This window comes from Enterobacter sp. RHBSTW-00901, assembly GCF_014103115.1.
In the GTDB taxonomy this organism is placed as follows: domain Bacteria; phylum Pseudomonadota; class Gammaproteobacteria; order Enterobacterales; family Enterobacteriaceae; genus Enterobacter; species Enterobacter cloacae_P.
This window is the reverse complement of record NZ_JABXPB010000001.1, coordinates 1,779,529-1,836,663: the sequence shown is the minus strand read 5'-3', so window position 1 is coordinate 1,836,663 and position 57,135 is coordinate 1,779,529. Positions and strand designations below refer to the sequence as shown.

Below are 57,135 nucleotides of genomic sequence, written 5' to 3'. Positions count from 1 at the left end.
ACGAGTAGTACCTGAACTGATTTATTCGCCCAATGGTTATGATGGCCGCATTGATTTGACATTGTTCCTGAATGGGTTGCCTGTCGCCACACTTGAACTGAAATCGGCGTTTAAACAATCGCTTGATGCGGCAAAACTACAGTATATCAATGACCGCCAGCCAAAAACCGGAAATAAACCAGAACCACTGTTGACCTTCAAACGCGGTGCGCTGGTCCATTTTGCGGTCAATCAGTATGAGGTGGCGATGACCACCAAACTGGATGGAAAGAAAACCTTTTTCCTGCCTTTTAACCGGGGAACCGCAGAAGGCGGGGCGGGTAACGATCAACCATTAGAGGGGTATGCGACAGCCTATCTATGGCAGGAAATCCTGCAACCGGATAACTGGCTGCGTATTTTGGGGCGCTACTTACATCTGGAGCAAAAGCGCGTTGATGATGCGCTTGGTCATCAGGAAATCAAGGAAACCCTGATTTTCCCGCGTTACCACCAATGGGTCGCTGTTCAGTCATTGCTGAATGCCGTTCGCGTGGAGGGAACAGGGCAAAAGTACCTTATTCAGCATAGCGCTGGTTCCGGTAAATCCAACTCAATAGCTTGGTTATCCCATCAGTTAGCGTCATTGTACCGCCCGGATGGTAACAAGTTTTTTAATTCGGTAATCGTTATTACAGACCGCACTGTGTTGGATGGTCAATTGCAGGACACGATTTACCAGTTTGAACATCAGGATGGTGTGGTTTGTAAAATCAGCCGTGAGTCGGGTAGTAAGTCTTCGCAACTAACCGAGGCTTTATCGTCTGGTACGGCAATTATCATCGTGACGATCCAGACTTTCCCGCATGTGCTCAAAGCTATTCAGGAAAGTACTGGTCTGAAAGGACGAAGCTTTGCTGTTATCGCTGATGAAGCACACTCAAGTCAGACGGGAACGACTGCTCGACAGCTTCGCGAAGTGCTGATGGCGGAAAAAATAGATGAAGAAGAAATGGATGGTCAGGATGTTATCAATGCGACGCTTGAGGCTCGCAGAGGTTCCTCTGATATAAGCTATTTTGCCTTTACTGCCACGCCTAAAGCCAAGACGTTAGAGCTGTTTGGTAGACCGCCTCATCCCGAAATGCCTTTGGCGAATGACAATAAACCGAAGCCATTTCATCTGTATTCAATGCGACAGGCGATCGAAGAAGAGTTTATTCTGGATGTTCTGAAAAATTACACCAGCTATGGGCAGGCTTATCGTCTGGCACATGATGCCGAAGATAAAGAAGTCGACCGCAAAAAAGCCAAAACGCAGTTGAGCAAGTGGGTTCGCTTACACCCTCACAATATTGCCCAGAAATCACAGGTCATCATTGAACATTTCCGTGAGCATGTTGCTCATTTACTAAATCACGAAGCGAAAGCGATGGTAGTAACCAGCAGTCGCCTCGAAGCAGTAAAATATAAGCAGGCGTTTGATAGCTATGTGCGAGAAAAAGGCTATAAACGTTTAACAGCAATGGTGGCGTTCTCAGGTGAAGTTGTCGATGAGGGCGAAAGCTACACGGAAAACTCGATGAACCCTGGCCTGCAAGGTCGGGATATGCGTAAAGCATTCGATACTGATGATTATCAGGTGATGCTGGTCGCTAATAAATTCCAGACAGGCTTTGACCAGCCCAAACTGGTCGCCATGTACGTTGATAAAAAACTCAAGGGCGTGGATTGTATTCAGACACTATCCCGTCTTAATCGTACGTATCCGGGGAAAAGCAGCACATTTGTTCTTGATTTTGTTAATGATCCTCAGGATATTCTGGCTGATTTTAAAGAGTATTATCAGAATGCCGAACTGGTGCAGGTATCCGATCCCAACCTTGTTTATGCCATTTTCCATAAGCTGAATGAACAGCATATATGGCAATGGCATGAAGTGATTAATTTTTCTGATGCTTATTTTGACCCGAAACGTGGTCCTGAAGCGCTAACGGGGTATTGTAAACCAGCGGTAGATCGTTTTACTCATCGTTACCGCTCCGCGATGGATGTATTACGAGGGGCGTTATCGACACTCGAAGATGCAAAGAAAAGCGGCGATGAAACTTGGCGAGTAAACTGCGAACGTAGTGTTAAGCAAGCTCGTGAAGCGAAGGACGTGCTGGATACGTTCAAAAAAGATATGAATAGCTTTATCCGTTTTTACGAGTTTGCTTCGCAAATTGTCGATCTGGCAGATGAAGAACTGGAACGCTTAAATGTCTTTGCTCGCCACTTGCTGCCGTTGTTAAGAGAGGAGCGGCTTGATGACGATCTTGATATCAGTCAGGTACAGCTAACACACTATAAACTGTGGGAAAAGCGCACCCAGGATCTGAAATTACAAGAAGGGGGAGAAGGACTTAAAGGGATCACCAGCGTCGGTGGCTCAATTGCTGAAAGGCCGAAAGATCTATTATCGCACATTCTGGAACAGCTAAATGAGTTGTTTGGCGAAGAAACGACTGATGCTGACAAGCTGGTATGGCTTGATGGCGTGGCGGCTAAAGTTTCCGAAAATGATTCTGTGATGGATCAACTTCGCCATAACGATATCGAGCAAATCATGCTTGGGGATTATCCTCAGGCCGTACAGAATGCTGTCATCGAAAGCATGGGGGCGTTTGAGAAACATTCAGTTGCTTACCTGTCTGATAAGGATGTTGCCCGTTTAGCCAATCGTTTCATACTTGATGTATTACTTAAAGGGCTTGGCCGATGAGTGAGTCTTTGACGGGGCTTAATGTGAATTCGCGCAGAAAGTTTGGTATAATGCTTAGATGATGTTTTCAGCCCAGATTTTGCTTTTCAGGAGTAATTATGAGCAACAACAAAAAAACTCAGGCAAGCTATGCTAAGCCGTCTCGTGCTGACATCGTTCGCTCAGTAGCAACATCTACGGCTGTTGAAACAGGGCAGTCCTCCGCGAAGATCGAAGCTTCCCTTGAAGCTACACGCAAAAAATTTGCTCATTTACGTCTTGCGGTTTAGCCCCTTCTTAATGCTTCTCTGACCCAGTGTCTCATCGGCTCGTAGTCCATTGATACGCCCGCATGGATAGCCGAGATATACTGGGTTTTGTTTTGCTCCCAGCTTTTATAATCCAGCGGTTTGTATCCTCCCTGAACGGCCATAACGTCGGCTAATAGTCGCGACAAACGCCCGTTTCCTTCTCTGAATGGATGGATGAGTATCAGCTCGACATGGGTTATGGCGATAGCGGTGATGAGTTGTTCTTCGTCCATGCCGCTACACGGCGTGTATTGAGTCAGATACTTCGTGTCGAACTCGTTCAGCAGTTTTGGCAACTGTGCTGAGGGGGCAAACATAAAGCCGCCTTTGCTGATATTAACCGCTCTTTCTTGTCCAGCCCACTCGTAGATGTTACCTAACCAGCGGCGATGCCAGCTTTTTAGCAGGGCTACGCTGAGTTGTCCTTCCGGGAACTGTTCTTCAAAAACAGACTGGTAGAGTTGTTCTAACAGGACAAGTTCAACCTCATCCATCTCATCAGAAGTAGCGATCCCCAGCTTATTAGCCAAAACCTGCTCGCCAGAGTCTTTCTCATACTGGCCTTCACTGCTGGATACATGGTATCGGCTCATGGGGATGCCCTGTGTTATTAGATGGATGGGAAAACAGAGGGAGTATAACGCTGGATGAGTACAGCAAACAATATTCTTAAAATCAGATAGTTACATAAATGTAGGTTGAAATATGGTTTTTATTTTCTGGTGGAAAATTATCTTTAATAATCAGCATTAACACACCAATGCATCATCGGCGTATGTGCGTCGAAATTGTCGATTGTGGTCATGGAGTTATGATATCCATTTCTTTGATAATATTACGCTTTGAGCGGCTCAGTGGCCGTTAGTTCCCTCTATTGTCGCATGAAAAAAAGGTGTGGCGCAGAAAAATGTCACGACTTTACGAGACGCCTTCCGGCATTAACTCGATGATGATTTTTCCATGCTCAACACCCACCCGAACCTGCGAATTTGTGGTAAATCCGGCTTGTTCAAGCCAGTCCCCTTTTAAGCTTAAAGCAGCATGCACGCTGTAACGTGTCGGGATTTTAGTTTTGCGGTCCTCGTGACGTTTTCTGAAATAGCCGACTTTTAAATGACGATAGGGTTTGGCGATAGCGATCTGTTGCATACGGTCTCCGGTAGATACGGGCAAAGTGTGTTTCTGATGCCTGTATAAAATACCAGTAAAATTCATGAGGGGCGGGGTTAAAACTGGAAAGCGTCTTCAGAAAACGAAATGCAACGACTGAAACCGCAAGGGATAAATGGTATTATAAATGCACTTTATTATTCGGTGACCCGTCATGTCTGATAAACGCATCGCACGAGAAAAAGAGACGATCGCCAAAATGATCGCCCTGTATGAAAAACGGTGCCCACAGGCTTCACAGGAAGAAGGGTACTATCAGGCACTTAATGCCTATGCGGATAAGCGTCTGGATAAATGCGTCTTTGGTGAGGAAAAACCAGCCTGTAAACAGTGTCCGGTACACTGCTACCAGCCCGCCAGACGTGAGGAAATGAAGCAGGTTATGCGCTGGGCAGGGCCACGCATGCTGTGGCGTCACCCCATTCTGACGATTCGCCATCTGATTGACGATCGCCGTCCGGTACCGGAATTGCCGGAAAAATATCGTCAGAAAAAGTAGTCCGTTACGTCCGGGAAGGTCGTATTGAACGGCAAATCACGGGTAACGCAAGTGCGCTACAAAAAGGAAATAACGCCAGCAGCAGCCAGGGGTAAATTGCCTGCGTTGAGGGAACCAGCGCATGATCCAGTAGCGGGCCGAAGAACAGATTCCCCGCCAGCACTGCGCAGCCCCCGGCGGTAGAGAGTGCACCATAGTGTGCCCCCAGCGTTGACGCTTCGGCAAAGTGTGGGATCAGGTCTTTTGCTGACGGTACGAGCAGCATTTGGCCCAGCGTTAACAGGGTCACAAGGCACACCGAAGGCAACAACCGTAACCAGCCTTCCGGCGGCTCTGTTGCGGCGAACAGGGAGACGCTCGCAAAGGCGGCGGCGAGCAGCAAAAAACCCACCGGTAAGATCCTGATGGCACCCACGCGTCGGGCGAAGCGCGCCAGCGGAAGCTGAAAAGCGATAATCAGTACTGAAGCCAGCATAAAGAGAGGACCGAGATCTTGCTCGCTGCCACCTGAACGCCGGATCTCTACCGGCAACGCCAGATAGAGCTGGTTATAGCTCAAAAGCCACGAGCTATAGGCAATGATAAAGGCGACAAAGCGCGGCTGGCGGAAGGTCGTCCACCAGGGAAGCACCTTTAGTACCTGTTTGCTGTGGGGTGTGGCAGGAAGGCAGAAGTACAGCACAACGAGCGCAATGACAAACACTCCAGCACCTGCCAGCGCCACCTGACGGAAGCCCAGCCCTGTCAGCAGCGCGCCGGCAACCGGGCCCAGGACCGCTCCAAGTTCACCGCACACGGCAAAAAGAGCAAACCACTCCGCCCGGCTCCGTTTTCCCTTTGCTTCGCTTTGTGTCCCCGTTTTTGCCAGCAGGGCTTCAATGGAGGGAGAGAACAGTGCCCCCCCGATCCCCGTCAGGCACGCTCCCAGAATGATGGGAAACAGGGATTGTCCGCATGCCAGCAGGAGATAACCCGCCACGCGAATAATGCAGCCGCAGAGGATAACGATCTTTGCGCCATATTTGTCAGAGAGCGCTCCACCAACGATAAACATACCCTGTTGGGAGAACGTGCGTAACCCCAGCACCAGCCCGATAAGCCCGCCAGAGAGCAACATATCGTCGCGTAAAAATATCGCCAGGAAGGGAACGACTGCGTAAAAACCAATATTAAATACGAACTGGCTACCCAATAAAACGGGCGGCCAGAGCGTTGTAGCAGAACGCAGGGAGAACAGAGACATGCAGCCTGACCCTAAACGATAAAATGAATGTGCTTTTTGCCGTGGTACGGGGAGATCTCAATTTTGGTTTTCACCCTGAACACATCCCAAAGCAATTCCTCGGATAAGATCTCCTGCGGCGTGCCTGTGGCGACAATTTGCCCTTTCTGCATCACAATCAACGAATCACAGAACATCGAGGCGTGGTTGAGGTCGTGGAGAGCCACAATGCTGGTCACCGGTAACTCGCTGATCAGGTGCATTAATTGTATCTGGTGATGAATGTCCAGGTGGTTAGTCGGTTCATCCAGCAGGATTTCGGTGGGTGTCTGCGCCAGTGCGCGGGCAATATGCACGCGCTGACGCTCCCCTCCGGACAGGCTCAGCCAGCCCTGGTCACTTTTTCCCTGCATATCCACCCTCTGCAGAGCCGCGGTGACGGCCTCGTCATCATGCGTGCTCCAGTTCGAGAAAGGAGAGTGATGCGGTATACGACCAAGTTTTACCACATCACGAACCCGCATGTTGGCATCAGTCATGCTGTGCTGTTCAACGAATGCCACCCGGCGTGCCAGCTGTTTTTTGGCGATGCGGGCAATGTTTTGCCCATCCAGCGTCACGCTACCGGTATCCGGGCGACGCAGGCCTGCCAGAATGCGCAAAAGAGAGGACTTACTACAGCCATTGGGACCAAGTAGCCCGACTGTTTCTCCCCGGGAAACGTTCAGCGAGACATTATTGACGATGACCTTTTTACCGACCTTCCAGGTAATATTTTCAGCGGAGATACTCATCACTTATTCCTTGAGCGGTAGATAATCACGGCAAAGAAAGGTACGCCAACCAGAGCCGTCACCACGCCAACGGGAAGGCTTTGCGGTGCAATCAGTATGCGAGAGGCGATATCCGCCAACACCATCAGGACCGCCCCGGCCAGTGCACTGGCAATCAGCAACGTGCGGTGCAGCGGGCCGAAGAAGAAGCGCATGACGTGCGGCACAACCAGCCCCACAAAGCCGATAGAGCCAGCCATGCTGACGATAGTCGCGGTGATGAGTGCAGTGGTGGTAAAGAGGATCAGGCGTACCCAGGGCACGGCAATACCCAGAGAGGCGGCGGCATCATCACCAAAGGTAAAGGCATCCAGTGCGCGGGAATAGTAGAGGCAAACGGCAAGCCCAATCGGTACCACCACCAGAATCAGTTGAAACTCAGGCCATCTTACACCGCTGAAACTCCCCAGCAGCCAGAACATCACATCACGTGCCTGCTGAGCACTGGCAGAGGTACTGATGGTGTAAGCGGTGATCGCGTTGAAGAGCTGCGACGCGGCAACGCCCGCCAGAATGGTGCGTTCATTGCCGCCGCGTGCGCCGTTGGTCAGGAAGGCGACAAAAACAAAGGCGGCAAATGCCCCGGCAAATGCGCCCGCGGAGAGAGAAACCGCACCGGTGCCAATACCCAATACGACCACAGAAACCGCACCTGTTGATGCTCCCGCAGAAACACCGAGCACGTAGGGCTCAGCCAGTGCGTTCTTCAACAGGCTTTGCAGCACTGCTCCGCAGATGGCCAGACCAGCACCACAGCATGCCGCCACCAGGGCGCGGCTCAGGCGGAAGTCCCAAATCACGCTCTCGTAGATGCGGTTGAGGGGAACATCGGTCAGGCCGATTTTATTGCTGACGGTGTAAAAGACGTTTTGCAGCGGGATCGAAAGTTCGCCGACGCTGACACTCAGGGCAATGACCACGAACAACAGTACTGTTGCGAGCAAACACGAGGTGGTCAGGAGCAGTCCCTGTCGCGCCTGAATAATGGCCGTCGTCATCAGTTCAGCCCCAGTTTTCTGAGCTGTTCACCCACTTGTTCAGCCCCGTAAATCGTGCGGATTGTCGGGTTCATCGCCTGACCATCCATCACCACAATATGACCTTTTTTCACTGCATCCAGCTGGCTGACGGCAGGATCACTTTTCAGGAATTTGATTTTTTCTTCAGCATTATCAAGCGCCCAACGGTTACGATCCAGGCTGGAGACCACGATCACATCGGGGTTCGCGGCGATGATGCTTTCCCAGCCCACCGTCGGCCATTCGGTTTCGGAGGTGATGGCGTTATGTCCACCGAGAACGTTGGCGATAAACCCAGAGGCGCTGTTTTTTCCGCCTACGTAAGCATCAGCAGAAGGGGAAGAACTGGAGAACCAGAAGACAAAAGAGAGATCCTTTTTATTCTTACTGAACGTTTTACGCAGGTCATTCTCACGTTTTTTGAAATCGGCAATCAGTGCTTCGCCACGAGATTGCACGTTAAAGATTGCCGCGAAATCTTCAATCTCTTTATAGAGCAAGGTCATATTCCACAGCTTTTGACGGCTGCCGTACATATCACCTGCGGCTTTTTTGGTTGCACACATCCCCGGAGATAAATAGCTGTTTACGCCGACGGTGGCCAAATCTTCACGTTTTGCCACCTTGCTTTCTGGCCCCAGTAAGAGGGGGAGTTGTGCAGGAACAAAATCAGGGTTTTGCGCAAGGATTGATTCAAGGGTGGGGATTTCTACCGTCAGCGTTTTGATTTTTGCATTTTGTTCAGCCAGCTGCGGCAGAACTTTGGTCGGCCAAAACGCACTGGCGGTAATGTTATTTTGCAGGCCTAACAGCAGCAAGATCTCGACGGTATTCTGACCGAGAGCAACCACCCGCTCAGGGGCTTTAGTAAATGTCTCTTTATACCCGCAGTTTTCAATCGTCAGAGGGTACGTGGTTGCCAGAGCAGAACTGGCTGACGCAAACGCCAGGCTTAACGCGCAGATGATTTTTTTCATTAAACGCTCCCCGTCATTAAAATTATTTTTAATGTAAATGAAACTCATTATTAAGGCGGGATTTTATACAGAGGAAAAGATTTTGTGTCAATGAAGGCCACTTCACGGAGATAACACGGGGGGAGCGAAGGGCGGTGCGCATGCTGCCGCCCTGTATCAGACGTTAAACCAGGCTCTCTTTATCAATTCCCAGACGCTTCATGCGAGACAACAGCGTGGTGCGTTTCAGCCCCAGCCGCTGTGCCGCGCCTTTTGGTCCGGCAACCACACCGTTCGTCTCTTTCAGCACGCGCATAATCAGCTGGCATTCGTTTTCACCGTCCTGTGCCACGTCGGTTGCTATCACGGAGGTTTCCGGCAGAGAGACTTCCGGCAGCGACAGTTGCAATACGCTGCCGCGCGTCAGCAGTACCGCGCGTTCAATGACGTTTTCCAGTTCGCGCACGTTGCCGGGCCACTCCATCAACGAGAGGGTACGCAACGTCTCGGCGGGAATGCTGTCGATGTTTCGCCCCATCCGGCGCGCAATTTTAGCCGTAAAGGCTTTGACCAGCAGGGGGATATCTTCCGGGCGTTCGCGCAGCGGCGGCAGGCAAATCGGGAAGACGTTCAGGCGATAATAGAGATCGCTTCGAAACTCGCGGTCGGCGACCATTTTTTTCAAGTCGCGGTTGGTGGCGGCAATCAATCGCACGTCTGTCTGAATCAGTTTGTTGCTGCCGAGGCGTTCAAACTCCTGCTCCTGCAGGACGCGAAGCAGTTTTGGCTGCAGCTCCAGCGGCATATCGCCCACTTCATCCAGAAACAGCGAGCTTTTATCCGCCAGCTCAAAACGGCCCAGACGCTGGCTACTGGCACCGGTAAAGGCACCGCGTTCATGGCCGAAGAGATCGCTTTCCAGCAAACCTGCAGGCATGGCGGCGCAGTTCATCTTCACCATGCGACGGCTGTTGCGGTTACTTAAATTGTGGATCGCGCGGGCAATCAGCTCTTTACCCGTGCCCGTTTCACCCAGGATAAGCACCGTACTGTCGCTTTGAGCCACCATCTCAACCTGCTTGAGTACGCTGTACATCGCTTCGCTACGCCCGATAATCTCACCAAACTCACTGTCAACGTTGTTGAGCTGCTCGGTCAGCGCCAGGTTTTCATCCACCAGCCGTTCTTTCAGACGGTGGATTTCCTGATAGGCCAGCGCGTTATCCAGCGCGATGGAGATACGCTCGGCGATCTGGCGCAGCAGCTTCAGGTTGGCGGTAGTAAAAACACCTTCCTCACACTGCGCCAGCTTCAGGACGCCCAGCATGGTGTTGCCGGACATCAGGGGGAGCAGACACAGCGTCTGGATGTTATTGCCCCAGATGTTAAACAGCATCCGCTCGTAGGGGGCCTGTGCATCCTGTTCATTGAGATTGAGCAGCAGGATCTCTTTGCTTTTGAACACCCGTTCAGAAAGGGTGCCTGCTTCATCCACTTCGCTCTGCTCGTGAGCCGGGTTTGCCTCATCAAGATAGTGCGTGGAGTAAATATTCAGTTTGCCCTTACGATGGCCCCGGAGCGCAATGCTGATGGCATCGATTTTGAAATAGTGGTGGATCTCTTTCGAGACTTCGCTGACCAGTTCATCCATGTCGAGCCGTGACAGCACGGCGTTAGTGATCGCCACCAGAATGCGGAAGTTGTCACGCTCGCGGCTCAGCAGGTCGTAGTCCACATTGTTACTGACGCGGCTTTGGATCTGCTCTGCAACGACGGCCACTATCTGGGTAAAGGTGTGCAGACGCTCATATTCCGCCTCGCTCCACGACTGGTCGGTATTGCGAATAAACTCGCAGCCACCGAAAATATGGCCTTCCACGGCCAGCGGCAGCAGGCAGTAGTGCCCGAATGGCGGATATAAATGGCTCTCTGCCAGCATCGGCCAGGCTTGTCGGAATTCATCAAAGTTGCAGTGCAGGGCTTCCGGGCGGGAAAGAATACGCCGGACAGGGCCATGTGCCAGGAAAGTTTCATCTTCATATTCAAAGATTTTGCCGCTATCTCGTGTGGAGTAATAGCTCGCGCGATGGCTCCCGCTATGCCAGAGCACAATGGCGGCGCTGTCCGCCAGCGCAGATTGTCTGACCAGCCGCGTCAGGGTATCGCTCAGCGAGCCGAGGTCGGGCTGCTGCAAAAGTGTGCGCGTGATGTCAAACAGGCCTTGCTGTCCAAGATTGCTCATCGGTGTATACGGCATAGTGCTTTCCAGTAGAAACGGGCAAATATAGATAAATTCAGTGCTGACCGCTTTTGCCGCGGTTCTAGCAAATTCGGGGTAGGGGTTCCGCGTGCGGGAGATCCAGCGTACGCTTCACACCATAAAGTCCGGCCAGGCGCACCCCTTTGCGCTCAACCACTTCGCCAACGATCGCGGCCTCTTTCCCTAAGGGATGTGCCCGCAGCTGTTCCAGCACCGCATCGGCCGCTGCGCGTTCAACGCCAATCACCAGCTTACCTTCGTTCGCAAAGTTTAGCGGATCGAGACCCAGCAGCTCGCAAAGCCCACGAACGGCGGGTTTGACGGGCAGACCGCGTTCAGTCAGTTCAATTCCGCAGCCGCAGCTTGCGGCGAATTCGTGCACCACCGCATTGACACCACCGCGTGTGGCATCGCGCAGGGCTTTCACGCCCGGAATGGAACGCAGCGTCTGGATAAGCGGGGTGAGTACGGTGCAGTCGCTGCGTAACTCGCCATCCAGCCCCAGACCTTCGCGCAGGTTCAGTATGGTTGCGCCGTGGCAACCCAGCGTGCCGCTGACTAACAACACATCGCCCACGGCAAGCTGCTGAGCACCCCAGTGGATCCCCACAGGGATAGCCCCCATTCCGGCAGTATTGATGAACAGTTTATCTGCCGCACCGCGCTGTACCACTTTGGTATCACCGGTGACGATGGCGATACCCGCCTCGCGTGCAGTATGCGCCATGCTGTTGACCACGGTAGTGAGCGTTTCCATCGGCAACCCCTCTTCGAGGATAAACCCGCAGGAGAGGTAGCGCGGGATTGCACCGCTGACGGCAACATCGTTCGCGGTACCGCAGACAGCCAGCTTGCCGATATCGCCTCCAGGAAAGAACAGCGGGTCGATCACGTAGCTGTCAGTGGAAAAAGCCAGCCTGTCACCCTGCGCGGTGAGGGTCGAGAGGGCAATACGTGCCTGGTCTTCCTGCTCGGCCAGCCAGGGGTTGTTAAAGGCTTCCATAAATAGCCGGTTAATCAGCTGTTGCATCGCCTGGCCGCCGCTGCCGTGCGCCATTTCAACCGTATTCATGCTTCACACTCCTGATTGCGATACTGATACCACGCGGCACATGCCCCTTCGGAGGAGACCATCAGCGCGCCAAAGGCGGTGTGCGGGTTACAGGTGTTGCCAAATAACGGGCATTGATGGGGTTTGCATTTTCCGGTAAGCACCTCGCCGCAGCGGGCGCGGGGATCGTCGCAAACCTGTTGTGGCCGCGGGCGGAAATGTGCTTCGGCATCGAATGCGTGATACGCAGGCGTCAGGCGCACGCCTGATTCGGCAATCAGCCCCAGCCCACGCCATTCGCTGTCGCCTTCAACGCTAAACACTTCCGCAATGGCATGCTGGGCTCGTTCATTACCGGCATCGGGCACCACGCGGCGGTACTGGTTTTCCACTGCACTCAGGGCTGTTATTTTCTGCTCAACCAGCATGGTTACGCCTTGCAGTAGATCAAGTGGCTCGAAACCAGCGACCACTAACGGGCGATTGTACTGCTCAGCGATAAAACCGTAGGCTTCTGTCCCGATAACCATGCTGACGTGGCCCGGTGCCAGAAATGCATCAATGCCGTTTCCCGGCTCTTCCAGCAGGCTGCGTAACGTCGGGATGAGCGTAATGTGCTGGCAGAAAAAGAAAAAGTTATCGACGTTGCGGGTTTTAGCCTGCTGCAGTGTGATTGCCGTGGCGGGCATCGTGGTCTCAAAACCCAGCCCGAAAAAGACGACTTTACGCTCAGGGTTATCGGTTGCCAGCGTCAGGGCATCCATCGGCGAGTAAACGATCCGGATATCCGCACCACGGGCTTTAGCCTGTAGCAGTGAGCCATTTTTTCCAGGCACGCGCATCGCATCGCCAAACGTGCAGAAAATGACGTCAGGCTGGCTGGCAATTTCGATACAGCTGTCGATGCGTCCCATTGGCAGAACGCAGACCGGACAGCCGGGGCCGTGGATAAACTCGATGTTTTCCGGCAGAAGCTGGTCGAGGCCAAATTTAAAGATCGCATGCGTGTGCCCGCCACACACCTCCATAATCCGTAACGGCTTTTCAGCGCTGTAGTTCAGCAGTGCAGCTCTCGTTTTCAGATGCCCGATAAGCTGCATTACCTGCTCGGGGGCGCGATATTCATCAACGTAACGCATGGGTTATTGCTCCTCGCCGTACAGCAGTGCGCCGACGTCAGGCTCAACGTCAAACATGTTTTGCAGGGCATCCAGCGTGTCGCGGGCTTCCGCTTCATTTATCACGCTCATGGCAAACCCCACGTGTACCAGTACCCACTGACCAAGGCGTGATTCACCGGTTTCATCGGTGCTGCCCACCAGCGTCAGGTCGACGTCGCGCAAAATGCCACAAACCTCAACTTTGGCCTGATTTCCGTCAATGGAGTGAATTTGTCCCGGGACGCCTATGCACATCGTTCACTCTCCAGCCAGTTCAGCCAGGCGTCCATGCCGTCACCGCGCGTGGCGGACACCAGCAGGATCGTAATATCCGGGTTCACTTCGCGGGCGTACGCCATGCATTTGTCCACGTCGAAGTTCAGGTACGGCAGCAAATCCACTTTGTTCAGCAGCATCAGCGAGGCGGCGGCGAACATGTGCGGGTACTTCAGCGGCTTGTCCTCCCCTTCGGTTACGGAGAGCACCGCCACTTTATGCCGTTCACCGAGATCGAAGCTTGCCGGACAAACCAGGTTGCCCACGTTCTCAATAAACAGGATGCCGTTATCTGTCAGCGGCAGACGCGGCGCGGCATCGGCAATCATCTGCGCATCCAGGTGGCAACCTTTACCGGTGTTAACCTGAATGGCCGGCGTGCCGGTTTCGCGAATGCGCGCGGCGTCGTTTACGGTTTGCTGATCGCCTTCAATCACCGCACAGGAGACACTTCCGTTCAGGCGTTTGAGCGTTTCCGTGAGTAGCGTGGTTTTGCCGGAGCCGGGGCTGGACACCAGGTTCAGTACCAGCTGCTTACGCGTGGCAAAGCGGGCGCGGTTACGGGCCGCGAGTTGGTTATTTTTGTCGAGTACGTTGATTTCGACTTCCAGCATCTGACGCTGGCTGATGCCCGGTGCATGCGTGCCCGCTTCGCCGTGGCCATAATGCAAATCGCCCGCACCGGATTGTTGAGGGGCAAAGGTGATACCGGTTATCACCGATGCGGGACGAGCCGCAGGGGAAAAGGGCGCGGAGCGAAACGCAGAGTGAGGACGGTGTTCATCCCCTTCTATATACAGGTTGCCTTCAGCACAACCGCAGGTACTACACATAATTTACTCCCTCTCGATTTCGAGGCGTTGGATCTGCATGCCGTCATCCGCCACGATGCGCAGCCCGGTGCTCTGGCACTGCGGGCAGCTCCGGACTTTTGATGACAACAGGGTGACGTACTGCTGGCACTGCTCGCACCAGCACTCTGCCTGCTGTTCTTCAATGTGAAGTTCACAGCCTTCCGCCAGTGTGTCGCGACACACCAGCTCAAAACAGAAGGTGAGGGCGCTGGTTTCGACACAGGAAAATGCCCCGATTTTCAGCCAGACACCGGTCACGCGTTTTGCGTTGTGCTGCACTGCCTGCTGTTCGATGAGCTCCAGCGCTCGCTGGCAGAGAGTGATTTCGTGCATGACGCCTCCTTAATGAATTGCCCCGGTAATGCAATAACAGTGCCAGCTTGATTTTTGTTAAGGCGTGACGATGTCAACGCTGTCGAAATGACACGTCGACACCGCTGAAGTGACAGCGGATGGTTACTTAAATTCATTAAAAATCAATGCATTAAAAACTGGCACGGAATCTGCTTAATAGCCGCAATCTCCACTAACCGGATACCTTTTATGACTATTTGGGAAATCAGCGAAAAAGCGGATTACATCGCGCAGCGCCATCAGCAGTTACAGGAGCAGTGGCACCTCTACTGCAACTCTCTGATTCAGGGCATCACCCTGTCGAAAGCCCGTCTTCACCACGCCATGAGCTGTGCAGCACAGGGTGATATGCGCTTTGTCCTCTTCGGCCACTTTACGATTTACGTCACGCTGGCGGACACCTTCAACAGCCACACCATCGAGTACTACGTCGAGACGAAAGAGGGTGACAGGCAGTGTATTGCGAAGGCGCAGCTGATGGCTGATGGCATGGTGGATGGTCACGTCAGCAACCGCGATCGTCAGCAGGTGCTGGAGCATTATCTGGAAAAAATCGCGCCAGTTTATAACGGCCTGTACACCGCCGTTGAACACGATCTCCCGGTCAACCTGAAGCAGCTGATGGATACAAAAGCATCGGCGAATGTGGCCTGACTAGTGAGTGTCGATAAGTGTCGATAAGACAGTTTTTCGTCAAAAATGACTATCACCAGAGGATGACCCGGTGAACCGTTTTGTAATAGCTGACTCGACGGTCTGTATTGGCTGTCGAACCTGTGAGGCGGCGTGTTCGGAAACCCACCGCCAGCACGGGCTACAGTCCATGCCGCGCCTGCACGTTATGCGTAATGAAAAAGAGTCTGCCCCGCAGCTCTGCCATCACTGTGAGGATGCGCCGTGCGCGGCTGTCTGCCCTGTTAATGCCATCACCCGTGTTGATGGCGCTGTACAACTGAACGAAAGCCTGTGCGTGAGCTGCAAGCTGTGCGGCATTGCCTGCCCGTTCGGAGCCATTGAATTTTCCGGTAGCCGTCCGCTGCATATTCCGGCCAATACGAATTCGCCGAAAGCGCCACCTGCGCCACCGGCTCCGGCGCGCGTGAGCACGCTGCTGGACTGGGTACCTGGCGTGCGTGCGGTGGCGGTGAAATGTGACCTGTGCAGTTTTGATGAGCAAGGCCCGGCCTGCGTACGCACCTGCCCAACTAAGGCGCTGATTCTGGTCAATATTCGCGATATCGCCCGCACCAGCAAGCGTAAACGCGAGCTGACCATCGATACTGATTTTGGCGATCTTTCTCTGCTTCAGGCGCTTAACGAGGGGGCGAAATGAACGCGATGACGATGATTAACAGCGCGGTGGCGTACTTTGCTGCCACCGCTATTCTGGCGCTGGTCTTCTCTTTTCATAAAACCCTGAGCGGCTGGATTGCGGGCATTGGCGGGGCAGTTGGCAGCCTGATGACACTGGCTGCCGGTGGAGTGATGTTGTCTGGCGGGCAATCCGCAGAAGCGGTGATGCCGCTTATCCACCACAGCATTCAGCTTACACCGCTGAATGCTATCTGGCTGGTAACGTTTGGCCTCTGCGGCGTGTTTATCAGCCTGTTCAATATCGACTGGCACCGCCATCACAATACCAAAGCAAACGGTCTGCTGGTTAACCTGCTGATGGCGACGGCGGTCTGTACCGTAACCGCCAGTAATCTCGGCGCGCTGGTGGTAATGGCAGAAATCATGGCGCTGTGCGGCGTGTTCCTGACCGGCTGTAGCACGTCCGGCAAACTGTGGTTTGCGCTGGGTCGCCTCGGCACGCTGCTGCTGGCGCTCACCTGCTGGCTGGTGTGGAGCCGTTACGGCACGCTGGATTTTTCCCTGCTGAATGAACGCACGCAGGTGCTGCCGTTTGGGGCGGATATCTGGCTGACGGGCGTGGTGGGTTTTGGCTTGCTGGCCGGGATCATTCCGCTGCACGGCTGGGTGCCGCAGGCGCATGCGAATGCCTCTGCGCCGGCGGCCGCACTCTTCTCGACGGTTGTCATGAAGGTGGGGCTATTCGGCATTCTGGCGCTGTCGCTGACGGGGGGGCAACCGCCGCTGTGGTGGGGCGTGGTGCTGCTGGTCGCTGGCATGGTCACGGCGTTTGTCGGCGGTCTGTACGCGCTGATGGAGCACAACATCCAGCGTCTGCTGGCGTATCACACCCTGGAAAATATCGGCATTATCCTGCTGGGTCTTGGCGCGGGAGTGACCGGGCTGGCGCTCAATCAACCGGCGCTGGTTGCTGCCGGGTTTATCGGCGGCTTGTATCATCTCGTCAACCACAGCCTGTTTAAAAGCACGCTGTTCCTCGGTGCTGGCAGCGTCTGGTTCCGCACGGGTCACCGTGATATCGAAAAGCTCGGCGGTATCGGCAAAAAAATGCCTGTGATTTCACTTGCGATGCTGGTGGGGCTGATGGCGATGGCCGCACTGCCGCCGCTGAACGGCTTTGCCGGTGAGTGGGTGATTTACCAGTCCTTCTTCGCGCTCGGCCAGAGCGACGTATTTATTGCGCGCCTGTCAGGGCCACTGCTGGCAGCGGGCCTGGCGATTACCGGGGCGCTGGCGGTGATGTGTATGGCAAAAGTCTACGGCGTGACTTTCCTCGGTGCGCCGCGCACGCGTGAAGCTGAAAACGCCTGCTGTGCGCCGGTACTGATGGCGACAAGCGTGGTCGCGCTGGCGCTGTGCTGCATTGCGGGGGGGATCGCTGCACCGTGGCTGCTGCCATTGCTGGGGAATGCGGTTCCACTGCCGTTGACCACGGCACATACCACCGTTTCCCAGCCGATGATTGCGCTGCTGCTGATTGCCGCACCGCTGCTGCCGTTTGTCCTGATGCTGTTCTTCAAACGTGACCGACTCGCTTCCCGCTCGCGCGGTACTGCATGGGCCTGCGGCTATGAGCATGAACAATCTATGGTCATCACGGCGCACGGTTTTGCCATGCCAGTAAAAGAGAACTTCTCCACCGTGCTGAAACTGCGCCACTGGCTGAACCCGGTAGGTTGGGTTCCGGGCTGGCAGAGTGCCGCTGCACCTGCATTGTTCCGCCGTCTGGCCGTTATTGAGCTGGCGGTGCTGGTGGTGATTGTGATTTCGCGAGGAGCCTGACATGAGTCTGTTACTGGCATTACTTCAGGCGCTGGTGTTATTCGCCGTTGCGCCATTGTTTTCCGGGGTGAGCCGCGTGGCGCGCGCCCGGATGCACAACCGTCGTGGGCCTGGCGTGCTGCAGGAGTACCGCGATCTCTTCAAATTGTTCACGCGTCAGAGCGTTGCACCGGATGCCGCAGGCTGGGTCTTCCGCCTGACGCCGTTTGTGATGGTGGGCGTGATGCTGACCATCGCCACCGCGCTGCCGGTGGTGACGGTCGGTTCTCCACTGCCGGTGCTGGGCGATCTGATCACGCTTATCTACCTCTTCGCCATCGCCCGTTTCTTCTTTGCGATTGCAGGCCTGGACACCGGTAGCCCGTTTACCGGCATCGGTGCCAGCCGCGAGGCGATGTTGGGTGTGCTGGTTGAGCCGATCCTGCTGCTGGGGCTGTGGGTCGCCGCGCAGGTGGCGGGGTCAACCCATATCAGCTTTATCACCGACACCGTCTACCACTGGCCTGTGGCCCGCTCCATTCCGCTGGTTCTGGCCTTGTGTGCCTGTGCGTTTGCCACCTTTATTGAGATGGGCAAATTGCCGTTTGACCTCGCCGAAGCGGAGCAGGAGCTACAGGAAGGACCGCTGACCGAATACAGCGGTTACGGTTTTGCGGTGCTCAAGTGGGGGATCAGCCTCAAACAGCTGGTGGTGTTGCAGATGTTTGTGGGTGTCTTCTTCCCGTGGGGGCAGATGACGCACTTTTCCGTTGGTGGTCTGGTACTGGCCGCTATCGTTGCCGCACTCAAGCTGCTGGTTGGCGTGCTGGTGATTGCGCTGTTTGAAAACAGCATGGCACGCCTGCGTTTTGTCGCGACATCGCGCATCACCTGGGCTGGTTTTGGTTTTGCATTTTTAGCGTTCGTCTCCTTTCTGGTGGCGTGATTGAAGAGAGTTTTTATGTCTGAAGAAAAGAAAGGTCAGCAGTATCTCGCCGCGTTGCATCAGGCTTTCCCGGGCGTGGTGCTGGACGAAAGCTGGCAAACCAAAGACCAGGTAACCATCACCGTGAAGGTGAACTACCTGCCGGAAGTGGTGGAGTTTCTTTACTACCAGCAGGGTGGATGGCTGTCGGTGCTGTTTGGTAACGACGAGCGTCAGCTGTGCGGGAACTATGCGGTCTACTACGTGATGTCGATGGAGCAGGGCGAGAAGTGCTGGCTCACCGTGCGTATCGAAGTTGATCCGAATAAACCGGAGTATCCATCCGTAACGCCGCGCGTACCGGCTGCCGTCTGGGGCGAACGTGAAGTGCGTGATATGTACGGCCTGGTGCCGGTCGGCCTGCCGGATGAGCGCCGTCTGGTGCTGCCGGATGACTGGCCGGACGAACTTTATCCGCTGCGTAAAGACAGCATGGACTACCGCCAGCGTCCGGCACCGACCACCGACAGTGAAACCTACGAGTTCATCAACGAGCTGGGAAGTAAAAAGAACAATGTGGTGCCAATCGGCCCGCTGCACGTCACTTCCGATGAACCGGGTCACTTCCGCCTGTTTGTTGATGGCGAGAACATTATCGACGCCGACTACCGCTTGTTCTACGTCCATCGTGGCATGGAAAAACTGGCAGAAACCCGCATGGGTTATAACGAAGTGACCTTCCTCTCCGACCGCGTGTGCGGCATCTGCGGCTTTGCCCACAGCACGGCCTACACTACCTCGGTGGAAAACGGAATGGGGATCGTGGTGCCGGAGCGAGCACAGATGATCCGCGCCATTCTGCTGGAAGTTGAACGCCTGCACTCGCATCTGCTCAACCTCGGGCTGGCCTGCCACTTCGTCGGCTTTGACTCCGGTTTTATGCAGTTCTTCCGCGTGCGTGAAGCATCGATGAAAATGGCGGAAATCCTCACCGGGGCGCGTAAAACCTACGGTCTGAACCTGATTGGCGGGATCCGCCGCGATCTGCTGAAAGACGACATGATCAAGACCCGTCAGCTTGCGCAGCAGATGCGTCGCGACGTGCAGGAGCTGGTCGATATGCTGCTCAGCACGCCAAACATTGAGCAGCGTACCGTCGGTATTGGCCGCCTCGATCCTGAGATTGCCCGCGACTTCAGCAACGTCGGCCCGATGGTGCGCGCCAGCGGCCACGCTCGCGACACCCGTGCCGACCACCCGTTTGTCGGCTATGGCTTGCTGCCGATGACGGTACACAGCGAGCAGGGTTGTGACGTGATCTCCCGCCTGAAAGTGCGTATCAACGAAGTCTTCACCGCGCTGAATATGATCGACTTCGGGCTGGATAACCTGCCGGGCGGCCCGCTGATGGTGGAAGGCTTCACCTACATTCCAAACCGCTTTGCCCTCGGTTTTGCCGAAGCGCCACGCGGAGACGACATTCACTGGAGCATGACCGGCGACAACCAGAAGCTCTACCGCTGGCGCTGCCGTGCGGCCACCTACGCCAACTGGCCAACCCTGCGCTACATGCTGCGCGGCAACACGGTGTCTGATGCGCCGCTGATCATTGGCAGCCTTGATCCGTGCTACTCCTGCACCGACCGTATGACGGTGGTGGACGTGCGTAAGAAGAAAAGTCAGGTGGTGCCGTACAAAGAGCTTGAACGCTACAGCATCGAGCGTAAAAACTCGCCGCTGAAATAAGGACTCGTCATGTTTACCTTTATCAAAAAAGTGATCAAAACCGGCACCCAGACCAGCAACTATCCACTGGAGCCGATGCCGGTCGATAAAAACTTTCGTGGCAAACCGGAGCACAACCCCCAGCAGTGCATCGGCTGCGCGGCCTGTGTCAATGCCTGCCCGTCGAACGCCCTGACGGTGGAAACTGACCTGAAAACCGGAGAGCTGGCCTGGCAGTTCAACCTCGGGCGTTGCATCTTCTGTGGCCGCTGCGAGGAGGTTTGCCCGACGGTGGCGATCCGCCTTTCGCAGGAGTACGAGCTGGCGGTGTGGAAGAAAGAGGATTTCCTGCAGCAGTCACGCTTTCACCTGTGCAACTGCCGCGTCTGCAAACGTCCGTTTGCCGTGCAAAAAGAGATCGACTACGCCATTGCACTGCTAAAACACAACGGTGATGTCCGCGCGGAACACCATCGCGAAAGCTTTGAAACCTGCCCGGAGTGCAAACGTCAGAAGTGCCTGCTGCCGTCTGACCGTATTGATATAACCCGCCATATGAGAGAGGCCAGCTGATGGAAAACCTACTGGGCCCACGCGATGACAACGGCATTCCGGTGCCGATGACGGTGGACGAATCCATCGCCAGTATGAAGGCGTCGCTGTTGAAAAAAATCAAACGCTCGGCCTACGTCTATCGCGTGGACTGTGGCGGATGCAACGGGTGTGAGATCGAGATTTTCGCCACACTGTCACCGTTGTTTGATGCTGAACGCTTTGGCATCAAAGTGGTGCCATCGCCGCGTCATGCGGACATTTTGCTGTTTACCGGTGCTGTCACCCGTGCTATGCGCTCGCCTGCGCTGCGCGCGTGGCAGTCCGCGCCCGATCCAAAAATCTGTATCTCTTATGGAGCCTGCGGTAACAGCGGTGGCATTTTCCACGACCTCTACTGCGTGTGGGGTGGCACCGACAAAATCGTGCCGGTGGATGTCTATATCCCGGGCTGCCCGCCAACGCCTGCCGCGACGCTGTACGGTTTTGCAATGGCGCTGGGCCTGCTGGAGCAGAAAATCCACGCCCGTGAACCGGGCGAGCTCGACAACCAGCCTGCCGCGATTCTGCACCCGGATATGGTGCAGCCGCTGCGCGTGAAGGTTGACCGCATGGCACGCAAACTGGCGGGGTATCGCTATGGCCGTCAGATTGCTGATGACTATCTGCGTCTGCTAAGCCAGGGCGAACACCAGGTGGCGCGCTGGCTGGAAGCGGAAAACGACCCGCGTCTCAATGAAATAGTGGCGAACCTGGATCAGGTGGTTAATGAGGCGCGTATCCGATGAGTGAAACGGTGGTGTTCAGTCAGCTGAGCCGTAAGTTTATTGATGAGAACGATGCCACGCCGGATGCGGCGCAGCAGGTGGTCTATTACAGCCTGGCGATTGGGCATCACCTCGGGGTGATTGACTGCCTGGAGACGGCATTAAGCTGTCCGTGGCCGGAATATCTGGCCTGGATAGCCACTCTGGAAGAGGGCAGTACGGCGCGGCGCAAAATGGAGGGGGTACCGAAGTACGGTGAGATCGTTATCGACGCCAACCATATTTCAATGCTCGCTAACGCGTTCGATGCTGCGCTCAGTATGCAGACGCCAGAGCAGCAGGCGTGGAGCAAAACGTTGCTCAGCATGCTGCATGATATTCATCAGGAGAGCGCCATCTACCTGATGGTGAGGAGATTACGTGACTGACGTTTTACTGTGTGTTGGCAACAGCATGATGGGCGACGACGGAGCAGGTCCGCTGCTCGCCGAAATGTGTGCCACAAACCCGCAGGGGAACTGGGTGGTTATCGACGGCGGCAGTGCCCCGGAAAACGACGTGGTAGCCATTCGCGAACGGCACCCGGACAGGCTACTGATTGTCGATGCCACCGATATGGGGCTAAACCCTGGTGAAATTCGTCTGATCGATCCGGACGATATCGCTGAGATGTTTATGATGACGACCCACAACATGCCGCTGAACTACCTGGTGGATCAGCTCAAGGACGACGTGGGTGAAGTGCTGTTTTTGGGTATTCAGCCGGACATCGTGGGGTTTTATTACCCGATGACACCGCCAGTGAAAGAGGCGGTGGAAGTGGTGTATTCCAGGCTGGGAGCGTGGGTTGGGGAGGGGGGATTCGCCCGGCTCTGAATAATGCCGGGTGGCGGCTTCGCCTTACCCGGCCTACAAAATCCTTCTCCCTCTCCCTGTTGGAGAAGGCTGGGGTGAGGGCAACAGGCTACGCCAGATCCCCCCCGTTACTTGCAATCACCTTTTTATACCACCAGAACGATTTCTTGCGTTTCCTGTCCAGCGTGCCGTTCCCGGCATCGTCCCGGTCGACGTAGACAAACCCGTAGCGCTTGCTCATCTCACCTGTTGATGCCGACACCAGGTCAATGCAGCCCCAGGTGGTGTAGCCCATCAGCGGTACACCGTCCTCAATTGCATCTCCCATTGCGCGGATATGTTCGCGCAGGTAGCTGATGCGATAGTCGTCGTTAATCTCGCCGTTAGCATCAATGACATCTTTTGCACCGAGGCCATTTTCCACCAGGAATAGCGGCTTCTGGTAACGGTCGTACATCATGTTCATGGTGATACGCAGGCCCAGCGGGTCGATACCCCAGCCCCATTCGCTGACCTGAATATGCGGGTTACGCAGTGACTTCACGATATTCGCCGCGCTGGTATTCCCCGCGTTCATGTCCGCCGACGCGCAGCGCGAGGCGTAATAGCTGAACGAGACAAAATCGACAGTGTTCTTGAGCAGCGCGTCGTCGCCAGGGTCTTTAACAATCTCCACCCCTTTTTCGCGGAACACGCGGGCAGAGTAAGCCGGGTAGCGACCACGGGCCTGTACGTCGATAAAGAACAGGTTCTCGCGGTCTTTTTCCAGCGCCATCCACACGTCTTCTGGCTTGCAGGAGTACGGGTAGAAATTACCGCCTGCCAGCATGCAGCCGACCTGGTTTTCCGGGTTCACCCCGTGGGCGATTTTGGTTGCCAGCGCGCTTGCCACCAGCTCGTGGTGTGCGGCCTGGTATTTCACCTGATCTTCGTTTTCACCTTCTTCAAACACCAGCCCCGCGCCGGAGAACGGGCTGTGCAGCATGATGTTGATTTCGTTGAAGGTCAGCCAGTATTTCACCAGACCGTTAAATTCCACGAAGCAGGTGCGGGCGTAGCGGGCGAAGAAATCGACCATTTTGCGGTTACGCCAGGAGCCGTACTCCGTGACCAGGTGCATGGGGACATCGAAGTGGCACAGGGTGACCAGCGGCTCGATATTGTACTTTTTGCACTCTTCAAACACCGCACGGTAGAAGGCAATGCCTTCCTGGTTCGGCAGCGGCTCGTCGCCGTTCGGGTAGAGGCGGCTCCAGGCAATTGAGGTGCGGAATACCGTAAAGCCCATCTCCGCCATCAGGGCGATGTCTTCTTTATAGCGATGGTAAAAATCGATCGCCTCGTGGCCTGGGTAAAACTCGTCGTCACGCAACGAAAAACGTTTTTCCTTACCGAGTTTCACCGCCAGTCGGTTGGCTCCGTGGGGGATCATATCGACCGTGGCCAGCCCTTTACCGCCTTCACGGTAAGCCCCTTCACTCTGGTTGGCGGCCAGTGCGCCGCCCCATAAAAATCCTTGTGGAAAAACAGACATTTTTACCTCGCTATCAATTTATACTTGTGCTGCTTTGCCCTGAACCGGGGCGGTGTGCAGGGCGCGGGCCTTTTCCGCCTCGTCCTCAACCGGAATATCCTCAAAGCCCAGCATCAGGGTCAGAACAAACGACAACACCACCGCCAGCGCCATCACGCCAAATACCCAGACGATGGTCATCGGATTAGCCGGATCAAAGAACTGGACGCTGGTAAACAGCCCCGGAGCCGCCATCGAGTGGCTGGCAAGACCCGCCATTCCGGCCACTGCACCGCAGATGAAACCGCTGATAAGGCTCGCAATCAGCGGGCGTTTCAGACGCACCGCTACGCCGTACAGCGCGGGTTCAGAAATACCCGCCATGATGGCGGAAGCCGCTGCCGCCAGCGCCGTCTGGCGCAGTTCCGGGTTTTTCGTTTTCCATGCCACAGCCAGTGATGAACCGCCGAGCGACAGGTTGGCTCCAATTTCTGACGGCATGACCATCCCTTCTTTGCCTGTTTCGGCAATGGTCTGAATGATGGTTGGCGTGAACACGCGGTGCATGCCGGTCATCACCAGCAGCGGCCAGAGCGCGCCCATAATTGCCACGGAGAGCCAGCCCAGATAGCCGTGAATGGTGTACACCAGCGCAGAAATGGCGCTACCGATCCAGATCCCAAGTGGCCCAATCAGCACGATGGCGAGTGGGGCGGCAATCAGGACGATCAGCATCGGTTTGAGGAAGTTTTTGGTGACTGCCGGAGTCATCCGGTCGACCCAGCGTTCGATATACGACAGGCACCAGGTCATGACCAGCGCCGGGATCACGGTGTAGGTGTATTTCACCGCCGTTACCGGAATAAAGGCGAATTCAACGTGCTCGCCCTGTGCCGCTTTTGCCATCAGCTCGATAAAGCCCGGGTGTACCAGCACCCCCGCGATGGCAATGGCCAGCGACATGTTGGTTTTGAATTTTACCGCTGCAGAGGCTGCCACCATCAGCGGCAGGAAGAAGAATGCACCGTCGCCAATAACGGTCAGGATGGTGAGCGTCGGCGCACCTTTTGCCAGTACGCCCGTCATCTCAAGGATCATCGCGAGCAGCTTGACCATTGAGCCGCCGATGATCGCCGGGATCAGCGGGGACATGGTGCCGATCAGTGCATCAAGGATCCCGGCACCAATGCGGCGCAGGGTCATTTTTTGCGGGCCTTCCGGTACGACAGGCTGCAGATTCGTCGGCAGCAGGCTGATCACTTCACGATAAGCCTGAGAAACGGTGTTGCCAACGATCACCTGACACTGGTTGTCGTTGCGTACCACGCCGAGCACACCGCTGATACTTTTCAGGCGAGCGGCATCGGTGAGGGTTTCGTCTTTCAGGACGAAACGCAGGCGCGTCATACAGTGGGTGACGGCGACGATGTTGTCTTTACCGCCCAGCGCGCTGACAACGTCGTTCGCCAGCGCGGCATAATTTTTGGCCATCGGATGTGATCCTGTTGTCATGGTGAGAATATGTAGGAAACCGGTTCCACATAATCATCATGAGTTTCTTTGAATGAAACAAGATCACATTTTGTACATTTCTTATATTCGTGATGATGATCACTTTGAGGTATTGAAAGCGTGATATCGCCGCTGCGACAATTTTTCTGCGGTGCAGTACACTGCGCCCATCAGTTTCAAACGGAATAACATCATGACCACGATGCTGGAAGTGGCGAAGCGGGCCGGCGTTTCAAAAGCGACGGTTTCCCGGGTGCTGTCGGGGAATGGCTACGTCAGCCAGGAGACCAGAGACCGGGTGTTTCAGGCGATTGAGGAGAGCGGCTATCGCCCCAATTTGCTGGCGCGAAACCTGGCCACCAAACGTACCCAGACGCTGGGGCTGGTGGTCACTAACACCCTCTACCACGGCGTCTACTTTAGCGAATTGCTGTTTCACGCCGCGCGGATGACGGAAGAGAAGGGGCGACAGCTGATTCTGGCGGACGGCAAGCACAGCGCCGACGAAGAGCGCGAGGCTATCCAGTACCTGCTCGATATGCGCTGCGATGCGGTGATTATCTATCCGCGCTTTTTGAGCGTGGATGAGATGGACGAGATTATCGAAAAATGCGAACAACCGATTATGGTGCTCAATCGTCGTTTGCGTAAAAACAGCAGCCATTGTGTCTGGTCAGATCATAAAGCATCCTGCCAGGACGCCGTGTCGCAGTTGATTGCGAAAGGGCATCGGGAGATTGCGTTTATCACCGGCTCGCTGGATTCCCCGACCGGGGCTGAGCGTCTTTCCGGCTACAAAGACGCGCTGGTGCAGCATCACATTGCGCTGCGCCCGGAGCTGATTGCGCAGGGGAAATGGAACCCGGCCAGCGGCGCGGCGGCCGTTTCTGAGCTGTTATCACGCGGTGAAACTTTTACGGCACTGGTGGCGAGTAACGACGATATGGCCATCGGGGCGATGAAGCAGCTTCACGACAGCGGGGTTATCACGCCGGATGCGGTGTCGGTGATCGGCTTCGACGATGTGGCGATTGCGCCCTACATGGTGCCGTCACTCTCCAGCGTGCGCATTCCGGTAACAGAAATGATTAAAGAGACCATCAGCCGCCTGATCTTCATGCTCGACGGCGGTGAGTTCAAATATCAGCAAACTTTCTCTGGTGAGCTTATTCTGCGTGATTCTGTCATTGACGGCCCACACCGCTGACGTCGACAGCTGTCATCGTCATAAGTGACGATGACAGTGCCGCACCGTATATTTCAAATCAATATAAATCAATGGGTTAAAAACTGGCACGGTTTATGAATATCTCCGCGCATGACTGTTATGCTGGAGAAGCAGATGAACCGTTTTATGATGGCCGATGCCAGTAAGTGCATTGGTTGCCGTACCTGTGAAGTTGCGTGCGTTGTATCCCACCAGACGGAGCAGGATTGTGCCTCCCTGACCCCGGATTCTTTCCTGCCGCGTATTCATGTTATTAAGGGCGTGAATATCTCAACCGCAGCGATTTGTCGTCAGTGCGAAGACGCACCGTGCGCCAACGTCTGCCCGAACGGGGCGATTAAACGCGAAAAAGGGTTTGTCCACGTCATGCAGGAACGCTGCATCGGCTGCAAAACCTGCGTGGTGGCCTGTCCGTATGGCGCGATGGAAGTGGTGGTTCGCCCGGTTGTGCGCAACAGCGGTATGGGGCTGAGCGTGCGCGCGGACAAAGCGGAAGCCAACAAATGTGACCTCTGCTACCACCGTGAAGCGGGCCCGGCCTGTATGGAAGTTTGCCCTACGCACGCGCTGGTTTGTGTGGATCGTGACAAGCTCGAACAGATGAGCGCCGAAAAACGTCGTCGTGCGGCGTTCGACACCAGCTCATCTCTGCTGTTCTGATCCGCCATGAGCAGTAACGGTGTGCAGTTGCGGGTGCGCGGCAAGGTGCAGGGCGTGGGGTTTCGTCCCTTCGTCTGGCAACTGGCGCACCAGCTTCAGTTGACGGGGGATGTCTGCAATGACGGTGAGGGCGTGCTGGTGCGCGTTGTCGGTGATGGGGGGGACTTCATCGCAAGGCTGCACCAGGACTGCCCACCGCTGGCGCATATTGATAATGTCGACACGCTGCCGTTCGTCTGGCCGGCGCTGCCGGAGGAATTTACCATCCGTCACAGTGCGGCTGGGGCGATGGACACCCAGATTGTGCCGGATGCGGCCACCTGTCCGGCGTGCCTGGCCGAAATGCGCGATCCTCGCGAGCGCCGTTATCGCTATCCGTTTATCAACTGCACCCACTGCGGTCCGCGTTTTACCATTATTCGCGCCATGCCGTACGATCGTCCGGCCACGACAATGGCGTCATTTCCGCTCTGCCTGCCGTGTGAAATGGAGTATCTCGACCCCGCAGATCGGCGCTTTCATGCTCAACCGGTGGCATGCCCGGACTGCGGGCCGGAGCTGGAGTGGCATGCGGGTGATGCTCAGTCCACGCGAGAACAGGCACTCAGCGCAGCGGTTGAGAGGCTAAAAAACGGTGGCATTGTTGCGGTTAAAGGGCTGGGGGGCTTTCATCTGGTCTGCGACGCGCAAAACCCGCAGGCGGTGGAGAAACTACGGGCACGCAAACAGCGCCCGGCAAAGCCGCTGGCAGTGATGATCCCGCATGCAGGTTCTTTGCCGGAGCCGGTTCAGGTGCTGTTGCACTCTCCTGCGGCTCCGATCGTACTGACGCCGAAAGCATGGCTGCCTCCATTACCCGATGCGATCGCGCCGGGCCTGGATTGTGTGGGGGTGATGCTCCCGGCGAACCCACTGCAACATTTGCTGATGATGGACTGCCAGCGCCCGCTGGTGATGACCTCCGGCAACCTCAGCGGCAGGCCACCCGCCATCCATAATCAACAGGCACTGGACGACCTCGGGGATATTGCCGACGGTTTTCTGCTGCACAACCGCGACATCCTCCAGCAGATGGATGATTCAGTGATGGATCGGGACGGTGCAATACTGCGCCGTGCGCGCGGTTTTGTGCCGGATGCCATCACGTTACCTGCCGGTTTCAGCAATATTCCTGCCATGTTGTGTACCGGGGCTGAGATGAAAAACACCTTCTGTCTGGTGCGGGGTAACCAGGCGGTGCTGAGCCAGCATTTTGGCGATCTCAGTGACGATGGCGTTGATGCCCAGTGGCGCTCGGCGCTGTCGGTCATGCAGCAAATCTATGCGTTTCAGGCGGAGCGCGTGGTGTGCGATGCGCATCCGGGATACCACGCCCGCCAGTGGGCGGAAGAACAGGCGTTACCGATTGAAACGGTATTACATCACCACGCCCATGCCGCGGCGTGCCTGGCCGAAAACGGCTGGCCGCTCGACGGCGGTGATGTCATCGCCCTGACGCTGGACGGCATCGGGATGGGCGAGAACGGTGCGCTATGGGGTGGGGAGTGCCTGCGGGTTAACTATCTTAACTGCGAACATCTGGGTGGGTTGCCTGCCGTGGCGCTGCCGGGAGGGGATCAGGCAGCAATGCACCCGTGGCGCAATTTATTCGCCCACTGCCTGGCGTTTGTGCCGGACTGGCAGCGCTACCCGGAAACGCGAGCCGTTCAGATGCAAAACTGGCCGCTGCTGGCGACAGCGATGTCCCGTGGTATCAACACGCCGCTGGCTTCATCCTGCGGACGGCTGTTCGATGCGGTGGCTTGTGCGCTGGGCATTGTGCCAGAAAAGCAGCGCTATGAAGGTGAGGCTGCATGCAGGCTGGAAGCGCTGGCAGCGCAGTGTGCGGGAGTCGAACACCCGGTTACGCTGTCAGTGGAGAACCTTGCTCTCTTCTGGCAACAGTGGCTGAACTGGCGGGCTGAGCCCTGCGAACGCGCATGGGCGTTTCACGATGCGCTGGCAAAAGGACTGGCTGATTTCGCCGCGTTCCATGCCCGGCGCTTATCACTTACTGCCGTCTGTTTTAGCGGTGGCGTGTTACATAACCGTCTGTTGCGTGCGCGTCTGCGTCATTACCTCTCTGACTTTACCCTTCTTTTTCCTCATCACCTGCCTGCAGGCGATGGGGCTATCTCCTTCGGGCAGGCGGTAGTTGCCGCCGCCCGGTCATGTTCACAAAGGACTTAAAATGTTACGACTTTTACGCAATGAACCTCGTGCGGCGCTCCTGCTGCTGGCTCTGGTAATGGCTAATCTTCTGGCCTGGGGATGGGCCTGGCAAACCTTCAGCGGCAGCACGGCGCTGATGGCGGCAAGCCTGCTCGCCTGGTGCTACGGACTGCGTCATGCGGTGGATGCCGACCACATTGCGGCCATTGATACCGTTACGCGTAAGATGATGCAACAGGGCAAACGCCCGTCCGGTGTGGGGGCGTGGTTTTCACTGGGGCACTCCACCATCGTGGTGCTGGCCTCCATTGCCATTGCCGCTACGGCCACGGCGTTTCAGAAGAATATGGCCTGGTTTCATGAGACGGGCAGCCTGATTGGTACGGCGGTTTCTGCGACGTTTCTGCTGGCGATGGCGCTGGTCAACATGGTGATTTTACGTGGCGTCTGGCGTAATTTTCAGGCGCTGAAAAACGGTCATCCAACGTGCGGCGACATCACGCTTCCGGCATCTGGTGGGGTGATGAACTGGCTGTTTGGTGCAACGTTTCGCCTGGTAAACAAGAGCTGGCAGATGTATCTGGTTGGTTTCCTGTTCGGTCTGGGATTTGATACCGCGACGGAAATTGGCGTGCTTGGGATCTCCGCCGCCAGTGCCTCAAACGGCATGTCGGTGTGGTCAATCATGATCTTCCCGGCACTTTTCGCCAGCGGTATGGCGCTGGTGGATACCCTCGACAATTTGCTGATGGTGGGAGCCTACGGCTGGGCATTCAACAAACCGCAGCGCAAGCTCTACTACAACATGACCATCACCGGTACCTCTGTGGTGGTGGCCCTGTTTATCGGCGGCCTGGAAGCGCTGGGTCTGCTGATGGACAAATTTGCCCTGACCGGTGGCATCTGGGATCTGATTGGCGAGGTTAATGACAACCTGGGCAACGCCGGATTTGTGGTGGTGGGGCTGTTTATCGCCTGCTGGCTGATCTCCATGATCAACTACCGCTGGCGTGGCTACGATGCGCTGGTCGTGCGTTCCTGAGCGGGGGGTAACCAGGCGCGAGTGAAATCAAGCCAGCCTCCGGCCGTCAGCACAATGTCCTGCACATTTTCCATCGTGTTGATGCGATAGCGATAGTGGAACAGCGGCGTACATGCGCCGCTTTCGAGCAGAGATTGAAAAAAGGAGGGCAGGAGGTTACTCAGGCTCTCCTCGCTCCCGCAATATCCCATCAGCTTCTGCTTCTCTTTTTGCCATATGTCTTCGCCCAGTGCAGTGGCCCAGGCCGGTTCGTCAGTAAACCACTCTGCCAGCGCAAATCCCGGAAGTCCGCCCGCCAGATAGTCACCGAGCAACAGATCGGCCTGCGTCAGTGCGTTATGTGTATGCCATTCTTCGCGATCTTTCCTGCTGATTGTCAATTCGCAACCGTGCTTTCTCAGACGCGTTTGCAGCATGCTGGCCAGCTCGCACAGTTCTGGGGTGTGGTAGCAAACCAGCACAAGGGTGGCGGGAAGTTTTACTCCGGATGTTTCCGGATATTCTGGTGTCGTCAGGCCAGGCAGTATTGCCGTCCTGGTTTCTAAATCATCCCGATGGGCAAAATGTTGCTGATTAATTGACAGAATTTCCCGGCGCAGCCAGGCAGCCAGCGGTGGGGGCAATGTGGCGTTCACCATTAACCACGCGAATCCCTCGCTGGTCGAGGTAATGGCTTCCTGCGCGTTTTGTCCCTTCCCGACGGTGATCCACGCCGGTTTATCTGCTTCTGTGCGGGTTCGCCAGAACTCAATCGCATGCAGCAGTGGATGAGCGGCAAAGTACCAGGGCTGGCGCTCAAGGCGCAGGTAGTGCGAGTGGTGATGGGCGATGGCAAACGGCCCGGCACCGACATCAGGCTGTTGCGGGTGCGGAAGACGACAAACGTGATGCGCAAGACGGTGTGCCAGCATGGCATCAGGCGTGTTCAGGTTTATCTCCAGACACCAGGGGGCGACAAGCGACGTCTCCTTAACGTGTCTCAACCCCACATTACGTGCCGGGTCAGCCAGTACCTGTTGCAGCGCACTGAGAATATCTTCATCGCTAATGGCTTGCCCGTTATGCCAGTGTGCGCCGCTGCGCAGGTAAAAACGCCAGCGGCGTTTGTCTTCACTGTCATTCCAGTGATGGGCTAAATCGGGTATCGGGTGCGGCTGACCGGGTGTATAGCGCGTCAGCCCTGCGTGTACCGCGCAGATAATATGCTGTTCGGCGCGGCGGCGCTGTAGTGCCGGATGAAGTGACGTCAGCGGGCGATACCACGGAATACGCAAGGTTGGCTGGTGCTTAAGCCATTTCCCGCCCAAAAATGGGGTGATGATGTGATGCAGACTGGCCGGATCGCCATCGGCCAGCTGTAATGCACTCTGGTAATCCCCTTTTTCGAGACAAGCGTGCATCAGCGGCGCGCTGAGTTCACTGGTGGTCGCCAGGCAATGCAGAATGGCGCGATGTCCACGTCCTGGGTGCGCGTGCCAGCTTAACCATCCGCTTTGCGTGAGCTGGCGCAGTAACGTGCGCACATGACGTTCACTGCACAGCGCGACCTCAGCAACTTCAGCAATAGTCGTGGGCTTTGGCTCCGCACCGTAGTGCTGGTAAAGCCGTTGATACTGACGGATTTTCTGAAGCTGGCACATGACGACGTACCGGTGGTGAAAGGGGCATGATGAGAGTGTAAGTGGTTTTGCGGAATAAATAAGGCAGGGATATATAAAGTGTTCCGGTTTTATTCCCTCACCCTCGCCATTTTGGCGGAGGGCGAGGGTGAGGGGATGTATCAGGCTTCGATCTGCGCGCGGATCTTCAGTGCGGGCTCGTCCAGCACGCTGAAGGTATCAATACCGTGCTGTACGGAAGGCCATATGTGGCCACGAATCCACGCGATATAAACGGAATATTAAAAACGTCAGGTTGGCCCAGGCGTAATGATATAGCGGCAACGGGTAATGTTGCGATATGCGTTCATGAGACAGGATCCCAAAGAGGACATCATTTACAACGAAAAACAACAGTTTTTGTTTTAATGTAAAAGCGTGAAGAAGAAAAGTGTGATGTGGGATAAATTAATTTCTGTGATGTTTTTAATAGTCATTCTTTAAATAAACGATGAAGAGTTAAATAATTTGTTCCTGTTTTTTACCTGATGACCCTACGCTTACCCGGCCTGCAAAATCCACAGACCCGCGTCAGCGTAGGGTCACCAGGTGGTTACCGCTTAACATTGCTCATCGGCATCATCAATTCACGCAGACGCTCAATACGGGCTTCCGGGCTGAGATACAGCCAGCGAAATAAAATATGTTCTGCTTTCTTTGTCTGTTTAAAATAGGCAGAAAGATAGTTAAGCTCTTTGCTAAAAGTGGCCATGGGATGTCTCCGGCTGATTAATTCACTGTCAGAGTAAGCCGGGATCATGGAATAAAACAGGTTGATGTTTTTCATGTGTTCCGCATTTAAATATTCATGGATGTAATGAATAAGGGATTAATGACGATGATTTATCTGATTTGTATTCTTTTGTTGAATAAAATACGCAAAAAAAAGCCCCGGGACGTCGGGGCTACGGATAAGAAAATCCTAAGGTTAAGTAAGCGTGGTAAGAGGGTTAAGCGGGCAATGATTTCAGTAGTGCGAAAGCCTCCTTCATCCGGTCTTCACTAACCACAAAAGCGCGCACCTGACCGTCATGATCGGATCCCCGGGCCACCATGCCCTGGGGTTCAATAGCGATGTGCCAGTTCAGATCCTGGCGCTGCGTTTCGCCTGCGAGATGCAGCGGTAACTCCGGTGTTTTCACCTTCACCAGCATGGCGGGTAATTTCAGTGGTGCAGAAGCGCCAAGCAGATTTTTCGCCAGATACATCGCACTTAATTGAATCGGCTGCAGGAACGGCAGTACCTGGCCGTTGATTTCGGCGCAGTCACCCAGCGCGTAAATATCCGGCTGCGTGGTTTGCAGGTAGCTGTCCACCTTCACGCCACGGTTCGTCCCGGCTCCGGCACGTTGCGCCAGACCGATTTCCGGGCGCAGACCCGTGGCCGCAACCACTACATCCACCTCAACATGGCGATTACGGTCGAGCGTGACGCGAATACCGTTATCTGTTTTAGCCAGACTTTGCAGCTGAGATTTCAGCAGCAGATGTACACCCATATCGGTCAGACGATGCTGTAAGCGACTGCTTACTTCTGCGGGCATTAGCGCTGACAGAATGCTGGCAGCGTGGTCGAGCAGAGTGACGGATTTACCCGCACGACAGAAATCCATCGCCAGCTCGGTGCCAATCAGGCCGCCGCCGACAATCATCACCCGTTGCGCGTCACAAAGCCACGTTTCACTGGCCTGATACTCCTGTTGGCTGTTGAGCGTAATCATCAGCTCACGCCCTTCAACCGGTGGCACAAACGCTGATGCCCCCGTAGCCAGAACCAGCTTGTCGTACTGCCAGGTTTTCTCTTTCGCTTTCACCACATGGGCGGCAGCGTCGATATCGGTAACCCAGGTGTACGGAAACAGGTTCAGGTTAAATTGCTCCGCGAACTCTCCCGCGCTCTGGCGGGTGAGATCGTCGGCACGTTGGTTCTGGCTAATGACGTGGCTTAAATCAGGTTTGTTGTACTCATCCATGCTGTCGGCGGCGATCACCGTCAGCGGCACATTAGCATCCTGTTTGCGGATATTTTTCACCAACTGGCGGGCAGCAAAGCCCGAGCCGATGATGACGATACCGTTGCTCATTTTGCCTCCGTACCCAGCTCATCAAAGACGTCTTTACCGAGCGAACATTCCGGGCAAAGGAAGTTGTCCGGCACATCGCTCCACGGCGTTCCTGGGGCAACATCCTGCAGCGGCTCGCCCAGTTCCGGGTCGTAGATCCACTGGCAGACGCTGCACTGCATGCGCGGGCCGAGGTTAGCGGCGGCGGCCGCAGCACAGGCGCAGGCTTCCTGTTGTGCGCTGGTTTTTACCGCCACGTCTGGTAATGGAGCGAGCGCCCACTGACGTGCAATGTCACGGCCATGCTGGCGGCAGAGTTCCAGTGCGTCGATATCCGGACGCCATTTTGCCTTCAGGCTCATGGACATCTCAAAACCGGCATCCTGCAGGCGGGTAGACAGACGGTCTACCGCACCGCCGCTCCAGCCGTGTGAGCCAAAGGCGCTGGCGCGTTTGTTACGAAAACGCAGGCCGGTCATCTCTTCCACCAGGCCGGCAATTTTCGGCATCATCACGTTGTTCATGGTGGAGGTGCCTACCAGCACGCCTTTAGAGCGGAAGACGTTGGTCAGGATCTCGTTTTTATCGCTGCGCGCCACGTTAAAGATTTTTACCGCCACATTCGGATCAACTTCGTTGATACCCTGGGCAATGGCGTCCGCCATCATGCGGGTGTTGTTGGACATGGTGTCGTAGAAGAGTGTGATGCGGTCTTCCTGATAATCTGCTGCCCATTTCAGGTACAGCTCCACAATCTGGGTTGGGTTTTCACGCCACACCACGCCGTGTGAGGTGGCAATCATATCTACCGGCAGGTTGAAGCCGAGGATCTCGGTGATTTTTGGCGTGACCAGACGGCTGAACGGGGTCAGGATGTTGGCGTAGTAGCGCTGGCACTGCTCAAACAGTTCGGTCTGATCCACTTCGTCATTGAACAGACGTTCGTCGCAGTAGTGCTGGCCGAAGGCGTCGTTACTGAACAGCACCGCGTCGCCGGTCATGTAGGTCATCATGCTGTCAGGCCAGTGCAGCATGGGGGTTTCAACGAAGATCAACTGTTTGCCGTTACCGATATCCAGTGAGTCGCCGGTTTTTACGGTATGGAAATTCCACTCCGGATGGTGGTGGTGGCCGTTAATGGAGTCGATAGCGTTGGCGGTGCAATAAATAGGGGTATTCGGAATGTAAGACATCAGCTCGGTCAGCGCACCGGCGTGGTCTTCTTCCGCGTGGTTGATGATGATGTAGTCGAGTGCGTCCAGGTCGATTTCGTTACGCAGGTTCTGCACGAACTCGCGGCTGAATTTGTGATCGACGGTATCAATCAGCACGTTTTTCCCTTCACGGATGAGATAGCTGTTATAGCTGCTGCCGCGCAGCGTTTTGTACTCCGTTCCGTGGAAATCACGTACTTCCCAGTCACGTTGGCCAACCCAATGAATGTTATTTTTAACCAGAATAGACATAGCAACCTCAATTAATACGGCATTTTTAAATAAGATGTTTTGCTTATATCAAGTTGCGTGCCAACTTTTTATTGCATTGATTTTTATGTGTTTTTTATTTTGTTATCCGTAATGGGTAGTCATTATGACTATCACTGAAGCTGTCAATATGACAATATGAGTTGTCAAAATGACAGTGAGGCGCAGATGAGTTTTTCCGTAGACGTGCTGGCGAAAATCGCCATTGAACTGCAAACCGGTATTGGGCATCAGGATCGCTTTCAGCGGCTGATCTCCACACTGCGTCACGTGCTGGCATGTGACGCTTCGGCACTACTCCGCTACGAAGGGCGGCAATTTATTCCGTTGGCCATCGACGGGCTGGCGCAGGACGTACTCGGACGGCGCTTTACCCTGGAAGGCCATCCGCGTCTGGAAACCATCGCCCGTGCGGGTGATGTGGTGCGCTTCCCGGCAGACAGTGATTTACCCGATCCTTACGACGGTCTGATCCCCGGGCAGGAGAGCCTGAAGGTACACGCCTGCATCGGCCTGCCATTGTTTGCCGGACAAAATCTGATTGGCGCGCTGACCCTCGACGGGATGTCGCCAGACCAGTTTGATACTTTCAGCGACGAAGAGCTGCGGCTGATTGCCGCGCTGGCCTCCGGGGCGCTGAATAATGCCCTGCTGATTGAACAACTGGAGAGCCAGAACATTCTTCCTGGTAGCCCGTCGGCATTTGAGCAGGTGGCTCACACGGAGATGATTGGCCTGTCGCCGGGCATGGTCCAGCTCAAAAAAGAGGTCGACATCGTGGCCGCCTCCGATTTGAACGTACTGATCTTCGGGGAAACCGGCACTGGTAAAGAGCTGGTGGCAAAGTCGATTCACGAAGCGTCACCGCGTGCGGTGAATCCGCTGGTGTACCTTAACTGTGCCGCACTGCCGGAGAGCGTGGCGGAGAGCGAGCTGTTTGGTCACGTTAAAGGGGCATTTACCGGGGCTATCAGCAACCGCAGCGGCAAGTTTGAAATGGCGGATAACGGCACACTGTTCCTCGATGAAATTGGCGAATTGTCGTTGTCGTTACAGGCTAAATTGCTGCGCGTGTTGCAGTACGGCGATATTCAGCGCGTGGGCGATGACCGCAGCTTACGGGTGGACGTGCGCGTGCTGGCGGCGACTAACCGGGATCTGCGCGAAGAGGTGCTGGCCGGGAATTTTCGTGCTGATTTGTTCCATCGCCTGAGTGTGTTCCCGCTTTTCGTGCCGCCGCTGCGCGAGCGTGGTGAAGATGTGGTGTTGCTGGCGGGCTATTTCTGCGAGCAGTGTCGGCTCAAAATGGGGCTTTCCCGGGTCGTGCTAAGCCCGGGTGCGCGCAGTCATCTGCTGAGCTACGGCTGGCCGGGTAACGTGCGCGAGCTGGAACATGCGATCCACCGCGCGGTGGTGCTGGCGCGGGCGACACGTTCAGGCGATGAAGTGGTGATCCACGCGCGTCATTTTGCGCTGCATGATGAAAGCGTTCAGGCCGTCACTCAGGCTGCGCCAGAGATTGCCAATGAAAACCTGCGCGACGCGACAGAGGAGTTTCAGCGTCAGATGATCACTCGCGCGCTGGAGCAGAACAACCGCAGCTGGGCGGCATGCGCGCGGGCGCTGGAAACCGACGTCGCCAACCTGCACCGGCTGGCGAAGCGTCTGGGGCTGAAGGGTTAAATAATTCCGGCCTGGTAGAAGTCCTGCAGGTTGATGGCACCGCACAGCTTGCCGCTCTCATCCACTACCGGGGCGGCGGTGATTTTGCGCTTCATCAGTACCTCTTTGGCCTCGATTGCGCGGCTTTCGGCATTCAGCGTCAGCCCGCCTTTGGTCATCGCTTCAGAAACCTGCGATTCCAGCTTGCCGCCACCCACCAGCCAGCGGCGCAGGTCGCCGTCGGTAAACACACCGTTGACCTGACCGTGCTCATTACACACCGCGACCAGCCCTAACCCGGTGCGGCTCAGCTCCAGCATCGCATCCATCACGCTGGTGTTGAGTTTGACTTGCGGAATAGCATCGTCGGTACGCATCAGGTGATGCACTTTATTGAGCAGGCGTGCGCCAAGCGCGCCCGCAGGGTGTGAGCGGGCAAAATCTTCTTCATTGAAACCGCGCGCCTGCATCACCGCCATCGCCAACGCATCGCCCATCATCAGGGTATTGACGGTGCTGGAGGTTGGGGCGAGGTGCATCGGGCATGCTTCACGCTCAACGGAAATATCTAGCACCGCTTTGGCTGCCAGTGCCAGCGGTGAACGGGCTTTACCCGTCATCGCCAGCAGGGCGACGGATTTTTCCTGCAGACGTGGAATGATGAGATCCAGCTCTTTGGCCGAACCGGAGTAGGAGATAAACAGCATCACGTCACGGCTTTCAATCATCCCCAGATCGCCATGCAGCGCCTCGGCAGGATGAACGAAGAAGGCTGGGGTACCGGTGCTGGCAAGCGTAGCGGCAATTTTCTTACCGATATGGCCCGATTTACCGATACCCGCCACAATCACTTTGCCTTCACACTGGATGATGGTGTTTGCTGCGCGAACAAAATCCTCCCCAAGACGTTCCGGCAGGCGGCTGGCTTCCTGCAGCTCCAGCATCAGCGTCTGGCGACCTGCGTTTAACAGAAAATCACTCATCTCTTTCTCCGGTTACGATCACATCGATTCCTTTTTCTTCCAGCGCTTTTTTAAACGCCGGATCGATACCTGCATCGGTAATCAGCTTATCGACGCTCTCAAGGCTACAGACAATATTGGGGCTTTTACGGCCAAACTTCGAAGAATCTGCCATCAGAATCACTTCCCGTGCCACGTTGCACATGGCCTTGCTGACGCTGAACACCTCGTTGAAGGTGGTCACGCCCGCATTCAGGTCGATGCCGTCGGTGCCCATAAAGAGTTTATCAAAGCTGAAGTGGTCGAAGGCGTTCTCTGCCAGTTGACCGTGAAACGAGGCTGATTTTTTACGGAAGGTACCGCCAGGCATCAGAATGGTTTGCTCGCAGTCGTTTTCCGACAGGGCGTTGACGATATGCAGGCTGTTGGTCATCACCGTGATGTTGTTAAAGCGGCTGAGCATCGGGATCATCTGTAACACCGTGCTGCCCGCATCAAGGATGATAGAGTCGCCATCGTGGATAAATTTCACGGCGGCTTCGGCAATCAGCGCTTTCTGGTGCGTATTGATCAGCGTTTTGTGGTCGATAGGCGGGTCGGTTTCGTCTTTGTTGAGCACCACTCCACCGTAGGTTCGAATGACTGCGCCAGAGTTTTCGAGCAATACCAGGTCCTTGCGTATTGTCGTGCCGGTCGTGTCAAAGTAGTGGGCCAGTTCTTCTACCGAGCATTTTCCCTGCTTTTGCAGATGCTCCAGAATGGCCGCCTGCCGCTGACGTGGTTTCATAGGCGCTCAATTCCTTACGTTGCGAAATGATAATTTCGCAAGCTTATAGCGTTCACAACGAAATTATCCATGTTTCAGATTAAGCGCTAATGATAGTGCATTCTGACAGAGTGGATCATGGGGAAAGATCACATCAGGCTGCAATTCCTGCAATGATGTGCCATTGATTGCCTGGATTTTCGCCGGTCTGGCGAACACCGTCATGCCACGCATGATGAGTGAATCGCAGACGTTGTCGTCTTCATCCAGCGCAATCGCAATCACCACACGAGGTTTGAAGCGTCCGCCGGAACGCCCGACGCCCACGCGACCTTTCTGGCACAGCGCCTCGAATGCGCGGTTGAACTGGTGGATTTGCCAGCCGCCAAACGCCATCTGGCAGATCCAGGCGATAGCGGCGACGGTGATTAATGCGGTGACCATATCAGCTCCTTGTTTTTTTCCCCTCTCCGGCGGGAGAGGGGTAGGGTGAGGGCATCAGGCTGCTCGATCAGAACATGACCTGCCCACCGGTCACGTTAATCGACTGCCCGGTGCAGTAAGACGCTTTCGGGCTGGCGTAAAACAGCAGCATATTCAGCACGTCCTGATAGTCGCAGCCGCGCTTCAACGGCACTTTGTCGATGTAATATTGCTCCACTTCGTCGGCGTTGATACCGAGTTTGGTGGCATACTGCGGCAGCAGGGACTGGAACATCGGTGACTTCAGCAGGTTGCCGAGCATCAGCGAGTGTACGGTAATGCCGTATTCGGCCAGATCCAGTGCCAGCGACTGCGTCAGGCCCACGCCGCCAAATTTGGCCGCGCTGTAACCGGAGTTGTGTTTGCTGCCCACTTTACCCGATTTGGAGTTGATCTGAATGATGCGTCCCTGAATTCCGTCGCGGATCATCAGGCGTGAAAACTCGCGGGCACAGAGGAAATACCCCACCAGATTGACCTGCAGCGAGCGGTCGAAATCGCCCAGCGCGAAGTCGCTGATAAATGCCGCTTTTGCAATCCCGGCACTGTAGACCAGCAGGTCAGTGCGGCCAAAAATCTCATCCACACCGCGAGCGAGCGCCATCACGCTCTGTTCGCTGGTGGCATCGGCTCCAAACCCGTACGCCATCCCTTCGCCAAACTCGGTGTTGATGGTGTCCGCCACGCGCGCGGCTTTTTCACTCTGAATATCCACTACCGCTACGCGGTAACCCTCTGCGGCAAGCCCACGGCAGATGAACTCTCCTAAGGTTTGTCCCCCACCAATGACAACGGCAACCTGACTCATATCTTTCTCCTTAAATTACGCAACAAATTTTAACGTGCAGCCTGGGGTTACGGCCTGTGGAACCGGGCCATCCACGTGAACCGTACCGGGGTATTCCGCCTGTGACTGGCCATCAAAACGCAGGGTGATGTGGCCCAGTTCACGCAGGTTTTGCTCAGCCACGTCACCCACGGCGGTGACGGCATAACGCGTTTCACCCAGCTCCAGCTGACTACCGGCCTTCAGCTCACCGTTCAGCTCGCCGTGGCAATGGATAAAACAAAACTCTTCAATATCCGCTGGCGCACCTTCGCGGAAGGTGATCAGCATCTGGTCACTGAGCGCATCGGCTGCGCTCTGTCCGATGCGGGTAATGGTGGTTTGGTAAATCACGGTCATCGCAGGAACCTCTTATTGATAAATAAAGCCGGAGACAAACCAGGCAATCAGTACGGTTGGTGCACCTGTCAGGAAGCGGCTTACCAGCACTGACGGTACGCCAACGCGCACGGTGTCCTGGCGCGCTTCGGCAAGCGATAGCCCAACGGGAATGAAGTCGCACGCTGCCTGAGCGTTAATGGCAAACAAGGCAGGCAGAGCCAGGTGTGGAGGAATATTTCCCAGACCGATTTGCACACCAATCAGCACGCCGATGACCTGCGCAATCACCGCGCCCGGGCCGAGGAACGGTGACAGCAGCGGGAAAGAGCAAATCAGTGCCAGCGTCACCAGCCCGAGCGGATGGCTGGCAAGCGGGGCGAGGCCGTGGGCAATCCAGTCGCCCAGACCGGATGCCATAATGATGCCGATAAGCGCCGAGACGAATGCCATAAACGGCAGAATGGTTTTCAGCACCGTGTCGATGGTGTCGCGCCCGGACTGGAACAGCACCGCCACCGCCGAACCCATGCCCATCCCAACTTTCGCCAGCAGGCCGTCGCTCTGCTCGGTGATTTTTTTGCTGGTGTCGTAATCACGCGGCGCGGCTTTGGCTTCCTTTTTCTGTGAAGCAGGGGACCCTTCTGCCAGACGGATGTTGTCTTCTTTCACGCCTGAAACATAAATATCTTCAAGGATGTACTGCGCCAGTGGGCCAGATTTACCGGTGGCGTGAATATTGATGGTCGGGATGCGACGCTTTGGATAAATGCCGCAGCGCAGGGTGCCGCCGCAGTCAATGACCGCAACGCCGATTTCAGATTCTGGTGGTTCACCCTCTTTAAAACCGTCGACGGCTTCCCAGCCAGTTAACTCACGCAGTTTGTCGACAATTGCCGGGCGCGTGCCTGCAGTGATGTAGACAATTTTTTTGTCTTCAGTGGCGTCGAGTTCCAGCGGGCCGCCCCAGCCGCCCGTTCCTTTAACAATGCGAATACGGCTCATGCTGTGGCTCCTGAAAGATGGACTTTTTGTTCAAGCTGGATGCCCATTTTTTTCTCGAAAATGGCGGTCGTGAGGTCGGTAACCCAGCCGCGGAAGAAGTTGGTGACCAGACCGACCAGCAGATAGCTCACCGCCAGCGGGCCAAGTGGTAAGCCAAGCGTGGTCAGACCGCTGGCAATACCGAGGTAGACAAACAGCTCGCCGGGGTTGATATGCGGGAACAGGCCGTTCATCGAGTGGCAGCTGTAGGATGCAGCGGCGTAGTAACTCGGCTTGTATTTTTCTGGCATAAAGCGACCGAGACTTAAGGTCATCGGGTTGCAGAAAACGAACGTACCGATGCAGGGTAGAACCAGATAACGGGACAGTGGGTTCCCGGCGCAGCGCTGGGCGAAGCGTTCAATGCGTTGCTGGCCGATAAAGTTAATAAGTGCGTTCATGATAACCAGCAAGCTGATCAGCAGAGGCAGGATCCCGGTCACCATACTGGTGAACACCTCTCCGCCTTTCTGAAACAGCCCGATGAACCACTCGGCACCGTGGGTGATGGTTTCTATCATTCTTCTCTCCTGTGGGGGCTTTTTGTTTTTGTATAACCGCGACTAATAATAATCACTTTGAAAGGTTTTAAAGTGTTAGTTAGATCTCACAATGAAAGAAAAATGGATTATTTTGAAAGTTAATTAGTGTGATGAATTGTTTTTGGTTGAAAAAAACACAGATTTGCGTTGGGGAGCGTAAAGATTTGGCAGGGGAGATGAGTACCGCTTCCTTGAGGTGTCGGGGATGCTTTACCATACTGGGCTCTTATCGAACTCGTTAAATGGATGTCCCATGTTCAAGCGTCGTTATGCAGCGTTGTTACCTGCGCTTATTCTTCTGTCTGCCTGTAGTAGCAAACCTAAAACCGAAGCTGCTCAGCCTACGGCTGGCACGCCTTCCGGGGGATTCTTGCTGGAGCCGCAGCATAATATGATGCAGATGGGCGGTGACTTCGCGAATAACCCGGCGGCCGAGCAGTTCATCGATAACATGGTGAGCAAACACGGCTTTGACAGGCAGCAACTGCATGAAATTTTGTCTCAGGCAAAACGTCTGGACTACGTTCTGCGCCTGATGGACAGACAGGCACCGACGGCGCAAGCGCCGACTGGGCCAAACGGTGCGTGGCTGCGCTATCGCAAACAGTTTATTACCCCGGACAACGTGCAAAATGGCGTGGTGTTCTGGAATCAGTATGAAGATGCCCTTAACCGTGCATGGCAGGTTTACGGCGTACCGCCTGAAATCATCGTCGGGATCATCGGCGTGGAAACCCGCTGGGGCCGCGTGATGGGGAAAACCCGCATTCTCGATGCGCTGGCAACACTCTCCTTTAACTACCCGCGTCGCGCCGAGTATTTCTCGTCCGAGCTGGAAACCTTCCTGCTGATGGCGCGCAACGAACAGGACGATCCGCTGGATCTGAAAGGGTCGTTTGCCGGTGCGATGGGCTACGGTCAGTTTATGCCGTCATCCTATAAGCAATTTGCCGTCGACTTTAACGGTGATGGTCATATCAACCTGTGGGATCCGGTGGATGCCATTGGTAGTGTGGCGAACTACTTCAAATCACACGGTTGGGTCGCGGACGGCCAGGTGGCAGTGCAGGCTAACGGCCAGGCTCCGGGGCTGGAAAACGGTTTTAAAACTAACTACAGCATTTCGCAGCTGACAGCGGCAGGTCTGACGCCAACGCAGCCTCTGGGTAATGCACAACAGGCGAGCCTGTTGCGTCTGGATGTGGGGACGGGCTATCAGTACTGGTACGGGCTGCCAAACTTCTACACTATCACCCGCTATAACCACAGCACGCACTATGCAATGGCGGTGTGGCAACTGGGGCTGGCAGTTTCGCAGGCGCGTGCACCCGCGGCATCACCGTTTAGTCAATAATCAGTCCGGTTGAGTATGCCGGGTAAGGCAACGCCGCCACCCGGCAATAATGCAGACACAGCGCAGACTGATGCTCTCACCCTCTCCCACGGGAGGGGGAAATACCACAGAAACATTTCGCCACACTCCTGTTCAATCCTCTTCGTTTACATCTTCGTTTTCTTTCATTATCGTTATGTTATAACATTTAATGTGGTGTCGAGATGTCAACGTCCCTTTTCTCTTTATCCGCGTCAGTCCGGCTTCTGTTGGCACTGGTGCTTATTGTGTTTATCGGGCTGGCCGTGAGCTGGGCGGTGGCTTTGCCATGATCGTAATGAACGAACTGATGGCGGGGTATGACCGCCAGCCTGTTACGCGTCCTCTGTCGGGTGTCATTGAACGCGGAAGCATGACCGCGATTATCGGTGCTAACGGATGCGGGAAATCCACATTACTGAAAACGCTCGCCGGGTTTATTCCCCCTGTAAGCGGCGATTTTCGCTGGCAGGGTAAACGCCCGGTGATTGGCTGGCTGGCGCAGCGCCACGCGCTGGAGGCGCAATTTCCACTGACCGTGCAGGACGTGGTGAGTATGGGCTGTTGGCCGGGGATTTCGCTTTTTTCTGGTTTTCGTCGCGACACGCGGCTGCGTATTACCGAAGCCCTTGAGCGCGTGGGGCTGGAGTCGATGGCGTTATCAACTATTGATGAACTGTCCGGCGGCCAGTTTCAGCGCATGCTGTTTGCGCGCGTGCTCGTGCAGCAGGCTCCGCTGGTGATGCTCGATGAACCGTTTACCGGCGTTGATGAAGTCACCTGCAATGTGCTGATGGCGCTGATGCTGGAGATGTATCAGCAGGGGCAGACCCTGCTCGCCGTGTTGCATGACAGCGAACGCGTGTCGCGCCACTTCCCGCAGACATTGCGGCTGGATGTTGATACCCCCCTCTGGAAAACCGAACGGGTGAGGGTGGCATGATCTGGCATCTCTTTTTTCAGCCGTTTATCGACTACGGCTTTATGCGTCGTGCGCTGGTGGTCTGCCTGGCGCTCTCGGTCAGCACTACCGCGTTGGGTGTATTTCTTCAGTTGCGCCGGATGAGCCTGATGGGCGATGCACTCTCTCACGCCATTTTGCCCGGTGTCGCCGTGGGATATTTGCTGAGCGGAATGTCGCTGCTGGCGATGAGTATTGGTGGCTTTATCGCCGGAATTACCGTTGCGCTGGTGGCCGGGCTGGTGAGCCGCCGTACGCCGCTTAAAGAGGATGCCAGCTTTGCGGGGTTCTATCTGGGATCGCTGGCGTTGGGCGTCACGCTGGTGTCGTTGCACGGTTCGAACGTCGATCTGCTGCATCTGCTGTTTGGCTCTATTCTCGCCGTGGACAACGATGCCGCGCTGTTTGTGACCGGCGTTTGCATCTTCACACTGATGATGCTGGCTATTTTCTATCGTGGGCTGGTGACCGAAGCGTTTGATACCGCCTGGCTGCAGGTGAACGCTCGCGGGGTGCCCGGCTTATTACACGGCCTGTTTCTGGCATTGCTGGTGCTCAACCTGGTAGCCGGTTTTCAGGTACTTGGCACGCTGATGGCCGTGGGGCTGATGATGTTACCCGCAGTGGCGGCCCGCTGCTGGGTACGCACCCTACCAGGATTGCTGCTGATGGCAGGTATTAGCGGCATTTTCTGCGCGTGGCTGGGGCTGAGCCTCTCCTGGGCGATGAGTCTACCCGCCGGGCCGTCCATCGTCCTGACGGCCAGCGCGCTGTTCTTTATTTCCATTTTATTTGGCACGCGCAGCAGGCTGGCAGGCAGCCTGCGTGCGCTTTTTTAACGCAAGGGGAAACGATGAAACGTACAGGGTTAGCAGTGGCGCTCGCGCTGGGGATGATGTCACACAGTGTGATGGCGAAAACGCTCAACGTGGTGACCAGCTTTTCCATACTGGGGGATATCACCCGGCAGGTGGGGGGCGATCACGTGAAGGTGACGACGCTGGTCGGGCCGGACGGTGACCCGCATACTTTCGAACCGTCGCCGAAAGACAGCGCAGCGCTGAGTAAGGCTGACGTCGTGGTGGTAAACGGTCTGGGGCTGGAGGGCTGGCTCGACCGGCTAGTAAAAGCCTCTGGCTTTAAGGGCCAGCTCGTTGTGGCCTCCACAGGAGTGAAAACTCATACTCTGGAAGAGGATAGCAAAACCGTGACCGACCCACATGCGTGGAATAGCGCGGCGAACGGGGCGCTGTATGCGCAAAATATCCTCTCGGGGCTGGTGAACGCCGATCCTGAAGATAAAGTGGCGCTGGAAGCCTCCGGTAAGCCCTATATCAAACAGCTCACCCAACTGGATAACTGGGCTAAAACGCGCTTTAGCCAAATCCCGCAGGAGAAACGTAAAGTGCTGACCAGCCATGATGCGTTCGGGTATTTTAGCCGCGCCTACGGTGTGACTTTTATGGCACCGCAAGGGCTGTCATCAGAGAGTGAGGCCAGCGCGGCGCAGGTCGCGGAGATCATTAACCAGATTAAAATGGACGGCGTGAAAACCTGGTTTATGGAAAACCAGCTCGACCCGCGTCTGGTGAAACAGATTGCCAGTGCGACGGGCGCGCAGCCGGGCGGGGAGCTTTACCCGGAAGCGCTGTCGGCAAAAGGTGGTGTGGCAGATACCTACATCAACGCGTTTCGCCACAATGTGAATACCCTTGCGGACAGTATGAAATAATCTTTCCTGTAGCCGGTGCACCCGCATCGGCTTTTTTCTGAAGCTCCCTCGTAAAACCCGAAGCTCGTCCCCATATCGGACGAGAAAGTGCTATCTTGTGCAGCACGTTTTTCCGAAGCCAGGAGCGATAATGACTGACCATGAATTGATGCAGCTGAGCGAAGTGGTAGGGCTGGCGCTTAAGCAACGTGGTGCGACTATCACCACCGCAGAGTCCTGTACTGGCGGCTGGGTTGCCAAAGTGATTACGGATATTGCAGGCAGTTCCGCCTGGTTTGAACGCGGCTTTGTGACCTACAGTAACGAAGCTAAGGCACAGATGATTGGCGTGCGTGAAGGGACGCTTGAACAGCATGGTGCGGTCAGTGAACCGGTGGTGATTGAGATGGCTATTGGGGCGCTGAAAGAGGCGCGTGCCGATTATGCCATTTCGATCAGCGGCATCGCAGGGCCGGACGGTGGCAGTGACGTGAAGCCCGTCGGTACCGTCTGGTTTGGTTTTGCCACCTCAAAAGGTGAAGGGATCACTCGCCGGGAGTGCTTTAGCGGCAATCGCGAAAGCGTGCGTCGGCAGGCAACCGAATATGCGTTAAAAACGCTCTGGCAACAATTTCTACAAAACACTTGATACTGTATGACTGTACAGTATAATTGCACCAACAGAACAGAAATCCACGGTGAAGCGCAGTCGCTTCTCCAGGCATGACAGGAGTAATAATGGCTATCGACGAGAACAAACAGAAAGCGTTGGCGGCAGCACTGGGCCAGATCGAAAAGCAATTCGGTAAAGGCTCCATCATGCGCCTGGGTGAAGACCGTTCAATGGACGTGGAAACCATCTCCACCGGTTCGCTTTCTCTGGACATCGCACTGGGTGCTGGCGGTTTGCCAATGGGCCGTATCGTAGAGATCTACGGACCGGAATCTTCCGGTAAAACCACCCTGACGCTGCAGGTTATCGCTGCGGCACAGCGCGAAGGTAAAACCTGTGCGTTTATCGATGCCGAGCATGCGCTGGATCCAATCTATGCCCGCAAACTGGGCGTTGATATCGATAACCTGCTGTGTTCTCAACCGGATACCGGTGAACAGGCGCTGGAAATTTGTGATGCGCTGGCACGCTCAGGTGCCGTTGACGTTATCGTGGTTGACTCCGTTGCCGCACTGACGCCAAAAGCCGAAATTGAAGGTGAAATCGGTGACTCTCACATGGGCCTCGCGGCGCGTATGATGAGCCAGGCGATGCGTAAGCTGGCCGGTAACCTGAAGCAGTCCAATACGCTGCTCATCTTCATCAACCAGATCCGTATGAAAATTGGTGTGATGTTCGGTAACCCGGAAACCACGACCGGTGGTAACGCACTGAAATTCTACGCTTCTGTCCGTCTGGATATCCGCCGTATCGGCGCGGTGAAAGAGGGTGAGAACGTGGTCGGTAGCGAAACTCGCGTGAAGGTGGTGAAGAACAAAATCGCTGCACCGTTCAAACAGGCTGAATTCCAGATCCTCTACGGCGAAGGTATCAACTTCTTCGGCGAGCTGGTTGACCTGGGCGTGAAAGAGAAGCTGATTGAAAAAGCGGGCGCATGGTACAGCTACAACGGTGATAAGATCGGTCAGGGTAAAGCCAATGCAATTGGCTGGCTGAAAGAGAACCCGGCTGCGGCGAAAGAAATTGAGAAGAAAGTGCGTGAGCTTCTGTTGAACAACCAGGACGCCACACCAGACTTCGCAGTTGATAGCGCGGATGCTGAAGAAACCCACGAAGATTTTTAATGTTTCGTGTAAAGACGAAGGGCTGCTGATGCGGCCCTTTTTGCATTTCTGAACCAGCAGGTTTTTTATGAGTGAACCGACAACTCGTCGTCCTGCGTACGCACGTTTACTGGATCGTGCGGTACGTATTCTTGCTGTGCGCGACCACAGCGAACAAGAGTTGCGGCGGAAACTTTCCGCCCCCATCATGAGCAAAAATGGGCCGGAAGAGATTGATGCTACCACGGAAGATTACGACCGCGTGATTGCCTGGTGCTACGAGCATCACTATCTGGATGATGACCGTTTTGCTTCCCGGTTTCTCGCCAGCCGTGGCCGCAAAGGATACGGCCCCGTGCGCATCCGCCAGGAGCTTAATCAGAAAGGCGTAGCCCGTGAATCCATTGAAAAAGCGATGCGCGAATGCGATACCGACTGGTGCGAACTGGCAAGAGAACAGGCGATGCGTAAATATGGTGAACCGCTGCCGCGTGAATTTTCAGACAAAATCAAAATTCAGCGCTTTTTGCTCTACCGCGGCTTCCTGATGGAAGATATTCAGGATATCTGGCGCAATTTTACCGATTGAACGCATGCGGGATTTTACTTCCCACTAAAGAAAACTTATCTTATTCCCACTTTTTCCAGTAGCTGGTCTGTTCAACTGTTTAACAGTACAGGCTTGCTACGACATTTCGTTAGCTTGATTTCAGGATAATTATGAGCAAGAGCACCGCTGAGATCCGTCAGGCGTTTCTCGATTTTTTCCATAGTAAGGGACACCAGGTTGTTGCCAGCAGCTCCCTGGTACCGAACAACGACCCGACTCTACTGTTTACCAACGCCGGGATGAACCAGTTCAAGGATGTATTCCTTGGTCTCGACAAGCGTAATTATTCCCGCGCCACAACCTCACAGCGTTGCGTGCGTGCGGGCGGTAAACACAACGACCTGGAAAACGTCGGTTACACCGCGCGTCACCATACCTTCTTCGAAATGCTGGGCAACTTCAGCTTCGGCGACTATTTCAAACACGACGCCATCCAGTATGCATGGGAACTGCTGACCGGTGAAAACTGGTTCAACCTGCCGAAAGAGCGTCTGTGGGTTACCGTCTATGAAACCGATGACGAAGCCTTCGAAATCTGGGAAAAAGAAGTTGGTATCCCGCGCGAACGTATTATCCGCATCGGCGATAACAAAGGCGCACCTTACGCGTCTGACAACTTCTGGCAGATGGGCGATACGGGCCCTTGTGGTCCATGTACCGAGATCTTCTACGATCACGGTGACCACATCTGGGGTGGCCCGCCAGGAAGTGCTGAAGAAGATGGCGATCGCTACATTGAGATCTGGAACATCGTCTTTATGCAGTTCAACCGTCAGGCTGACGGTACGATGGAGCCGTTGCCGAAGCCGTCCGTTGATACCGGTATGGGTCTGGAGCGTATCGCGGCTGTTCTGCAGCACGTTAACTCCAACTATGAGATTGACCTGTTCAGTACTCTGATCAAAGCCGTTGCTGATGTGACGGGCGCAACCGATCTGAACAACAAATCTCTGCGCGTTATCGCAGACCATATCCGTTCCTGTGCATTCCTGATTGCCGACGGTGTTATTCCGTCGAATGAAAACCGTGGTTACGTGCTGCGTCGTATCATTCGTCGTGCTATCCGTCATGGCAACATGCTGGGTGCGAAGGACACCTTCTTCTATAAACTCGTTGGGCCACTGGTTGGCGTGATGGGCGCTGCGGGCGATGAACTGAAACGCCAGCAGGCGCAGGTTGAACAGGTTCTGAAAACCGAAGAAGAACAGTTTGCCCGTACTCTGGAGCGTGGTCTGGCGCTGCTGGATGACGAGCTGGCTAAGCTCAAGGGCGACACGCTGGATGGCGAAACCGCTTTCCGCCTGTACGATACCTACGGCTTCCCGGTTGACCTGACGGCAGACGTTTGCCGTGAGCGCAACATCAAAGTTGACGAAGCGGGCTTTGAAGCTGCGATGGAAGAGCAGCGTCGTCGTGCGCGTGAATCCAGCGGTTTTGGCGCAGACTATAACGCGATGATCCGCGTTGAGAGTGCGTCTGAATTCAAAGGCTACGAAAATCTGGAACTGACCGGCAAAGTGACCGCTCTGTTTGTTGACGGTAAAGCCGTAGACAGCATCAGCGCAGGCCAGGATGCGGTTGTGATTCTGGACAAAACCTCGTTCTATGCCGAATCTGGCGGCCAGGTTGGCGATAAAGGCGAACTGAAAGGCGACGGCTTTAGCTTCAACGTTACTGACACCCAGAAATACGGTCAGGCTATTGGTCACCAGGGCAAACTGGTTTCCGGCTCTCTGAAAGTGGGTGAGGGCGTTCAGGCTAACGTTGATGAAGTTCGCCGTGCACGTATTCGTCTGAACCACTCCGCAACGCACCTGATGCACGCAGCCCTGCGTGATGTTCTGGGTACCCACGTTGCACAGAAAGGTTCTCTGGTTAACGATAAGGTTCTGCGTTTCGACTTCTCTCATTTCGAAGCGATGAAGCCATCTGAAATCCGTGCGGTGGAAGATCTGGTCAACGCGCAGATCCGTCGTAACCTGCCAATCGAAACTCATATCATGGAGCTCGAAGCGGCGAAGAAGAAAGGTGCGATGGCACTGTTTGGTGAGAAATATGACGAACGTGTTCGCGTACTGAGCATGGGCGACTTCTCCACCGAACTGTGCGGTGGTACTCACGCTTCCCGTACGGGTGATATCGGTCTGTTCCGCATCGTTTCTGAATCAGGTACGGCGGCAGGTGTTCGTCGTATTGAAGCGGTGACCGGTGAAGGTGCTATTGCCAGCCTGCATGCGCAGAGCGACCAACTGCACGACATCGCACAGTTGCTGAAAGGCGATAGCCAGAATCTGGGTGAGAAAGTGCGTGTTGCGCTGGATCGCACCCGTCAGCTGGAAAAAGAGCTGCAGCAGTTGAAAGAGCAGGCAGCAGTACAAGAGAGCGCAAGCCTCTCCAGCAAAGCGGTAGAGATTAAGGGTGTCAAACTGCTGGTCAGCTGCCTGGCCGGTGTTGAGCCTAAAATGCTTCGCACTATGGTCGACGATCTGAAGAACCAGCTTGGTTCCACAGTTATCGTGCTGGCGACGGTGGCAGAAGGTAAGGTTTCTCTGATTGCGGGCGTCTCTAAGGATGTGACCGACCGCGTTAAAGCAGGGGAACTGATTGGTATGGTCGCTCAGCAGGTGGGCGGCAAGGGGGGCGGTCGTCCGGACATGGCGCAAGCTGGTGGTACGGATGCGGCGGCACTTCCTGCGGCATTGGCCAGCGTTGAAGGCTGGGTAAGCGCGAAACTGTAATAATTACAAAGCACAAGCAGACGCCATAGCGGCAACGTTATGGCGTCTTGTTCACTGTGCTATCGATAACGATAAAGTCAGGTTGAGTTTGTGTATATCGGCTAAACTTACGTTTAACAGAATGTAATGCCGTGACTGCTTACACTTTACGTGTTTGTCATCGCTTACTTTTTGGCGTTATATGATGGATAATGCCGGGATACAAGAGACCCGACTCTTTTAATCTTTCAAGGAGCAAAGAATGCTGATTCTGACTCGTCGAGTTGGTGAGACCCTCATGATTGGGGATGAGGTCACCGTGACAGTTTTAGGGGTAAAGGGTAACCAGGTTCGTATTGGTGTGAACGCCCCTAAAGAAGTATCTGTCCACCGTGAAGAGATCTACCAGCGTATCCAGGCTGAAAAATCCCAGCAGTCCAGTTACTGATATTATCGCGTCTCGCTGTCGGGCGAGACGCAACCTCTCCCGCAATTTTTCCTGCTTAAAGTTACCGTTTGATTTCAACCGCTCTGTTTTTAACCACTCCCTTACCCTTATCTCGACCAAACGCCGTCATTCCCTCAATAGATTTCTGTGAAGATGCCTGCAAAATCCGCTTATAAAACACCCTCTTTGCGGCTTTTACATGCGAATTGCGTGCGATTTGTGCAAACGATAAAAGCGTGTGGAAAATTGTTTGACTTATAAGTCCCAGAAAGTAATATATGCGCCACGCAGCGACGAGAAGCTCTTAACGAGTTACTCGAAGCACTCGAAAGAGGCGTTGTGTGGTGAGGTGGCCGAGAGGCTGAAGGCGCTCCCCTGCTAAGGGAGTATGCGGTCAAAAGCTGCATCCGGGGTTCGAATCCCCGCCTCACCGCCATTTTGCATCCGTAGCTCAGCTGGATAGAGTACTCGGCTACGAACCGAGCGGTCGGAGGTTCGAATCCTCCCGGATGCACCATCTATTACTTCATATTGCTTTCGAAGTGATATGAATATCGAGTAGTACAGTAGTAAATCCCGATGCATCCGTAGCTCAGCTGGATAGAGTACTCGGCTACGAACCGAGCGGTCGGAGGTTCGAATCCTCCCGGATGCACCATTTACTATTTCTGAAAGCAGTACCCTGATGCATCCGTAGCTCAGCTGGATAGAGTACTCGGCTACGAACCGAGCGGTCGGAGGTTCGAATCCTCCCGGATGCACCATTTACTGTTTCTAAAAGCATTTTCCGATGCATCCGTAGCTCAGCTGGATAGAGTACTCGGCTACGAACCGAGCGGTCGGAGGTTCGAATCCTCCCGGATGCACCATCTCTTCTTGTCATTCTCCTTGTGTTCAGTTCTTAATCACTCTCATTGTTATCATTTCGCAATCAGCGACAAAAACCACCATTTACGATAAAGTAATGCTTTGTTAATCGTTTAGCGAGAGCACGATGTACGCACAGTATGACGGTTTGATCTTCGATATGGATGGTACCATCCTGGATACTGAACCCACGCATCGTAAAGCCTGGACTGAAGTCCTTGGACGTTACGGCATGCGTTTCGATCTCCAGGCAATGGTTGCCCTCAACGGATCCCCAACCTGGCGTATTGCGCAGGCCGTGATTGAAATGAATCAGGCCGATCTCGACCCGCACCTGCTCGCACGTGAAAAAACTGACGCGGTAAAGGCGATGCTTTTAGATACCGTACGTCCATTGCCGCTAATAGATGTTGTTAAGGAGTGGCACGGACGTCGGCCGATGTCGGTTGGCACGGGCAGCGAAAGCTCAATCGCAGAAGCGTTGCTCAACCATCTTGGCTTGCGTCACTATTTTTCCGCTGTGGTTGCCGCCGATCATGTTAAAAACCACAAACCCGCACCAGACACCTTTCTGCTTTGCGCAGAACGCATGGGTGTACCTGCGGCAAAATGCGTTGTTTTTGAAGATGCAGATTTTGGTATTCAGGCCGCGCGTAATGCCGGAATGGATGCGGTGGACGTTCGCTTACTGTGAGTGACGCGCTGTCACTTGCCTCATTATTCGCCAGCAGCTTCTTAAGCGCCACGCTCTTACCGGGAAATTCGGAAGTGGTGCTGGTAGCGATGCTGTTGTCTGGTGCCAGTCAGCCCTGGTTGCTCGTCTTAATAGCAACAATGGGTAATAGCTTTGGAGGGCTGACTAACGTTATTCTTGGGCGTTTCTTCCCGCTGCGTGAAAAATCACGCTGGCAGGAAAAGGCAGTCGGCTGGCTAAAACGCTATGGCGCTGCCACGCTGTTATTAAGCTGGATGCCTGTAATAGGTGATTTACTGTGTCTGCTGGCGGGATGGATGCGCATCTCCTGGGGACCGGTTCTCTTTTTTTTGTGCCTTGGCAAGGCGTTGCGCTATGTTCTCGTGGCATGGGTAACACTACAGGGTATGACGTGGTGGCACTAATTGGTGGAGTGATTTAGCGACCTTCAATCGTCAACCATTACAATTATGCTGAGTAACAATACTTTGACAGGCGGGAGGTCAATTTGATCCCGGACGTATCACAGGCGCTGGCCTGGCTGGAAAACCACCCTCAGGCTCTGAAGGGTATTCAGCGTGGGCTTGAGCGTGAAACGCTGCGCGTTAACGCAGATGGCAGCTTAGCCACAACGGGTCACCCGAAGGCGTTAGGCTCGGCGCTGACACATAAATGGATCACAACCGATTTCGCCGAAGCGCTGCTGGAGTTTATCACTCCGGTGGATGGCGATATTGATCATATGCTGACGATCTTGCGCGACGTCCATCGCTTTACCGCCCGTAATCTGGGCGATGAGCGCATGTGGCCGCTCAGTATGCCGTGCTATATCGAGCAGGGGCAGGAGATTGAGCTGGCGCAGTATGGCACGTCGAATATCGGTCGGCTGAAAACGCTTTACCGTGAAGGGCTGAAAAACCGCTACGGCGCGTTGATGCAGACCATCTCTGGGGTGCATTACAATTTCTCTCTGCCGATGGCGTTCTGGCAGGCGAAATGCGGCGAAACGGATAAAGAAGCGATCTCCGCAGGCTACTTCCGCCTGATCCGTAACTACTATCGTTTCGGCTGGGTCATTCCTTATTTGTTTGGCGCGTCACCTGCGATTTGTTCATCATTCCTGCAGGGAAAACCGACCACGCTGCCGTTCGAGAAGACCGAATGCGGGATGTACTACCTGCCGTATGCCACGTCTCTGCGCCTGAGCGATCTTGGTTATACCAATAAATCGCAAAGCAATCTCGGTATTACGTTTAACGAATTGCATGAATATGTGGCAGGATTGAAGCGCGCGATTAAAACGCCGTCGGAAGAGTACGAGAAAATCGGTCTCGAAAAAGACGGTAAGCGCCTGCAAATCAACGGCAACGTGCTGCAAATTGAAAACGAGCTGTACGCGCCCATTCGTCCGAAGCGTGTCACGCGCAGCGGTGAAACACCGTCTGATGCGCTGCAGCGCGGCGGTATTGAATACATTGAAGTGCGCTCGCTGGATATTAACCCGTTCTCACCGATTGGTGTTGATGAGCAGCAGGTTCGCTTCCTTGATCTGTTTATGGTCTGGTGCGTGCTGGCCGATGCGCCTGAAATGAGTTCAGATGAACTGCTCTGCACCCGTACTAACTGGAATCGCGTGATTCTGGAAGGGCGTAAGCCGGGTCTGACGCTGGGTATCGGCTGTGAAGCGGCGCAGTTCCCGCTGCCAAAAGTGGGTAAAGATCTGTTCCGTGACCTGAAACGTGTTGCCCAGACAATGGACAGCGTATACGGCGGTGAAGAGTATCAAAACGTTTGCGACCAGTTGGTCGAATGCTTTGATAACCCTGAACTGACATTCTCAGCACGTATTCTGCGTTCTATGATTGATCAGGGTATCGGCGGTACAGGGCGTTCGCTCTCTGCGCAATACCGGGAAATGCTGATGCAGGAGCCGCTAGAAATCCTGAGTGAAGCGGATTTTATGGCAGAACGAGACGCTTCTGTCATACGTCAGAAAGAGGTCGAAGCGGCGGATACTGAGTCGTTTGAGGCGTTTCTGGCGAAGCAGGTTTGAACCAAAAAGAAAAAGGCCACATCGCTGTGGCCAAAATATACATCTCTGAATTCAGGGATGATGATAACAAATGCGCGTCTTTCATATACTCAGACGCGCATTCTGTCGAAGAGTTCAGTTTTTTTTAAAAAAATCACTATCGGAGGTGACGTATGCCGTTATTAGATAGCTTTACCGTCGACCATACCCGTATGGAAGCACCTGCTGTACGTGTGGCGAAGACCATGCACACTCCGCACGGCGACACGATCACCGTATTCGATCTGCGTTTCTGCGTGCCGAACAAAGAAGTGATGCCTGAAAAAGGCATTCATACGCTGGAGCACCTGTTTGCCGGTTTTATGCGTGACCACCTGAACGGCAACGGCGTAGAGATTATTGATATCTCCCCAATGGGCTGCCGCACGGGTTTCTACATGAGTCTGATTGGTCAGCCTGAAGAGACGCGCGTTGCAGCAGCCTGGAAAGCAGCAATGGAAGACGTGCTGAAGGTGAAAGAGCAGAATCAGATCCCTGAACTGAACATTTACCAGTGCGGGACTTACCAGATGCACTCTCTGGAAGAAGCGCAGGAAATCGCGCGCCACATCATTGAGCGTGATGTTCGTGTGAACAGCAATGAAGAGCTGGCCCTGCCAAAAGAAAAACTGCAGGAACTGCACATCTAGTGCGCCTTCGCCCTCTCCCACCGGGAGAGGGTAAGGGTTGTTTAACCCCATGACCACAACCTCGACCTTCTCCTTTGTCCATCGTCCCCTGGTACCGTTTGCGCATGATTATGCTCATGGCGACAGTGAACCCTGGCATCAACATGACTGCGCACAGCTGTTGCACTGCCTGAGTGGTGTGGTGAGGGTGGATACTGCCTCTGGCTGTTGGGTTGTCCCACCGGGTCGCGGCGTCTGGCTGCCTGCGGGTACACGGCATTCCCTGCACATCACCGGTCATGTTGCCGCACGTACGCTGTTTATCGATCCGCTGGCCCGTGCCGATCTCCCGGCGACCTGCCAGATCGTGCAGATCTCTCCACTATTACGCGAACTGATCCTCGCCTCTCTTACGCTTCCGGAGTCGTACTCGCCAGGCAGCCGGGATGAGCGGGTGTATGAATTGATCCTGGATGAAATTCGCGTGATGCCGGTACTACCGTTTCACCTGCCGGAGCCGGAAAGTGAAACGCTGCGAAATCTTTGCAAGCAGATCCGCCAGACGGCGGGAGAAAGCTGGAGCAGCGTGCAGGCCGCCAGCCTGATCGGCATGAGTGAGCGAACCCTGAATCGCCATT

Annotated in this window: 56 protein-coding genes and 5 tRNA genes (2 of these 61 cut by a window edge); 36 read left to right on the top strand and 25 right to left on the bottom strand. The window is 55.0% G+C overall.

Annotated features, from left to right (window positions below; translation table 11 throughout):
* Together HV318_RS08790 and HV318_RS08785 are read left to right on the top strand one after the other, a co-directional pair.
* Positions 1-2,743 carry the 3' portion of a type I restriction endonuclease subunit R gene (locus HV318_RS08790; RefSeq protein ID WP_032333271.1) on the top strand. The gene continues 362 nt to the left of window position 1, outside the view, so 2,743 of the gene's 3,105 nt are visible here — the last part of the coding sequence; the start codon falls outside the window, past its left edge; its stop codon occupies positions 2,741-2,743.
* A 98-nt stretch (positions 2,744-2,841) separates the two neighbouring features.
* Positions 2,842-3,012: a hypothetical protein gene (locus tag HV318_RS08785; protein ID WP_000069461.1), complete on the top strand. Its 171-nt coding sequence runs from the start codon at positions 2,842-2,844 to the stop codon at positions 3,010-3,012.
* Here HV318_RS08785 and HV318_RS08780 read toward each other — a convergent pair.
* The gene (locus HV318_RS08780; protein ID WP_034167216.1) at positions 3,009-3,626 is read right to left on the bottom strand and encodes a Fic/DOC family protein; all 618 of its coding nucleotides are present in this window, start codon (positions 3,624-3,626) and stop codon (positions 3,009-3,011) included. The two genes, HV318_RS08785 and HV318_RS08780, sit on opposite strands and share 4 nt — an antisense overlap.
* Positions 3,627-3,951: 325 nt before the next feature.
* Entirely contained in the window at positions 3,952-4,182 is a 231-nt protein-coding gene (locus HV318_RS08775; RefSeq protein WP_182272456.1) for a SymE family type I addiction module toxin, read from the bottom strand.
* 175 nt (positions 4,183-4,357) lie between these two features.
* On the opposite strand from HV318_RS08775, the gene HV318_RS08770 reads away from it, so the two are divergent.
* Positions 4,358-4,702, top strand: coding sequence for a nitrous oxide-stimulated promoter family protein (locus HV318_RS08770; protein ID WP_182272455.1), 345 nt, complete (start codon positions 4,358-4,360; stop codon positions 4,700-4,702).
* 4 nt (positions 4,703-4,706) lie between these two features.
* Here the strand turns inward: HV318_RS08770 and HV318_RS08765 are convergent, their stop codons facing one another.
* From HV318_RS08765 to hypA, 10 genes are all read right to left on the bottom strand, one after another.
* Positions 4,707-5,945 carry an MDR family MFS transporter gene (locus tag HV318_RS08765; RefSeq protein ID WP_182272454.1) on the bottom strand — a complete coding sequence of 413 codons (1,239 nt, stop codon included), beginning with the start codon at positions 5,943-5,945 and terminating at the stop codon, positions 4,707-4,709.
* An 11-nt stretch (positions 5,946-5,956) separates the two neighbouring features.
* On the bottom strand, positions 5,957-6,718 hold the full coding sequence (gene eitC / locus HV318_RS08760) for a siderophore ABC transporter ATP-binding protein EitC (protein ID WP_182272453.1): 762 nt from the start codon (positions 6,716-6,718) through the stop codon (positions 5,957-5,959).
* A complete protein-coding gene (locus tag HV318_RS08755) occupies positions 6,718-7,755 on the bottom strand; it encodes a FecCD family ABC transporter permease (RefSeq protein ID WP_182272452.1) in 1,038 nt (345 codons plus the stop codon). Before HV318_RS08755 ends, eitC begins: the two co-directional genes overlap by 1 nt.
* Positions 7,755-8,753 carry a siderophore ABC transporter substrate-binding protein EitA gene (gene eitA / locus HV318_RS08750; RefSeq protein WP_182272451.1) on the bottom strand — a complete coding sequence of 333 codons (999 nt, stop codon included), beginning with the start codon at positions 8,751-8,753 and terminating at the stop codon, positions 7,755-7,757. Before eitA ends, HV318_RS08755 begins: the two co-directional genes overlap by 1 nt.
* A 163-nt stretch (positions 8,754-8,916) precedes the next feature.
* Positions 8,917-10,989: a formate hydrogenlyase transcriptional activator FlhA gene (gene flhA, locus HV318_RS08745; RefSeq protein ID WP_182272450.1), complete on the bottom strand. Its 2,073-nt coding sequence runs from the start codon at positions 10,987-10,989 to the stop codon at positions 8,917-8,919.
* A 64-nt stretch (positions 10,990-11,053) separates the two neighbouring features.
* Entirely contained in the window at positions 11,054-12,064 is a 1,011-nt protein-coding gene (hypE, locus tag HV318_RS08740) for a hydrogenase expression/formation protein HypE (protein WP_182272449.1), read from the bottom strand.
* The gene (gene hypD, locus HV318_RS08735) at positions 12,061-13,182 is read right to left on the bottom strand and encodes a hydrogenase formation protein HypD (protein ID WP_182272448.1); all 1,122 of its coding nucleotides are present in this window, start codon (positions 13,180-13,182) and stop codon (positions 12,061-12,063) included. Before hypD ends, hypE begins: the two co-directional genes overlap by 4 nt.
* Before the next feature lie 3 nt (positions 13,183-13,185).
* A complete protein-coding gene (locus HV318_RS08730) occupies positions 13,186-13,458 on the bottom strand; it encodes a HypC/HybG/HupF family hydrogenase formation chaperone (protein WP_182272447.1) in 273 nt (90 codons plus the stop codon).
* Positions 13,449-14,312: a hydrogenase nickel incorporation protein HypB gene (gene hypB, locus HV318_RS08725; protein WP_182272446.1), complete on the bottom strand. Its 864-nt coding sequence runs from the start codon at positions 14,310-14,312 to the stop codon at positions 13,449-13,451. Before hypB ends, HV318_RS08730 begins: the two co-directional genes overlap by 10 nt.
* Before the next feature lie 3 nt (positions 14,313-14,315).
* Positions 14,316-14,666, bottom strand: a complete 351-nt coding sequence (gene hypA, locus HV318_RS08720; RefSeq protein WP_182272445.1) for a hydrogenase maturation nickel metallochaperone HypA — start codon at positions 14,664-14,666, stop codon at positions 14,316-14,318.
* Between the two features lie 210 nt (positions 14,667-14,876).
* Between hypA and hycA the strand changes: the two genes are divergently transcribed.
* The 9 genes from hycA to hycI all read left to right on the top strand — a co-directional run bounded on the left by hycA (position 14,877) and on the right by hycI (position 22,667).
* Positions 14,877-15,341: a formate hydrogenlyase regulator HycA gene (hycA, locus tag HV318_RS08715; RefSeq protein ID WP_182272444.1), complete on the top strand. Its 465-nt coding sequence runs from the start codon at positions 14,877-14,879 to the stop codon at positions 15,339-15,341.
* Between the two features lie 70 nt (positions 15,342-15,411).
* A complete protein-coding gene (locus HV318_RS08710) occupies positions 15,412-16,020 on the top strand; it encodes a 4Fe-4S dicluster domain-containing protein (RefSeq protein WP_182272443.1) in 609 nt (202 codons plus the stop codon).
* Positions 16,017-17,843: a formate hydrogenlyase subunit 3 gene (gene hycC / locus HV318_RS08705; protein WP_182272442.1), complete on the top strand. Its 1,827-nt coding sequence runs from the start codon at positions 16,017-16,019 to the stop codon at positions 17,841-17,843. The genes HV318_RS08710 and hycC overlap by 4 nt, the downstream gene beginning before the upstream one ends.
* Before the next feature lies 1 nt (position 17,844).
* The gene (locus tag HV318_RS08700; protein WP_182272441.1) at positions 17,845-18,768 is read left to right on the top strand and encodes a respiratory chain complex I subunit 1 family protein; all 924 of its coding nucleotides are present in this window, start codon (positions 17,845-17,847) and stop codon (positions 18,766-18,768) included.
* 15 nt (positions 18,769-18,783) lie between these two features.
* Complete coding sequence (gene hycE / locus HV318_RS08695; protein WP_182272440.1) at positions 18,784-20,493, top strand: formate hydrogenlyase subunit HycE; 1,710 nt, start codon at positions 18,784-18,786, stop codon at positions 20,491-20,493.
* Between the two features lie 9 nt (positions 20,494-20,502).
* Complete coding sequence (locus HV318_RS08690) at positions 20,503-21,045, top strand: formate hydrogenlyase complex iron-sulfur subunit (protein ID WP_182272439.1); 543 nt, start codon at positions 20,503-20,505, stop codon at positions 21,043-21,045.
* Entirely contained in the window at positions 21,045-21,812 is a 768-nt protein-coding gene (locus tag HV318_RS08685; protein ID WP_182272438.1) for an NADH-quinone oxidoreductase subunit B family protein, read from the top strand. Before HV318_RS08690 ends, HV318_RS08685 begins: the two co-directional genes overlap by 1 nt.
* Positions 21,809-22,219, top strand: coding sequence for a formate hydrogenlyase maturation HycH family protein (gene hycH / locus HV318_RS08680; protein ID WP_182272437.1), 411 nt, complete (start codon positions 21,809-21,811; stop codon positions 22,217-22,219). Before HV318_RS08685 ends, hycH begins: the two co-directional genes overlap by 4 nt.
* Positions 22,212-22,667: a hydrogenase maturation peptidase HycI gene (hycI, locus tag HV318_RS08675; RefSeq protein WP_182272436.1), complete on the top strand. Its 456-nt coding sequence runs from the start codon at positions 22,212-22,214 to the stop codon at positions 22,665-22,667. Before hycH ends, hycI begins: the two co-directional genes overlap by 8 nt.
* A gap of 88 nt (positions 22,668-22,755) precedes the next feature.
* On the opposite strand, the gene HV318_RS08670 is transcribed toward hycI, so the two are convergent.
* A complete protein-coding gene (locus HV318_RS08670) occupies positions 22,756-24,180 on the bottom strand; it encodes a 6-phospho-beta-glucosidase (protein WP_182272435.1) in 1,425 nt (474 codons plus the stop codon).
* A gap of 18 nt (positions 24,181-24,198) precedes the next feature.
* Positions 24,199-25,650: a PTS cellobiose/arbutin/salicin transporter subunit IIBC gene (ascF, locus tag HV318_RS08665; RefSeq protein WP_182272434.1), complete on the bottom strand. Its 1,452-nt coding sequence runs from the start codon at positions 25,648-25,650 to the stop codon at positions 24,199-24,201.
* Positions 25,651-25,864: 214 nt separating this feature from the next.
* On the opposite strand from ascF, the gene HV318_RS08660 reads away from it, so the two are divergent.
* The 4 genes from HV318_RS08660 (at position 25,865) to HV318_RS08645 (ending at position 30,812) form a co-directional block, all read left to right on the top strand.
* Positions 25,865-26,878 carry a LacI family DNA-binding transcriptional regulator gene (locus tag HV318_RS08660; protein ID WP_182272433.1) on the top strand — a complete coding sequence of 338 codons (1,014 nt, stop codon included), beginning with the start codon at positions 25,865-25,867 and terminating at the stop codon, positions 26,876-26,878.
* Positions 26,879-27,013: 135 nt separating this feature from the next.
* Positions 27,014-27,559: an electron transport protein HydN gene (gene hydN, locus HV318_RS08655; RefSeq protein WP_182272432.1), complete on the top strand. Its 546-nt coding sequence runs from the start codon at positions 27,014-27,016 to the stop codon at positions 27,557-27,559.
* A gap of 6 nt (positions 27,560-27,565) precedes the next feature.
* Positions 27,566-29,788 carry a carbamoyltransferase HypF gene (hypF, locus tag HV318_RS08650; protein WP_182272431.1) on the top strand — a complete coding sequence of 741 codons (2,223 nt, stop codon included), beginning with the start codon at positions 27,566-27,568 and terminating at the stop codon, positions 29,786-29,788.
* A 1-nt stretch (position 29,789) separates the two neighbouring features.
* Entirely contained in the window at positions 29,790-30,812 is a 1,023-nt protein-coding gene (locus HV318_RS08645) for a HoxN/HupN/NixA family nickel/cobalt transporter (protein ID WP_182272430.1), read from the top strand.
* Here HV318_RS08645 and HV318_RS08640 read toward each other — a convergent pair.
* From HV318_RS08640 to norV, 4 genes are all read right to left on the bottom strand, one after another.
* On the bottom strand, positions 30,785-32,452 hold the full coding sequence (locus HV318_RS08640) for an SgrR family transcriptional regulator (protein WP_182272429.1): 1,668 nt from the start codon (positions 32,450-32,452) through the stop codon (positions 30,785-30,787). The genes HV318_RS08645 and HV318_RS08640 overlap by 28 nt on opposite strands.
* A gap of 571 nt (positions 32,453-33,023) precedes the next feature.
* Positions 33,024-33,257, bottom strand: coding sequence for a hypothetical protein (locus HV318_RS08635; protein ID WP_182274657.1), 234 nt, complete (start codon positions 33,255-33,257; stop codon positions 33,024-33,026).
* A gap of 163 nt (positions 33,258-33,420) precedes the next feature.
* On the bottom strand, positions 33,421-34,554 hold the full coding sequence (gene norW, locus HV318_RS08630) for an NADH:flavorubredoxin reductase NorW (protein WP_182272428.1): 1,134 nt from the start codon (positions 34,552-34,554) through the stop codon (positions 33,421-33,423).
* Complete coding sequence (norV, locus tag HV318_RS08625) at positions 34,551-35,999, bottom strand: anaerobic nitric oxide reductase flavorubredoxin (RefSeq protein ID WP_182272427.1); 1,449 nt, start codon at positions 35,997-35,999, stop codon at positions 34,551-34,553. The genes norW and norV overlap by 4 nt, the downstream gene beginning before the upstream one ends.
* Positions 36,000-36,185: 186 nt before the next feature.
* Here norV and norR point away from each other — a divergent pair, with 186 nt between their 5' ends.
* On the top strand, positions 36,186-37,700 hold the full coding sequence (norR, locus tag HV318_RS08620) for a nitric oxide reductase transcriptional regulator NorR (RefSeq protein WP_182272426.1): 1,515 nt from the start codon (positions 36,186-36,188) through the stop codon (positions 37,698-37,700).
* Here the strand turns inward: norR and gutQ are convergent.
* From gutQ to srlA, 7 genes are all read right to left on the bottom strand, one after another.
* Positions 37,697-38,662, bottom strand: a complete 966-nt coding sequence (gene gutQ, locus HV318_RS08615) for an arabinose-5-phosphate isomerase GutQ (protein WP_182272425.1) — start codon at positions 38,660-38,662, stop codon at positions 37,697-37,699. The two genes, norR and gutQ, sit on opposite strands and share 4 nt — an antisense overlap.
* A complete protein-coding gene (srlR, locus tag HV318_RS08610) occupies positions 38,655-39,428 on the bottom strand; it encodes a glucitol operon DNA-binding transcriptional repressor SrlR (protein WP_182272424.1) in 774 nt (257 codons plus the stop codon). Before srlR ends, gutQ begins: the two co-directional genes overlap by 8 nt.
* A 63-nt stretch (positions 39,429-39,491) precedes the next feature.
* Complete coding sequence (gene gutM, locus HV318_RS08605; protein ID WP_182272423.1) at positions 39,492-39,851, bottom strand: transcriptional regulator GutM; 360 nt, start codon at positions 39,849-39,851, stop codon at positions 39,492-39,494.
* Between the two features lie 67 nt (positions 39,852-39,918).
* Entirely contained in the window at positions 39,919-40,698 is a 780-nt protein-coding gene (gene srlD / locus HV318_RS08600) for a sorbitol-6-phosphate dehydrogenase (RefSeq protein WP_182272422.1), read from the bottom strand.
* 15 nt (positions 40,699-40,713) lie between these two features.
* Positions 40,714-41,076, bottom strand: a complete 363-nt coding sequence (gene srlB, locus HV318_RS08595; protein ID WP_182272421.1) for a PTS glucitol/sorbitol transporter subunit IIA — start codon at positions 41,074-41,076, stop codon at positions 40,714-40,716.
* 12 nt (positions 41,077-41,088) lie between these two features.
* A complete protein-coding gene (gene srlE / locus HV318_RS08590) occupies positions 41,089-42,060 on the bottom strand; it encodes a PTS glucitol/sorbitol transporter subunit IIB (RefSeq protein WP_182272420.1) in 972 nt (323 codons plus the stop codon).
* Entirely contained in the window at positions 42,057-42,620 is a 564-nt protein-coding gene (gene srlA, locus HV318_RS08585) for a PTS glucitol/sorbitol transporter subunit IIC (RefSeq protein WP_182272419.1), read from the bottom strand. Before srlA ends, srlE begins: the two co-directional genes overlap by 4 nt.
* A 274-nt stretch (positions 42,621-42,894) precedes the next feature.
* On the opposite strand from srlA, the gene mltB reads away from it, so the two are divergent.
* The 19 genes from mltB to HV318_RS08490 all read left to right on the top strand — a co-directional run.
* A complete protein-coding gene (gene mltB, locus HV318_RS08580) occupies positions 42,895-43,995 on the top strand; it encodes a lytic murein transglycosylase B (protein WP_182272418.1) in 1,101 nt (366 codons plus the stop codon).
* A gap of 307 nt (positions 43,996-44,302) precedes the next feature.
* Positions 44,303-44,956, top strand: a complete 654-nt coding sequence (locus HV318_RS08575) for a metal ABC transporter ATP-binding protein (protein WP_182272417.1) — start codon at positions 44,303-44,305, stop codon at positions 44,954-44,956.
* Complete coding sequence (locus tag HV318_RS08570) at positions 44,953-45,813, top strand: metal ABC transporter permease (RefSeq protein ID WP_182272416.1); 861 nt, start codon at positions 44,953-44,955, stop codon at positions 45,811-45,813. Before HV318_RS08575 ends, HV318_RS08570 begins: the two co-directional genes overlap by 4 nt.
* Before the next feature lie 14 nt (positions 45,814-45,827).
* Positions 45,828-46,706: a metal ABC transporter substrate-binding protein gene (locus HV318_RS08565; protein WP_182272415.1), complete on the top strand. Its 879-nt coding sequence runs from the start codon at positions 45,828-45,830 to the stop codon at positions 46,704-46,706.
* A 130-nt stretch (positions 46,707-46,836) separates the two neighbouring features.
* Positions 46,837-47,334, top strand: a complete 498-nt coding sequence (pncC, locus tag HV318_RS08560) for a nicotinamide-nucleotide amidase (protein ID WP_182272414.1) — start codon at positions 46,837-46,839, stop codon at positions 47,332-47,334.
* A gap of 89 nt (positions 47,335-47,423) precedes the next feature.
* On the top strand, positions 47,424-48,482 hold the full coding sequence (recA, locus tag HV318_RS08555; RefSeq protein ID WP_182272413.1) for a recombinase RecA: 1,059 nt from the start codon (positions 47,424-47,426) through the stop codon (positions 48,480-48,482).
* 67 nt (positions 48,483-48,549) lie between these two features.
* Positions 48,550-49,050, top strand: coding sequence for a recombination regulator RecX (recX, locus tag HV318_RS08550; protein ID WP_182272412.1), 501 nt, complete (start codon positions 48,550-48,552; stop codon positions 49,048-49,050).
* 131 nt (positions 49,051-49,181) lie between these two features.
* Positions 49,182-51,809: an alanine--tRNA ligase gene (gene alaS / locus HV318_RS08545; protein WP_182272411.1), complete on the top strand. Its 2,628-nt coding sequence runs from the start codon at positions 49,182-49,184 to the stop codon at positions 51,807-51,809.
* Positions 51,810-52,050: 241 nt separating this feature from the next.
* On the top strand, positions 52,051-52,236 hold the full coding sequence (csrA, locus tag HV318_RS08540) for a carbon storage regulator CsrA (RefSeq protein WP_000906486.1): 186 nt from the start codon (positions 52,051-52,053) through the stop codon (positions 52,234-52,236).
* A gap of 343 nt (positions 52,237-52,579) precedes the next feature.
* Positions 52,580-52,672 (top strand) — tRNA-Ser (locus HV318_RS08535).
* Positions 52,673-52,676: 4 nt separating this feature from the next.
* Positions 52,677-52,753, top strand: a tRNA-Arg gene (locus HV318_RS08530).
* A gap of 64 nt (positions 52,754-52,817) precedes the next feature.
* Positions 52,818-52,894, top strand: a tRNA-Arg gene (locus HV318_RS08525).
* 29 nt (positions 52,895-52,923) lie between these two features.
* A tRNA-Arg gene (locus HV318_RS08520) sits at positions 52,924-53,000 on the top strand.
* Positions 53,001-53,028: 28 nt separating this feature from the next.
* Positions 53,029-53,105, top strand: a tRNA-Arg gene (locus tag HV318_RS08515).
* Positions 53,106-53,230: 125 nt separating this feature from the next.
* Positions 53,231-53,797, top strand: a complete 567-nt coding sequence (yqaB, locus tag HV318_RS08510; protein WP_182272410.1) for a fructose-1-phosphate/6-phosphogluconate phosphatase — start codon at positions 53,231-53,233, stop codon at positions 53,795-53,797.
* On the top strand, positions 53,794-54,222 hold the full coding sequence (locus HV318_RS08505; RefSeq protein ID WP_182272409.1) for a YqaA family protein: 429 nt from the start codon (positions 53,794-53,796) through the stop codon (positions 54,220-54,222). Before yqaB ends, HV318_RS08505 begins: the two co-directional genes overlap by 4 nt.
* An 83-nt stretch (positions 54,223-54,305) precedes the next feature.
* Complete coding sequence (gshA, locus tag HV318_RS08500) at positions 54,306-55,850, top strand: glutamate--cysteine ligase (protein ID WP_182272408.1); 1,545 nt, start codon at positions 54,306-54,308, stop codon at positions 55,848-55,850.
* A gap of 152 nt (positions 55,851-56,002) precedes the next feature.
* The gene (luxS, locus tag HV318_RS08495) at positions 56,003-56,518 is read left to right on the top strand and encodes an S-ribosylhomocysteine lyase (RefSeq protein ID WP_182272407.1); all 516 of its coding nucleotides are present in this window, start codon (positions 56,003-56,005) and stop codon (positions 56,516-56,518) included.
* A gap of 49 nt (positions 56,519-56,567) precedes the next feature.
* Positions 56,568-57,135: the 5' portion of an AraC family transcriptional regulator gene (locus HV318_RS08490; RefSeq protein ID WP_182272406.1), read on the top strand. 197 nt of this gene lie beyond the right edge of the window; the window shows 568 of its 765 coding nt (coding positions 1-568); the start codon lies at positions 56,568-56,570; its stop codon lies beyond the right edge, outside the window.

Coding starts and splice junctions, on each gene's coding strand:
- HV318_RS08785 (WP_000069461.1), top strand. CDS start 2,842: ATGAGCAACAACAAAAAAACTCAGGCAAGCTATGCTAAGCCGTCTCGT.
- srlE (WP_182272420.1), bottom strand. CDS start 42,060: ATGAGCCGTATTCGCATTGTTAAAGGAACGGGCGGCTGGGGCGGCCCG.
- HV318_RS08685 (WP_182272438.1), top strand. CDS start 21,045: ATGGAAAACCTACTGGGCCCACGCGATGACAACGGCATTCCGGTGCCG.
- HV318_RS08640 (WP_182272429.1), bottom strand. CDS start 32,452: ATGTGCCAGCTTCAGAAAATCCGTCAGTATCAACGGCTTTACCAGCAC.
- hypF (WP_182272431.1), top strand. CDS start 27,566: ATGAGCAGTAACGGTGTGCAGTTGCGGGTGCGCGGCAAGGTGCAGGGC.
- HV318_RS08775 (WP_182272456.1), bottom strand. CDS start 4,182: ATGCAACAGATCGCTATCGCCAAACCCTATCGTCATTTAAAAGTCGGC.
- hycA (WP_182272444.1), top strand. CDS start 14,877: ATGACTATTTGGGAAATCAGCGAAAAAGCGGATTACATCGCGCAGCGC.
- HV318_RS08780 (WP_034167216.1), bottom strand. CDS start 3,626: ATGAGCCGATACCATGTATCCAGCAGTGAAGGCCAGTATGAGAAAGAC.
- srlD (WP_182272422.1), bottom strand. CDS start 40,698: ATGAGTCAGGTTGCCGTTGTCATTGGTGGGGGACAAACCTTAGGAGAG.
- hycH (WP_182272437.1), top strand. CDS start 21,809: ATGAGTGAAACGGTGGTGTTCAGTCAGCTGAGCCGTAAGTTTATTGAT.
- HV318_RS08700 (WP_182272441.1), top strand. CDS start 17,845: ATGAGTCTGTTACTGGCATTACTTCAGGCGCTGGTGTTATTCGCCGTT.
- mltB (WP_182272418.1), top strand. CDS start 42,895: ATGTTCAAGCGTCGTTATGCAGCGTTGTTACCTGCGCTTATTCTTCTG.
- HV318_RS08575 (WP_182272417.1), top strand. CDS start 44,303: ATGATCGTAATGAACGAACTGATGGCGGGGTATGACCGCCAGCCTGTT.
- luxS (WP_182272407.1), top strand. CDS start 56,003: ATGCCGTTATTAGATAGCTTTACCGTCGACCATACCCGTATGGAAGCA.
- yqaB (WP_182272410.1), top strand. CDS start 53,231: ATGTACGCACAGTATGACGGTTTGATCTTCGATATGGATGGTACCATC.
- hypB (WP_182272446.1), bottom strand. CDS start 14,312: ATGTGTAGTACCTGCGGTTGTGCTGAAGGCAACCTGTATATAGAAGGG.
- HV318_RS08690 (WP_182272439.1), top strand. CDS start 20,503: ATGTTTACCTTTATCAAAAAAGTGATCAAAACCGGCACCCAGACCAGC.
- norR (WP_182272426.1), top strand. CDS start 36,186: ATGAGTTTTTCCGTAGACGTGCTGGCGAAAATCGCCATTGAACTGCAA.
- hycE (WP_182272440.1), top strand. CDS start 18,784: ATGTCTGAAGAAAAGAAAGGTCAGCAGTATCTCGCCGCGTTGCATCAG.
- HV318_RS08765 (WP_182272454.1), bottom strand. CDS start 5,945: ATGTCTCTGTTCTCCCTGCGTTCTGCTACAACGCTCTGGCCGCCCGTT.
- HV318_RS08755 (WP_182272452.1), bottom strand. CDS start 7,755: ATGACGACGGCCATTATTCAGGCGCGACAGGGACTGCTCCTGACCACC.
- ascF (WP_182272434.1), bottom strand. CDS start 25,650: ATGGCCAAAAATTATGCCGCGCTGGCGAACGACGTTGTCAGCGCGCTG.
- recA (WP_182272413.1), top strand. CDS start 47,424: ATGGCTATCGACGAGAACAAACAGAAAGCGTTGGCGGCAGCACTGGGC.
- HV318_RS08570 (WP_182272416.1), top strand. CDS start 44,953: ATGATCTGGCATCTCTTTTTTCAGCCGTTTATCGACTACGGCTTTATG.
- flhA (WP_182272450.1), bottom strand. CDS start 10,989: ATGCCGTATACACCGATGAGCAATCTTGGACAGCAAGGCCTGTTTGAC.
- eitC (WP_182272453.1), bottom strand. CDS start 6,718: ATGAGTATCTCCGCTGAAAATATTACCTGGAAGGTCGGTAAAAAGGTC.
- norW (WP_182272428.1), bottom strand. CDS start 34,554: ATGAGCAACGGTATCGTCATCATCGGCTCGGGCTTTGCTGCCCGCCAG.
- pncC (WP_182272414.1), top strand. CDS start 46,837: ATGACTGACCATGAATTGATGCAGCTGAGCGAAGTGGTAGGGCTGGCG.
- gutQ (WP_182272425.1), bottom strand. CDS start 38,662: ATGAGTGATTTTCTGTTAAACGCAGGTCGCCAGACGCTGATGCTGGAG.
- norV (WP_182272427.1), bottom strand. CDS start 35,999: ATGTCTATTCTGGTTAAAAATAACATTCATTGGGTTGGCCAACGTGAC.
- hypD (WP_182272448.1), bottom strand. CDS start 13,182: ATGCGTTACGTTGATGAATATCGCGCCCCCGAGCAGGTAATGCAGCTT.
- hydN (WP_182272432.1), top strand. CDS start 27,014: ATGAACCGTTTTATGATGGCCGATGCCAGTAAGTGCATTGGTTGCCGT.
- HV318_RS08730 (WP_182272447.1), bottom strand. CDS start 13,458: ATGTGCATAGGCGTCCCGGGACAAATTCACTCCATTGACGGAAATCAG.
- srlA (WP_182272419.1), bottom strand. CDS start 42,620: ATGATAGAAACCATCACCCACGGTGCCGAGTGGTTCATCGGGCTGTTT.
- recX (WP_182272412.1), top strand. CDS start 48,550: ATGAGTGAACCGACAACTCGTCGTCCTGCGTACGCACGTTTACTGGAT.
- srlB (WP_182272421.1), bottom strand. CDS start 41,076: ATGACCGTGATTTACCAAACCACCATTACCCGCATCGGACAGAGCGCA.
- gutM (WP_182272423.1), bottom strand. CDS start 39,851: ATGGTCACCGCATTAATCACCGTCGCCGCTATCGCCTGGATCTGCCAG.
- hypE (WP_182272449.1), bottom strand. CDS start 12,064: ATGAATACGGTTGAAATGGCGCACGGCAGCGGCGGCCAGGCGATGCAA.
- eitA (WP_182272451.1), bottom strand. CDS start 8,753: ATGAAAAAAATCATCTGCGCGTTAAGCCTGGCGTTTGCGTCAGCCAGT.
- HV318_RS08565 (WP_182272415.1), top strand. CDS start 45,828: ATGAAACGTACAGGGTTAGCAGTGGCGCTCGCGCTGGGGATGATGTCA.
- hypA (WP_182272445.1), bottom strand. CDS start 14,666: ATGCACGAAATCACTCTCTGCCAGCGAGCGCTGGAGCTCATCGAACAG.
- HV318_RS08645 (WP_182272430.1), top strand. CDS start 29,790: ATGTTACGACTTTTACGCAATGAACCTCGTGCGGCGCTCCTGCTGCTG.
- hycC (WP_182272442.1), top strand. CDS start 16,017: ATGAACGCGATGACGATGATTAACAGCGCGGTGGCGTACTTTGCTGCC.
- HV318_RS08670 (WP_182272435.1), bottom strand. CDS start 24,180: ATGTCTGTTTTTCCACAAGGATTTTTATGGGGCGGCGCACTGGCCGCC.
- HV318_RS08660 (WP_182272433.1), top strand. CDS start 25,865: ATGACCACGATGCTGGAAGTGGCGAAGCGGGCCGGCGTTTCAAAAGCG.
- HV318_RS08770 (WP_182272455.1), top strand. CDS start 4,358: ATGTCTGATAAACGCATCGCACGAGAAAAAGAGACGATCGCCAAAATG.
- srlR (WP_182272424.1), bottom strand. CDS start 39,428: ATGAAACCACGTCAGCGGCAGGCGGCCATTCTGGAGCATCTGCAAAAG.
- alaS (WP_182272411.1), top strand. CDS start 49,182: ATGAGCAAGAGCACCGCTGAGATCCGTCAGGCGTTTCTCGATTTTTTC.
- csrA (WP_000906486.1), top strand. CDS start 52,051: ATGCTGATTCTGACTCGTCGAGTTGGTGAGACCCTCATGATTGGGGAT.
- HV318_RS08635 (WP_182274657.1), bottom strand. CDS start 33,257: ATGAAAAACATCAACCTGTTTTATTCCATGATCCCGGCTTACTCTGAC.